At 68.7% G+C, this 57,109-nt stretch carries 53 protein-coding genes, 1 pseudogene and 1 riboswitch (1 of these 55 cut by a window edge); of the genes and pseudogenes, 32 read left to right on the forward strand and 22 right to left on the reverse strand.

Going from position 1 to position 57,109, the window contains the following annotated elements:
• Nucleotides 1–27: 27 nt before the first annotated feature.
• From HQ312_RS20045 to HQ312_RS20060, 4 genes are all read right to left on the reverse strand, one after another.
• A complete protein-coding gene (locus HQ312_RS20045) occupies nt 28–642 on the reverse strand; it encodes a MaoC family dehydratase N-terminal domain-containing protein (protein WP_051612996.1) in 615 nt (204 codons plus the stop codon).
• Nucleotides 643–894: 252 nt separating this feature from the next.
• Nucleotides 895–1,572: a hypothetical protein gene (locus tag HQ312_RS20050; RefSeq protein ID WP_051612995.1), complete on the reverse strand. Its 678-nt coding sequence runs from the start codon at nt 1,570–1,572 to the stop codon at nt 895–897.
• Between the two features lie 43 nt (nt 1,573–1,615).
• Nucleotides 1,616–2,092 carry a VOC family protein gene (locus HQ312_RS20055; protein WP_222641046.1) on the reverse strand — a complete coding sequence of 159 codons (477 nt, stop codon included), beginning with the start codon at nt 2,090–2,092 and terminating at the stop codon, nt 1,616–1,618.
• 75 nt (nt 2,093–2,167) lie between these two features.
• Nucleotides 2,168–2,740, reverse strand: coding sequence for a TetR/AcrR family transcriptional regulator (locus HQ312_RS20060; protein WP_056447480.1), 573 nt, complete (start codon nt 2,738–2,740; stop codon nt 2,168–2,170).
• Between the two features lie 106 nt (nt 2,741–2,846).
• Here HQ312_RS20060 and HQ312_RS20065 point away from each other — a divergent pair, with 106 nt between their 5' ends.
• Together HQ312_RS20065 and HQ312_RS20070 are read left to right on the forward strand one after the other, a co-directional pair.
• Nucleotides 2,847–3,983 carry an acyl-CoA dehydrogenase family protein gene (locus HQ312_RS20065; protein ID WP_222627948.1) on the forward strand — a complete coding sequence of 379 codons (1,137 nt, stop codon included), beginning with the start codon at nt 2,847–2,849 and terminating at the stop codon, nt 3,981–3,983.
• A gap of 64 nt (nt 3,984–4,047) precedes the next feature.
• Nucleotides 4,048–4,680 (forward strand): DUF2461 domain-containing protein, encoded by a 633-nt coding sequence (locus HQ312_RS20070; protein ID WP_222627946.1) that lies wholly within the window; start codon nt 4,048–4,050, stop codon nt 4,678–4,680.
• Here the strand turns inward: HQ312_RS20070 and HQ312_RS20075 are convergent.
• Complete coding sequence (locus HQ312_RS20075; RefSeq protein ID WP_222641048.1) at nt 4,665–6,347, reverse strand: CdaR family transcriptional regulator; 1,683 nt, start codon at nt 6,345–6,347, stop codon at nt 4,665–4,667. The two genes, HQ312_RS20070 and HQ312_RS20075, sit on opposite strands and share 16 nt — an antisense overlap.
• A 140-nt stretch (nt 6,348–6,487) precedes the next feature.
• On the opposite strand from HQ312_RS20075, the gene pruA reads away from it, so the two are divergent.
• Nucleotides 6,488–8,125 (forward strand): L-glutamate gamma-semialdehyde dehydrogenase, encoded by a 1,638-nt coding sequence (gene pruA / locus HQ312_RS20080; protein WP_222641050.1) that lies wholly within the window; start codon nt 6,488–6,490, stop codon nt 8,123–8,125.
• A gap of 3 nt (nt 8,126–8,128) precedes the next feature.
• Nucleotides 8,129–9,142, forward strand: a complete 1,014-nt coding sequence (locus HQ312_RS20085) for a proline dehydrogenase family protein (protein ID WP_222641052.1) — start codon at nt 8,129–8,131, stop codon at nt 9,140–9,142.
• 378 nt (nt 9,143–9,520) lie between these two features.
• Here HQ312_RS20085 and HQ312_RS20090 read toward each other — a convergent pair whose 3' ends face one another.
• Nucleotides 9,521–10,255, reverse strand: coding sequence for an anti-sigma factor (locus HQ312_RS20090; RefSeq protein WP_051612994.1), 735 nt, complete (start codon nt 10,253–10,255; stop codon nt 9,521–9,523).
• Between the two features lie 138 nt (nt 10,256–10,393).
• Entirely contained in the window at nt 10,394–10,924 is a 531-nt protein-coding gene (locus HQ312_RS20095; protein ID WP_027504334.1) for an Lrp/AsnC family transcriptional regulator, read from the reverse strand.
• A 104-nt stretch (nt 10,925–11,028) separates the two neighbouring features.
• Between HQ312_RS20095 and ald the strand changes: the two genes are divergently transcribed.
• Nucleotides 11,029–12,114, forward strand: coding sequence for an alanine dehydrogenase (gene ald / locus HQ312_RS20100; protein WP_222641054.1), 1,086 nt, complete (start codon nt 11,029–11,031; stop codon nt 12,112–12,114).
• 11 nt (nt 12,115–12,125) lie between these two features.
• Nucleotides 12,126–12,830, forward strand: coding sequence for a dienelactone hydrolase family protein (locus tag HQ312_RS20105; RefSeq protein WP_222641056.1), 705 nt, complete (start codon nt 12,126–12,128; stop codon nt 12,828–12,830).
• A gap of 12 nt (nt 12,831–12,842) precedes the next feature.
• Here HQ312_RS20105 and HQ312_RS20110 read toward each other — a convergent pair whose 3' ends face one another.
• Both HQ312_RS20110 and HQ312_RS20115 read right to left on the reverse strand, forming a co-directional pair.
• Entirely contained in the window at nt 12,843–13,715 is an 873-nt protein-coding gene (locus tag HQ312_RS20110; RefSeq protein WP_051612993.1) for a hypothetical protein, read from the reverse strand.
• Nucleotides 13,716–13,821: 106 nt separating this feature from the next.
• Nucleotides 13,822–14,136, reverse strand: coding sequence for a multidrug efflux SMR transporter (locus HQ312_RS20115; protein ID WP_027504331.1), 315 nt, complete (start codon nt 14,134–14,136; stop codon nt 13,822–13,824).
• A 15-nt stretch (nt 14,137–14,151) separates the two neighbouring features.
• Nucleotides 14,152–14,213, reverse strand: a riboswitch (guanidine-III (ykkC-III) riboswitch).
• A 120-nt stretch (nt 14,214–14,333) separates the two neighbouring features.
• Between HQ312_RS20115 and HQ312_RS20120 the strand changes: the two genes are divergently transcribed.
• Nucleotides 14,334–15,050 carry a response regulator transcription factor gene (locus tag HQ312_RS20120; RefSeq protein ID WP_261782509.1) on the forward strand — a complete coding sequence of 239 codons (717 nt, stop codon included), beginning with the start codon at nt 14,334–14,336 and terminating at the stop codon, nt 15,048–15,050.
• A complete protein-coding gene (locus HQ312_RS20125; protein WP_308123947.1) occupies nt 15,047–16,687 on the forward strand; it encodes a HAMP domain-containing sensor histidine kinase in 1,641 nt (546 codons plus the stop codon). Before HQ312_RS20120 ends, HQ312_RS20125 begins: the two co-directional genes overlap by 4 nt.
• On the opposite strand, the pseudogene HQ312_RS20130 reads toward HQ312_RS20125, so the two are convergent.
• A pseudogene (locus tag HQ312_RS20130) lies at nt 16,577–17,110 on the reverse strand (LysE/ArgO family amino acid transporter); the annotation flags it as partial. The gene HQ312_RS20125 and the pseudogene HQ312_RS20130 overlap by 111 nt on opposite strands.
• Before the next feature lie 76 nt (nt 17,111–17,186).
• Here HQ312_RS20130 and HQ312_RS20135 point away from each other — a divergent pair.
• On the forward strand, nt 17,187–18,086 hold the full coding sequence (locus HQ312_RS20135; RefSeq protein WP_222641062.1) for a LysR family transcriptional regulator ArgP: 900 nt from the start codon (nt 17,187–17,189) through the stop codon (nt 18,084–18,086).
• Here the strand turns inward: HQ312_RS20135 and HQ312_RS20140 are convergent.
• The gene (locus tag HQ312_RS20140) at nt 18,046–18,474 is read right to left on the reverse strand and encodes an HIT family protein (RefSeq protein WP_027504327.1); all 429 of its coding nucleotides are present in this window, start codon (nt 18,472–18,474) and stop codon (nt 18,046–18,048) included. The two genes, HQ312_RS20135 and HQ312_RS20140, sit on opposite strands and share 41 nt — an antisense overlap.
• A gap of 94 nt (nt 18,475–18,568) precedes the next feature.
• Between HQ312_RS20140 and HQ312_RS20145 the strand changes: the two genes are divergently transcribed.
• Both HQ312_RS20145 and HQ312_RS20150 read left to right on the forward strand, forming a co-directional pair.
• Complete coding sequence (locus tag HQ312_RS20145) at nt 18,569–19,942, forward strand: bifunctional glycosyltransferase family 2/GtrA family protein (protein ID WP_222641064.1); 1,374 nt, start codon at nt 18,569–18,571, stop codon at nt 19,940–19,942.
• Nucleotides 19,939–21,924: a glycosyltransferase family 39 protein gene (locus tag HQ312_RS20150; RefSeq protein WP_374198319.1), complete on the forward strand. Its 1,986-nt coding sequence runs from the start codon at nt 19,939–19,941 to the stop codon at nt 21,922–21,924. Before HQ312_RS20145 ends, HQ312_RS20150 begins: the two co-directional genes overlap by 4 nt.
• 56 nt (nt 21,925–21,980) lie before the next feature.
• Here HQ312_RS20150 and HQ312_RS20155 read toward each other — a convergent pair whose 3' ends face one another.
• Together HQ312_RS20155 and HQ312_RS22075 are read right to left on the reverse strand one after the other, a co-directional pair.
• Complete coding sequence (locus HQ312_RS20155) at nt 21,981–22,436, reverse strand: helix-turn-helix transcriptional regulator (RefSeq protein ID WP_056446646.1); 456 nt, start codon at nt 22,434–22,436, stop codon at nt 21,981–21,983.
• Complete coding sequence (locus HQ312_RS22075) at nt 22,433–23,530, reverse strand: serine hydrolase (RefSeq protein WP_261782510.1); 1,098 nt, start codon at nt 23,528–23,530, stop codon at nt 22,433–22,435. Before HQ312_RS22075 ends, HQ312_RS20155 begins: the two co-directional genes overlap by 4 nt.
• 103 nt (nt 23,531–23,633) lie before the next feature.
• Between HQ312_RS22075 and purD the strand changes: the two genes are divergently transcribed.
• The 7 genes from purD (at nt 23,634) to HQ312_RS20190 (ending at nt 32,567) form a co-directional block, all read left to right on the forward strand.
• The gene (gene purD, locus HQ312_RS20160; protein WP_222641066.1) at nt 23,634–24,893 is read left to right on the forward strand and encodes a phosphoribosylamine--glycine ligase; all 1,260 of its coding nucleotides are present in this window, start codon (nt 23,634–23,636) and stop codon (nt 24,891–24,893) included.
• A gap of 2 nt (nt 24,894–24,895) precedes the next feature.
• Nucleotides 24,896–26,050 carry a pyridoxal phosphate-dependent aminotransferase gene (locus tag HQ312_RS20165; RefSeq protein WP_222641068.1) on the forward strand — a complete coding sequence of 385 codons (1,155 nt, stop codon included), beginning with the start codon at nt 24,896–24,898 and terminating at the stop codon, nt 26,048–26,050.
• Nucleotides 26,051–26,137: 87 nt separating this feature from the next.
• Entirely contained in the window at nt 26,138–26,782 is a 645-nt protein-coding gene (locus HQ312_RS20170; RefSeq protein ID WP_027504321.1) for a TetR/AcrR family transcriptional regulator, read from the forward strand.
• A 53-nt stretch (nt 26,783–26,835) separates the two neighbouring features.
• Complete coding sequence (purB, locus tag HQ312_RS20175; protein ID WP_222641076.1) at nt 26,836–28,257, forward strand: adenylosuccinate lyase; 1,422 nt, start codon at nt 26,836–26,838, stop codon at nt 28,255–28,257.
• A 67-nt stretch (nt 28,258–28,324) separates the two neighbouring features.
• A complete protein-coding gene (locus HQ312_RS20180) occupies nt 28,325–29,647 on the forward strand; it encodes a UDP-glucose/GDP-mannose dehydrogenase family protein (RefSeq protein ID WP_222641079.1) in 1,323 nt (440 codons plus the stop codon).
• 78 nt (nt 29,648–29,725) lie between these two features.
• Nucleotides 29,726–31,513 carry a DUF4012 domain-containing protein gene (locus HQ312_RS22270; protein WP_222641081.1) on the forward strand — a complete coding sequence of 596 codons (1,788 nt, stop codon included), beginning with the start codon at nt 29,726–29,728 and terminating at the stop codon, nt 31,511–31,513.
• Between the two features lie 136 nt (nt 31,514–31,649).
• Nucleotides 31,650–32,567 (forward strand): siderophore-interacting protein, encoded by a 918-nt coding sequence (locus tag HQ312_RS20190; RefSeq protein ID WP_222641083.1) that lies wholly within the window; start codon nt 31,650–31,652, stop codon nt 32,565–32,567.
• On the opposite strand, the gene HQ312_RS20195 is transcribed toward HQ312_RS20190, so the two are convergent.
• Nucleotides 32,564–33,979, reverse strand: a complete 1,416-nt coding sequence (locus HQ312_RS20195) for an MDR family MFS transporter (protein ID WP_308115567.1) — start codon at nt 33,977–33,979, stop codon at nt 32,564–32,566. The two genes, HQ312_RS20190 and HQ312_RS20195, sit on opposite strands and share 4 nt — an antisense overlap.
• Nucleotides 33,980–34,078: 99 nt before the next feature.
• Between HQ312_RS20195 and HQ312_RS20200 the strand changes: the two genes are divergently transcribed.
• From HQ312_RS20200 to HQ312_RS20210, 3 genes are read left to right on the forward strand one after another with little or no spacing between them, the layout of a single operon-like run.
• On the forward strand, nt 34,079–34,963 hold the full coding sequence (locus HQ312_RS20200; protein WP_222641085.1) for a phosphoribosylaminoimidazolesuccinocarboxamide synthase: 885 nt from the start codon (nt 34,079–34,081) through the stop codon (nt 34,961–34,963).
• A gap of 5 nt (nt 34,964–34,968) precedes the next feature.
• Nucleotides 34,969–37,134, forward strand: coding sequence for a S9 family peptidase (locus tag HQ312_RS20205; protein ID WP_222641087.1), 2,166 nt, complete (start codon nt 34,969–34,971; stop codon nt 37,132–37,134).
• 49 nt (nt 37,135–37,183) lie between these two features.
• Entirely contained in the window at nt 37,184–38,077 is an 894-nt protein-coding gene (locus HQ312_RS20210) for an alpha/beta hydrolase (RefSeq protein WP_222641088.1), read from the forward strand.
• 1 nt (nt 38,078) lies between these two features.
• Here HQ312_RS20210 and HQ312_RS20215 read toward each other — a convergent pair whose 3' ends face one another.
• Both HQ312_RS20215 and HQ312_RS20220 read right to left on the reverse strand, forming a co-directional pair.
• Nucleotides 38,079–38,798: a response regulator gene (locus HQ312_RS20215; protein WP_037184018.1), complete on the reverse strand. Its 720-nt coding sequence runs from the start codon at nt 38,796–38,798 to the stop codon at nt 38,079–38,081.
• Nucleotides 38,791–40,344 carry a sensor histidine kinase gene (locus tag HQ312_RS20220; protein WP_027504311.1) on the reverse strand — a complete coding sequence of 518 codons (1,554 nt, stop codon included), beginning with the start codon at nt 40,342–40,344 and terminating at the stop codon, nt 38,791–38,793. The genes HQ312_RS20215 and HQ312_RS20220 overlap by 8 nt, the downstream gene beginning before the upstream one ends.
• 157 nt (nt 40,345–40,501) lie before the next feature.
• Between HQ312_RS20220 and HQ312_RS20225 the strand changes: the two genes are divergently transcribed.
• The 3 genes from HQ312_RS20225 to HQ312_RS20235 all read left to right on the forward strand — a co-directional run bounded on the left by HQ312_RS20225 (nt 40,502) and on the right by HQ312_RS20235 (nt 43,282).
• Nucleotides 40,502–41,887, forward strand: a complete 1,386-nt coding sequence (locus HQ312_RS20225; RefSeq protein ID WP_222627095.1) for a cation:dicarboxylate symporter family transporter — start codon at nt 40,502–40,504, stop codon at nt 41,885–41,887.
• Nucleotides 41,888–41,982: 95 nt separating this feature from the next.
• Complete coding sequence (locus tag HQ312_RS20230; protein ID WP_027504309.1) at nt 41,983–42,483, forward strand: glutathione peroxidase; 501 nt, start codon at nt 41,983–41,985, stop codon at nt 42,481–42,483.
• 61 nt (nt 42,484–42,544) lie between these two features.
• Nucleotides 42,545–43,282: a DUF2334 domain-containing protein gene (locus tag HQ312_RS20235; protein ID WP_027504308.1), complete on the forward strand. Its 738-nt coding sequence runs from the start codon at nt 42,545–42,547 to the stop codon at nt 43,280–43,282.
• Here the strand turns inward: HQ312_RS20235 and HQ312_RS20240 are convergent.
• Complete coding sequence (locus tag HQ312_RS20240) at nt 43,262–44,527, reverse strand: VOC family protein (protein ID WP_222641090.1); 1,266 nt, start codon at nt 44,525–44,527, stop codon at nt 43,262–43,264. The genes HQ312_RS20235 and HQ312_RS20240 overlap by 21 nt on opposite strands.
• A 9-nt stretch (nt 44,528–44,536) precedes the next feature.
• A complete protein-coding gene (locus HQ312_RS20245) occupies nt 44,537–46,099 on the reverse strand; it encodes a bifunctional NAD(P)/FAD-dependent oxidoreductase/class I SAM-dependent methyltransferase (protein WP_222641092.1) in 1,563 nt (520 codons plus the stop codon).
• 65 nt (nt 46,100–46,164) lie between these two features.
• Here HQ312_RS20245 and HQ312_RS20250 point away from each other — a divergent pair, with 65 nt between their 5' ends.
• Complete coding sequence (locus HQ312_RS20250; RefSeq protein WP_222627893.1) at nt 46,165–46,746, forward strand: helix-turn-helix domain-containing protein; 582 nt, start codon at nt 46,165–46,167, stop codon at nt 46,744–46,746.
• A 12-nt stretch (nt 46,747–46,758) separates the two neighbouring features.
• Here the strand turns inward: HQ312_RS20250 and HQ312_RS20255 are convergent, their stop codons facing one another.
• Nucleotides 46,759–47,364: a TetR/AcrR family transcriptional regulator gene (locus HQ312_RS20255; protein ID WP_222641095.1), complete on the reverse strand. Its 606-nt coding sequence runs from the start codon at nt 47,362–47,364 to the stop codon at nt 46,759–46,761.
• Between HQ312_RS20255 and HQ312_RS20260 the strand changes: the two genes are divergently transcribed.
• Entirely contained in the window at nt 47,357–49,087 is a 1,731-nt protein-coding gene (locus HQ312_RS20260) for an FAD-binding dehydrogenase (protein WP_222641097.1), read from the forward strand. The genes HQ312_RS20255 and HQ312_RS20260 overlap by 8 nt on opposite strands.
• Before the next feature lie 19 nt (nt 49,088–49,106).
• On the opposite strand, the gene HQ312_RS20265 is transcribed toward HQ312_RS20260, so the two are convergent.
• Nucleotides 49,107–49,841, reverse strand: coding sequence for an SIMPL domain-containing protein (locus tag HQ312_RS20265; protein ID WP_222641106.1), 735 nt, complete (start codon nt 49,839–49,841; stop codon nt 49,107–49,109).
• A 31-nt stretch (nt 49,842–49,872) separates the two neighbouring features.
• Nucleotides 49,873–50,517, reverse strand: a complete 645-nt coding sequence (locus HQ312_RS20270) for an MBL fold metallo-hydrolase (protein WP_222641114.1) — start codon at nt 50,515–50,517, stop codon at nt 49,873–49,875.
• An 89-nt stretch (nt 50,518–50,606) separates the two neighbouring features.
• Here HQ312_RS20270 and purS point away from each other — a divergent pair, with 89 nt between their 5' ends.
• Both purS and purQ read left to right on the forward strand, forming a co-directional pair.
• Nucleotides 50,607–50,840 (forward strand): phosphoribosylformylglycinamidine synthase subunit PurS, encoded by a 234-nt coding sequence (gene purS / locus HQ312_RS20275; protein WP_027504302.1) that lies wholly within the window; start codon nt 50,607–50,609, stop codon nt 50,838–50,840.
• Complete coding sequence (gene purQ / locus HQ312_RS20280) at nt 50,837–51,547, forward strand: phosphoribosylformylglycinamidine synthase subunit PurQ (protein WP_307095590.1); 711 nt, start codon at nt 50,837–50,839, stop codon at nt 51,545–51,547. Before purS ends, purQ begins: the two co-directional genes overlap by 4 nt.
• Here the strand turns inward: purQ and HQ312_RS20285 are convergent.
• The gene (locus HQ312_RS20285; RefSeq protein WP_222641121.1) at nt 51,537–52,799 is read right to left on the reverse strand and encodes an alpha-amylase family protein; all 1,263 of its coding nucleotides are present in this window, start codon (nt 52,797–52,799) and stop codon (nt 51,537–51,539) included. The genes purQ and HQ312_RS20285 overlap by 11 nt on opposite strands.
• Nucleotides 52,800–53,528: 729 nt before the next feature.
• Between HQ312_RS20285 and HQ312_RS20290 the strand changes: the two genes are divergently transcribed.
• The 4 genes from HQ312_RS20290 to purL form a co-directional block, all read left to right on the forward strand.
• A complete protein-coding gene (locus HQ312_RS20290; RefSeq protein ID WP_222641124.1) occupies nt 53,529–54,803 on the forward strand; it encodes a M18 family aminopeptidase in 1,275 nt (424 codons plus the stop codon).
• 87 nt (nt 54,804–54,890) lie between these two features.
• Entirely contained in the window at nt 54,891–55,244 is a 354-nt protein-coding gene (locus tag HQ312_RS22085; RefSeq protein WP_261782512.1) for a hypothetical protein, read from the forward strand.
• Between the two features lie 85 nt (nt 55,245–55,329).
• Nucleotides 55,330–55,872, forward strand: coding sequence for a dihydrofolate reductase family protein (locus tag HQ312_RS20300; protein ID WP_197027713.1), 543 nt, complete (start codon nt 55,330–55,332; stop codon nt 55,870–55,872).
• A gap of 186 nt (nt 55,873–56,058) precedes the next feature.
• Nucleotides 56,059–57,109, forward strand: the beginning of a protein-coding gene (purL, locus tag HQ312_RS20305; RefSeq protein ID WP_222641127.1) for a phosphoribosylformylglycinamidine synthase subunit PurL. It continues 1,259 nt past the right edge of the window; the window shows 1,051 of its 2,310 coding nt (coding positions 1–1,051); it begins with the start codon at nt 56,059–56,061; its stop codon lies off the right edge, out of view.

Consider the following 57,109-nt stretch of genomic DNA (forward strand, 5'->3'; position numbering starts at 1 on the left):
GCCGGGGGCCGGTCGGAATGCAGGCGGTCAGGCGGTCGGGCGGGCGGTGGGGCCCATCCGCGGCACGCTGGCGGGGAGCACGGCGTCGACGAGAGCCGCCGCTCGCGGGTCCACGTCGGCATCGGTCCGGGCGATGAACGTCGTGGTGCTGGTGCACACGTCCTCGCCGTGCGACGTCAGATGGTTCTGGACCACCAGGATGTCGTTGCCCGCGAACTGGCGGATCGACAGCACCTGGAGAGTGGACACCAGCTGATCTCCCTGCATGACCGGGCGATGCAGAACGAAGCTCTGATCGGTCTGCATGACTGCCGTGATCTCGTACTCCACGAGGATGTGCGCGAAGAGATAGTCGATGGCGATGGATCCGACGACGCTCACGAAGGTCGCGGGCGCGACGAGTCCCTCGTATCCCAACTCGGCCGCAGCGGCCTCCTTGTGGTGCGCCGGATGTTCGTTCTGGATGGCGCGGGAGAGTTCGCGGATCTTCTCGCGGCCGACCTCGTAGTAGTCGGGGATGACGTAGGCGTGTCCGACCAGGCGGGAGCTGCGTTCGAACCGGTGATCGGGCTCGTGCGGAACGAGCGGGCGAGTCTCGTGAGCACCTGTCACGGAGTCGTCGGTCACCGAATTGCTGGTCACGTGGAGCCTTCCCCTGGGACGCGCCCACCCCCATCGGCACACGCGTATGTGAACAAATCCTACTTCGCGTGTGAATATCCACAAATGCGGCAGTCGAACCCCGTCGGTCGGGTGCGCGGGTGCGTGGTCGCCGCCGGCGTGCACGGGTTTCGTGAGGGGCACACCCTGTGCCGCGTGTCGACAGGGGTGTGGCGCGCTGAGTGGGGTGTGGGCGCGAGATCGGTCAGGGAACCTGAGTCGGTCGCATTCCGGTCAGGTGTCGGACCGGCCGCGTCGACTGTCGAGGTAGGCCCTCGCCCTGAGGGACCGCAGCCATTCCGGACCGGGCCGGACACTGTCGGGAGTGCGCCGGATCGGGTCGAACGACAGGTCGCCACCGGACTGGTCGACCGAGCCGAGCGTCAGTTCGGCCAGCGGGACGTACGCCCCGGTGCCCTCGGCCTGCTCGAACTCGAAGACCAGCGGCCTCGCACGTACAGCGTCGACGATGGAGTCCAGGGTGGGCAGCGGCGGCGCGGCGACGGCCCGCGCGCGGACCCACCACTGACCACCCTCGAACTGCAGCGGCATCAGCGTCGAGAAGGAGGCCGTCTCGAACGCGAGCACCGGGAGCGGAACGCACCGCGTCACGACCTCCCGCCCGGCGCTGGCAAGGAGGATGTCCCAGGCACCGTCGGCCCGGTCGGTCGGCGGGAGACGCAACGCGAGACCCGCGACGTCGGGAACCCGTCGGGGCAGCCCGAGCGCGGTGGACAGGCGCACCGTCACCTCGCACGTGCCCACAGGCAGTCCGGCGTCGCCCTCGGCGGTACGGCGCAGTGTGCCCGTCAGAACCTTCCCGTGGGGATGGAACAGCTTGGCGTGGCGCAGCGCCGACCCCAGCCCGAACGGCAGGGCGAGCGCGCGCACGGGCATCGACGTCTCGTTCACGCTCGGGGATTGCCCGGTGTGTGACGTGAGGAAACGTCGCCGCTCAGGCTCCGTCGTGGGCCTTCTGCAGGTCGGCGACCACGATCTTCGACATCGACAGCATGGCCTGCACGACGCGCTGGGACGCCGCCGGATCCGGGGTGCTCATCAGCTGCATCAGCTGGACCGGGACGATCTGCCAGGAGACCCCGAACTTGTCCTTGCACCAGGCGCACCGGCCCTCGGATCCACCGTCGGACGTGAGCGCGTTCCAGTAGCGGTCGACCTCTTCCTGCCCGTCGCAGCTGACAGCCATGGAGATCGCTTCGGTGAACGGGAACTGTGGCCCCCCGTTCAGGGCGTTGAATCGCTGACCGAAGAGTTCGAACTCGACCATCATCGCGCGGCCCGGGGCGCCGGGTCCACCGTCCCCGTAGCGGCTGACGTTCAGTATCGCTCCCGTGCCGAACGTCGAGAGGTAGAACTCCGCGGCCTCCTCGGCCCGGTCGTCGAACCACAGTGTGGGGGTGATCTTCTGCATCGTGAGGTCCTTCGTCTTCGGATGGCGGAGCGAACTCGACCCGTCAGCCGTGTCGACTCCGGCCGACGGCGAAAGTCATCGCGCGATGCCGGCAGTCAGCAGTGTGGCCAGCTCCCGGTAGGCGGCGGCGTCGTCCAGACCCGTGCGACGGGCGAGGGCACGGCTCTGGATCGAGACCATCACCGACGCGGCGACGTCGGCGACGAACGCGGCGTGGACGTCCCGCACGTCGCCGGCGCGGACCCCGTCGTCGATGATGCCGCGGACTCGCTCGGCCGCGATGGCGGTGTTGCGTTCGTAGACGAGCCTCGACGGCTCGAAGTCGGCGAGGTCGGTCATGAACCGTTCCGACGCCGGCGCGAGTGCTTCACCGACCGCGCCCAGATACGCCGCGAGGCGCTCGCGGGTGCCCGTCGCGGCGTCGGAGGCCGCGTCCACGCGGACCGCTGCCGAGGTGAAGAAGTGCACCGCGGCGGAGCGGACGAGGTCGTCCTTGCTCGCGGCGAGGGTGTACAGCGTGCTCTTCGAGCACCGAAGGCGGGCGGCGATGTCGTCGAGAGTGAGGTGCGCGAAGCCTTCGGCCAGGAACAGGGCCACCACGGAATCGAAGAGCTGCGCGCGCCGCGCCGTCGCGTGAGCTGCTGTCATGGTGAGCGACAGTACTGCAGAACGCCATGCAGTACTGTCGTAGTACTGAGGGGCCCGCTGCAGTACTGGTGCCGCCTCATCCGATCCGCGACCGAGACGAGGACCCATGGCTGTCGAACGACTGCTGCCGAACGACGACGCACGTGACCTTCTCCAGTTGACCCGCGACATCGCGGACAAGGTCCTCGACCCCATCGTCGACGAACACGAGAAGGCCGAGACCTATCCCGACGGCGTCTTCGCCACGCTCGGCGAGGCGGGGCTGCTCAGCCTGCCGTATCCGGAGGAGTGGGGCGGCGGCGGTCAGTCCTACGAGGTCTATCTGCAGGTGCTCGAGGAACTGGCGTCGCGCTGGGCCGCGGTGGCCGTCGCCGTGAGCGTGCACGGGCTCTCCTGCCACCCGCTGATGTCCTTCGGGTCGGAGGACCAGAAGTCGCGCTGGCTGCCGGACATGCTCGGTGGGCGCACGATCGGCGCCTACAGCCTCTCGGAGCCACAGGCCGGCAGCGACGCGGCCGCCCTCTCCTGCAAGGCCGTGGCCGGTCCGGACGGGTACACCGTCACCGGGTCGAAGGCCTGGATCACGCACGGCGGCAAGGCGGACTTCTACACGCTCTTCGCGCGCACCGGCGAGGGCTCGCGGGGCATCTCCTGCTTCCTCGTGCCCGCCGACCTCGAGGGGCTCTCCTTCGGAGCTCCGGAGGAGAAGATGGGGCTGCACGCGATACCCACGACGGCCGCCCACTACGACGGCGCGGTGCTGTCGGCAGATCGCCGCATCGGCGAGGAGGGGCAGGGGCTCGGCATCGCGTTCAGTGCCCTCGACGCCGGGAGGCTGGGCATCGCCGCCGTCGCCGTCGGCATCGCCCAGGCCGCGCTCGACGATGCCGTGGCCTATGCGCAGGAGCGAACGACGTTCGGCCGCAAGATCATCGATCATCAAGGGCTCGGGTTCGTGCTGGCCGACATGGCAGCGGCCGTGGACTCGGCCCGAGCGACGTACATCGACGCGGCACGCCGAAAGGATGCCGGACTGCCGTTCTCACGTCAGGCCTCCGTGGCCAAGCTCGTGGCGACGGACGCGGCGATGAAGGTGACGACCGACGGCGTGCAGGTGTTCGGAGGCTACGGGTACACCCGAGATTTCCGGGTCGAGCGGTACATGCGCGACGCCAAGATCACGCAGATCTTCGAGGGCACCAACCAGATCCAGCGTCTGGTGATCAGCCGGTCGCTGGCCTGACCCCCGTGCGCACTATGCGCATCCAGCGGTACGCACAGGGCGCACGGGGCGATAGCCTCCCGCTATGAGCTCGTTCACCGGAATCCCGGAGGCCGCCCTCGATTTCTACGAGGATCTCGAGGTCGACAACAGCAAGACCTGGTGGGCCGAACACAAGCACGTCTACGACGAATCGGTCCGCGCGCCCATGACCGCGCTCACGGAGGTACTGGCCGAGGAGTTCGGAACGGCCAAGCTCTTCCGGCCGCACCGCGACGTCCGCTTCTCCAAGGACAAGGTGCCGTACAAGACGCACCAGGGTGCCTACGTGCAGGTGGCCCCGTCCACGGGGTGGTACGTGCAGGTCGACGCCTCCGGCCTCATGGTCGCCGGCGGGTTCTACGCGTCCACGTCCGACTCCATCGCCCAGTTCCGCGCCGTCGTCGACGACGAGGTCCGCGGGTCGGAGCTCGCGCGAATCGTGGCCGATCTCGAGAGCCGCGGCTACGACCGCGGCGGTGACCGGCTGAAGACCTCGCCGCGCGGCTACGACGCGGATCATCCCCGCATCGATCTGCTGCGCCACAAGTCCCTGACGGCAGGACGGTCCTTCGGCTGCCCGCCGTGGCTCGACACAGCAGAGTGCGCCGATCACATCCGTGGCGCCTGGCGTGATCTCACACCACTTCTCGAATGGTGCCGTCAGGTACTGGCCTGACGTGCCAGCACGGCCAACTGGAGTTCCATCAGCAGTCGCGCGGCGGGATCCGACAGGTCCGTCCCGGTGATCTCCTCGGCCCGTCGGACCCGATAGCGCAACGTGTTCGGGTGCACGTGCAGGTCGGCCGCGGCCCGGCGCACGTCGGACGGGTGCCGCAGATACGTCGCGATGCTCTCGCGTAGCGACGAGGACGTGCGTGCGTCGTACTCGACGAGCGCCGCCATGCGCGGATCGTGCAGCGAGGGGTGCGCGAGGAGCAGATCGACGATCTCACCGAGCAACACGGACGTCCGCGAATCGGCGAGTGTGGTCACCCTGTCGTCTGCTCCAGCGGTCCCGTCCAGGACGCGATCGACCTCGCGGCGAGCGGCGGCGACCTCGGACAGGGCGGCCACCGGCGATGCCACCGCGGCCCGCAAACGGATCCCCGTGCGTCCCTCGATGCCCTCGAGCAACCGGCGAGTCCACGACGGCACCGAGGTCTCCGCGCGGGTCCGTGGGACGAGGACGTAGATGCGGTCGCCGAGAGTGGTGACCAGGGACAGTCGGTGAAAGGAACTGGCGTGCAGTCGGATCGCGCCGGACAGATCGGCCATCGTGGCCGACGAGGGGGCATCGGGCGCGGCGCCGTCCACCGCGGCGAGACCGATCACCGCCGCCGGCCCGTCCGTCGGGATGGACAGCGCCGCGGCGAGTGAGGGCACGTCGACCCCACCGCCACGAGCGCCGAGCAGTCGCTGGATCTGCACCGCCTCGTTCGTGGGTGCCTCGAGGATGCGCGTGATCAACCGTGCCGCCACCGCGGCCGCGCCCTGCAGCACGCTCGGAGCATCGTCGGTGAGCGGTCGACGACCTTCCTGGATCCACAGCGTGCCTACCAGTCGCGGTGTGCCCGAACCATCCTGCGTGGCAGTCGTTCTGATGCCGGCGACCAGTCGCCGTCGGATACCCAGATCGGAGTGCGCCGGCACCTCGACGACCTCGTCGGAACGGCGGACCGCGTCGTAGACACCCCACTGCTCGAGTCGCCTGAGATACTCCGCGGGGCCTTCTCGTCCGAGAATGGACAGGGTCCGCAGCTCGTCCGCCTGATCGTCCGACGCCGAGTACGCCAACACGTGCGACCGCTGGTCCTCGATGCTCACCATCCCGCGCGTGAGCACCGCGACGGTGTGCGCCAGCCCGAAGAGATCGGTGTCCGCGCCCACCAGTCCCGCCAGTTCGGACGGTTCCGCGGACGACGGTGGAGGTGTGGTGATCGACGGCGAGGAATGGTCGAGCACGCCGCGCACCATCGACAGGAGGCGGTCCCAGCGGGTCTGCGTGTGCACCGCGACGAGAGCGACGCCGGCCGTGCGAGCCGCGTGCTGCATCAGCGTCGACGAGGCGGCGATCTTCGACATCACCGCGGTGGGTCGAAGGTCGCTGCTCCGCGTCGCCAGGTCGTCGAACCACGCCACGGCGTCCGCTTCCCGCACACCCGCCAGCAGATAGAGGTCCGCCGCGGCGGCGGTCGTGTAGAGCTCGGCGGCCAGATCGTCGGCGTCGACGAGCGTCACCGACCCGATCGGCACGTCCGACCCTGCCGGTGCCACGAGCACCTCGACGAAGGCGGAGTGCAGCGCACGCACGATCGAGTCGAGGGTCGAGGAGGTGCGGGTCATGCCGTGCACTCTAGGTGTCCTTCATCCGATCGGACAGGGGTCGGTGTGTTTCTTTGGACGCTGGGCCGAATATCGAGGATGCCGCGTCCGCTTGGCTGAACCCACCGACCCGGCACGAAGACCCGACACCGAGGACCGACATGGACGCCGTCACCGCAGTACCCACCCCCCTGAACGAGCCGGTGCACACGTACGCACCCGGCAGCGCCGAGCGAGCGCGGCTCACGCACCATCTGGATCGACTCGCCGCCACGCCCACCGAGATCACCCAGGTCATCGGCGGAGACCACCGCGACGCGACGGGCCCACGCGAGAACGTCGTGCAACCGCACCGGCACGCGTCCGTCATCGGATCGTTCGCGAATGCCACCCACCAGGATGTGCGCGACGCCATCGACGCGGCGACCGCCGCCGCACCTGCGTGGCGATCGCTGCCCTTCGACGAGCGCGCCGCAGTCTTCCTCCGCGCCGCCGATCTCCTCGCCGGGCCGTGGCGCGAGACCATCGCGGCTGCCACCATGCTGGGGCAGTCGAAGAGCGCGTACCAGGCCGAGATCGACGCACCCTGCGAGCTGATCGACTTCTGGCGCTTCAACGTCTCGTTCGCCCGACAGATCATGGCCGAACAACCGATCTCCGCGCCCGGCGTCTGGAACCGCGTCGAATACCGCCCCCTCGAGGGCTTCGTCTACGCCATCACCCCGTTCAACTTCACCGCCATCGCGGGAAACCTCCCCACGGCGCCGGCGCTCATGGGCAACACCGTGCTGTGGAAGCCGTCGCCCACCCAGGCCGTCGCCGCGTACCTGACGATGCAGCTTCTCGAGGCCGCCGGACTGCCCCCCGGCGTCATCAACCTCGTGCTCGGTGACGGACCCCTCGTCTCCGAGGTCGCACTCGCCGATCGTCGTCTCGCCGGCATCCACTTCACCGGCTCCACACCGACGTTCCAGCGGCTGTGGCGCGAGGTGGGCGAGAACATCGCCGGCTACGACACCTACCCGCGACTGGTCGGTGAGACCGGTGGCAAGGACTTCGTCGTCGCCCACAGTTCCGCCGACCCGGACGTGCTCACCACGGCGCTGATCCGCGGTGCCTTCGACTTCCAGGGTCAGAAGTGCTCCGCGGCGTCGAGGGCCTTCGTGCCGTCGTCGGTGTGGAAGAGGATGGGGGACAAGCTCGTCGACACCGCGTCGTCGCTGCGTTACGGCGACGTCACCGATCTGTCGAACTTCGGTGGGGCGGTCATCGACCGGAAGGCCTTCGACCGCAACGCGGCTGCACTCGAGCGCGCGAAGTCCACCCCGGGCATCACCATCGCCGCCGGCGGCACCTGCGACGATTCCGTCGGCTACTTCGTGGACCCGACGATCCTGCTCGGTGACGACGCGGGCGACGAGGCGTTCCACACCGAGTACTTCGGCCCGATCCTCGCCGTGCACGTCTACGACGACTCGAAGCCCGGTGCGTTCGAGAACACGCTCGCCATGGTCGACAGCGGGTCGAAGTACGCCCTGACCGGATCGATCATCGCCGACGATCGCGCCGCCGTCACGCAGGCCACCAAGGCCCTGCGCTTCGCCGCCGGCAACTTCTACGTCAACGACAAGCCGACCGGAGCCGTCGTCGGACAGCAGCCGTTCGGCGGTGCTCGCGCGTCGGGCACCAACGACAAGGCCGGATCACCGCAGAACCTGCTCCGGTGGGCCTCCGCGCGCACCATCAAGGAGACTTTCGTGCCGGCCGTGGACCACACCTACCCTCACCAGGGAAACTGACCGATGGCCACCAACCCGCTCCGCCCCGTCCTGCTCGCCGCCGGGCGATCGCGCCGCCTCGAACGCGTCGTCGCGCGGTCCGTCCTGACCAGGTCGCTCGTCGAACGCTTCATCGCCGGGAGCACCGAACCGGAGGTGGTCGGTGCCGTCGCCGACCTGCTCGGGTCCGGCCGCTTCGTCAGCGTCGATCACCTGGGTGAGGACACCACCGACGCGGCGCAGGCCACCGCGACCGTCGACGCGTATCTGTCCCTACTGCAGGCATACTCACGCCTCCACACCCCACAGCCTCCGGCTTCCCCGTCCACTTCCGGCCGGCCTCCGGCCTTCCCGCCCACCTCCGGCCGGCCTCCGGCCTTCCCGCTGGAGATCTCGCTGAAGCTCTCGGCGCTCGGACAGTCGCTCCCCGACGACGGCCACGCCGTGGCCCTCGCCAACGCCCACAAGGTGTGCGCCGCCGCGGACGCCGCGGGAGTGTGGGTCACCGTCGACGCCGAGGACCACACCACCACCGACTCGACTCTCGCGATCGTGCGGGAGCTCCGCAAGGACTTCCCGACCCTCGGCACCGTCCTGCAGGCGTACCTGCACCGCACCGAACAGGACTGCCGCGAGCTCTCCGGTCCCGGATCGCGAATCCGGTTGTGCAAGGGCGCATATCGCGAACCGGCCAGTGTGGCCTTCCAGAAGAAGGCGGACGTGGACGCCTCGTACGAGCGGTGCCTGCGGGTGCTCATGGAGGGGGAGGGCTACCCCATGGTGGCGTCCCACGATCCCCGCATGATCGAGGCGGCGCGACGAGACGCGGCCGAACTGGGACGTGGACCGGACGACATGGAGTACCAGATGCTCTACGGCATCCGCGACGGTGAGCAGACACGCCTGGTGTCGGAGGGGTACCGCGTCCGCGTGTACGTGCCCTTCGGTACGCAATGGTACGGATACTTCATGCGGCGGTTGGCGGAGCGTCCGGCGAACCTGACGTTCTTCCTCCGGTCACTGCTGACCCGCTCCTGACCCCTCGCCGCGCGCGCGATTCGCGCGTCCGTCGAAACTCCCGTCCCGGCACCCCTCGCCGAGGGCGGGAGTGAAGACGGTGTCACCGCAGGTGCGGCAGTGGTGCGTGCGATGGTGACCGATGCCGCACGAGCACGACCTGGCTCCCACGAGAACCGAACGCGCTTGCAGCACATGACCGTTACCGCAGGTGGCCGGTGCCTCCTCGTGCCAGACCCCGTTCATCAGGTGCAGTCGGCGCCGACGGTTCATCACGGACGTCTCCTCGGGAATCACACGTCACGAGGGAAGGTCTGACGTCGGGTGGTGCAGTGACACCCACCCTACACGGGTGTCGAACACATGTTCGACTTCGAGTGGATCCGATCCGGGACGGAATCAGACGAGCGCGACGCGGGCCACGGCGCCCGAGGTGGGGAACGGTGATCCGCCCGCGGGTTCCACGGTCACCGAGAGTGCGGTGGCGCCGTCGACGGGCACGGATGCAGGCTGGGAGAGGTCGTCGGCATCCATCGTCCCGACGGACACGGGCGAGCCCTCGATGAGCCAGACCTGGTAGACCGATCCGGCGGGAGGCGCTGCGACATCCGTCATGCGGAGCACGGCGCGCTCGTCACCGGGGGTGTACTGCACGCTCATGGTGCCGCCTCCGGCCACCGGGGATTCGAGCGGTGCCGCGACGGTCGCGGTGGGAGCCGACGGAGTCGCGTTCTGCTGCACGGCCACCGCCCCGCCCACACCGACGACCACCGCAGCGGCGGCCGCCATCGCGGCGATGCGCCATCCGCGTCGGCGGCTGGGACGAAGGGGGAGGACTGTCGCGCCGTCGGGGTCGACCTGCGCCGTGTCCTCCACGGCCCCCAGGATGCGGACCCGGAGATCGGCGGGGGCGGGAGTGCGTGTCGCGTCCGACGTCACGGCCATCGTCTCGCGGACGTCACGCACGATCGCGTCGAACCTCCGCCTGGTGTGGGCGTCCGTGTCGTCGAGGCGAGTCATGGTCTCGTACTGCTCCGAGGCTGCCATGGCGTCGAGGGCACACAGGTACGCGAGCTCGAGAAGGTCCCGATCCGGCAGCTGCACGGGTCGTTCGGGCGAACCGTGATCGCTCATCTCGGGCTGCCTCCATGCGTGTGGTCGGTGGGTCAGTAAGAGTGGGCGAAAAGTACCCCCGTCACATCCACGGCCGTGCTCTCCTGGCTGATACACCGGGTATTCGGTGCGCTCGCCGCACCGGATGGGCGGAGGGCGTCAGCTCGGTCCGCCCTCGTCGACCAGTCGCGGCCGCAGGTGCTCGAAGATCAGTGTGGTCTCGGTCGCGGCCACCGACGGATGAGCACTGAGGTTCTGGACGACGAAGTCCCTCAGGTGCGCAGAGTCCGTCATCGCGACGTGGATCAGGTAGTCGTCGGCACCGGCGATGAAGTAGACGTCGAGCACCTCGGGGAACGTCGTGAAGGACTCCGCGAACTCGCCCAGGTGGCGCCGGGCACCCGCCAGCAGCCGCACCGCGATCATGGCCTGCAGGCCCTGCCCCAGTGCCGCCGGATCGATGTCGGCGTGGAAACCGCGGACGACCCCGCGCTCGACCAGTGAACGGACGCGTCCCAGACACGTCGACGGGGCGATCCCGGCGCGGGCGGCCAGGGTGTTGTTGGGGATGCGGGCGTCGTTCGCCAGTTCACGCAGGATGACGCGATCGATGCGGTCCAGAGATGCCGCCCGAAGATTGTTCGGTCGCACCGGGGCGGACAGACCTGTGTTCGACGATTCGATGTCCATGAAGCCAGTCTACGAAATTATCGTCACTTCGATTGCGGCTCGGTCGAACGAAGTTCACGATTATCGGACATGACGAGTCATCCGGTAGAGGCGAAGGGCGCACCATGAGAATCGGCATACCTCGGGAACTGAAGAATCACGAGTACCGGGTGGCGGCGAGCCCGGCGGGAGTGCACGACATGGTCGTGCACGGTCATCGCGTCGTCGTCGAGACCGAGGCGGGCGCGGGATCGTCGTTCTCGGACAACGACTTCAAGGCTGCCGGCGCGGAGATCTCGAACTCGGCCGACGAGGTGTGGGCGCGGGCCGAGTTGCTGCTCAAGGTGAAGGAGCCGATCGAGGCCGAATACCACCGGCTGCGGTCGGGCCAGGTCCTGTTCACCTATCTCCATCTCGCCGCGTCGGCCGCATGCACCGATGCCCTCGTCGCGTCCGGCACCACGGCGATCGCCTACGAGACGGTGACCGGCGCGGGCGGCAGTCTGCCGTTGCTCGCACCGATGAGCGAGGTCGCCGGCCGGCTCGCGACCCAGGCCGGGGCGTATCACCTGATGGCGCAGACGGGCGGCCGCGGCGTGCTGATGGGCGGCGTTCCGGGAGTGAGTCCGGCCAAGGTGGTGGTGATCGGCGGTGGGGTGTCGGGATCCAACGCCGTGGCGATGGCACACGGGCTCGGTGCGGACGTGACGGTGTTCGACCTCGACATCGCCAAGCTGCGAACCATCGACGCGCAGTACCGCGGCCAGGTCAAGACCGTGGTGTCGAACAGGTGGGAGCTCGAGCAGGCCGTCGTGGCCGCCGACCTCGTCATCGGGGCGGTCCTCGTCCCGGGTGCCAAGGCCCCGACGGTGGTGTCCAACGCACTGGTCGCACGGATGAAGGCGGGGTCCGTGCTCGTCGACATCGCCATCGATCAGGGCGGGTGTTTCGAGGACTCGCGTCCCACCACGCACGACGATCCCACCTTCCCGGTGCACGATTCGATCTTCTACTGCGTGGCCAACATGCCGGGCTCGGTTCCCCGCACGTCGACGCAGGCGCTGACCAACGCGACGCTCCCGTTCGTTCTCGCTCTCGCCGACGAGGGCTGGGAGCAGGCGTGCGCCACCGTTCCCGGGCTCGCAGACGGTCTCAGCGTGCACGCCGGCAACCTGCTGTCGGACACCGTGAGAACGGCGCTGGGTCGCTAGAGTCGGCCGGTATGACTGTCATCGAGGTCGACACCGGAACAGATCGCATCGAGGCGACACTCGAGATCCCCTCAGGGGAGGGGCCCTGGCCCGCCGTCGTGATCGTGCACGACGTGTTCGGCATGACCGACGACATCAGGTCCATCGCCCGGCGCTTCGCCGACCAGGGCTACGTCGCGTTGGTGCCGGATCTCTACGCCCGCGGTGGTCGCGCCAAGTGTGTGACAGGAGTGTTCCGGTCGCTTCTCGCGCGCTCGGGCCGGGCGGTGGACGACCTGCTGGCGTGCCGCGACACCCTCACCGCGCGCGCCGACACCACCGGCGCGGTGGGCATCGTCGGGTTCTGCATGGGTGGAGGTTTCGCTCTGGCGCTGGCGCCCCGGGGGTTCGAGGCGAGCGCGCCGTTCTACGGCATCCTGCCCCGTCACATCGAGTCGGCCCTCGAGGGCACGTGCCCGATGGTCGCGAGTTTCGGCAAGCGCGATCCGATGCTGCCGGGCGCGGGCCCGAAGCTCGAGAAGGTCTTGCAGGACAAGGGCGTTGCCCACGACGTCGTGGCCTATCCCGGTGCCGGCCACAGTTTCGCGAACGACTTCGGATCGGGTCCGGGTGCACTGGTCATGCGCGTCACCGGATTCGGCTATCAGCACGAGCAGGCCGAGGACGCCTTCGCTCGGGTCTTCACCTTCTTCGGCGAGCACGTCCGGTCGCGCTGACGCCGACGAGGCTCAGCGGCCGACGGCCGGACCCTGCAGCGCCCCGCGCACCTCGCCCGTCTTGGGCTCGACCGCGCCGCGACTCTTGACCCAGCGGCTCGGCAGCTTGCCCACCAGCTCGCCGAGCGGGTTCACCGCAGCGGCGAGGACGTCCACGGTGTCCTGCAGAATCTCCACGCTGACGCTCATGCGCTCGAGGTTGGGCGCCAGCGAACTCAGCGACTCGGCGACGGTCACGAGCTGATCCAGCGGACCGTTGCGTGCCGTCAGCCGCTGGATCGCGCCTTCCTCACCGAGCAGCGTCTCGACGAGCCCGCCCTTGGCGAGGGCGTTGTCGATGACCCCGTTCTCACGGGTCAGCGCCTCGATCACGCCGCCCTCCTTGGTCAGGAGTTCGACAGGGCCGTCCTTCGCGGTGAGGCGCTCGATGGGTCCGTCGACGGCCGTGAGTCGATCGAGCAGACCGCCCTCGGCGAGGAGGCGATCCAGCGCACCGTCCTCCGCGAGGACTCGGGTGAGGGGGCCGTCGTCCGCCAGGATGCGTTCGAGAGGACCGCCGGGCTCGAGCAGTCGATCGAGGGTGCCGCCCTTGCTCGTCAACCTGTCGACGGCGCCACCGGGCTCGAGCAGTCGGTCCAGCGGGCCACCGGGCCGCAGCGCGTGACCCAGTGCGCGGTCGTCGGAGGTGAGCTCGGCCAACTGTCCGAGAAGCTGCAGCGGGCCGCTCCGAGGATTGGCCAGGGTGATGGCGTCGAGTGACCCGGAAGCGCCTGCGGCCAGCGCCATCCGGGTGGTCGCGACGGCCGACTCGGCCACCCCGACCGCCGACTCGGCGACAGCCAATCCGACACGCACCGGCAGTGTGACCGCGGACACCCAGTTCATGGGGTCACTCTAACCCGCGGCGGGAAGGCCGGAGGCCGGTCGGGACGGGACGGCGGGACGGCCGGAGGCCGGTCGGGACGGGACGGCGGGACGGCCGGGGGCGCGGTCAGTGGGCGAGCTTGAGTCCGATGACGCACCCGACGAGCCCTGCGATGAGGGCGATGCGGATCGGCGTCGCGGACTCGGTGCCGGACACCATCGCGTAGACGACGGTGAGCGAGGCGCCGATGCCCACCCACACCGCGTAGGCGGTGCCGGTCGGGATGGTCCGCATGGCGAAGGCGAGACCGCCCATGCTGACGACGAGCGCCGTACCGAAGACGATGGTGGCGACGGGCTTCGTGAAGCCCTCGGACTTGCCGAGTGCGGTGGCCCAGACGGCCTCGAACACGCCCGACAACACCAGAATGATCCATGCCATGAGTAGTCGACTCTCCTGGCACCGTCTTGTCGCTGGCCGGGTACGGTGCGCTCGTCCGGGTCTGTGTCGCAGTCTGTCCTCCACGGTAGCAAAGCGGACACGACGCCGGATCGGGGCTCACAGGAACCTCACAGCGACACCCCGGGCAGGAACCAGCAACGCCGGACACCATGGCACTCGTGAGCGAGAATTCCGTCATGACGACTCCCCGACCGCAGGCCACCGCCGAGGCGAAGGTACTGGTGGTCGACGACGAGCCGACCATCGTCGAACTGCTGTCGGTCAGTCTGAAGTTCCAGGGTTTCGAGGTCCGCACGGCGCTGGGTGGGCCCGCGGCTCTGGACGTCGCCCGGACCTTCCGGCCGGACGCGTTGATCCTGGACGTGATGATGCCCGACATGGACGGCTTCGGGCTGCTCCGCCGACTGCGCGCCGACGGCATCGACGCGCCCGCACTGTTCCTCACGGCACGGGACTCGGTGGAGGACAAGGTGACCGGTCTGACCATGGGTGCGGACGACTACGTCACCAAGCCGTTCAGCCTCGAGGAGGTGGTGGCGCGCCTGCGCGTGATCCTGCGCCGGTCGGTGCGCGGTCCGGAGGCGCAGCCGTCACGCCTGACGTTCGCCGACATCGAGCTCGACGACGACACCCACGAGGTGTGGAAGGCGGGCGAACCCGTCTCGTTGTCCCCGACGGAGTTCACGCTCCTGCGCTACCTCATGGTCAATTCCGGGACAGTGCTGTCCAAGCCCCGGATCCTGGACCACGTGTGGCACTACGACTTCGGGGGTGAGGTCGGTGTCGTGGAGTCCTACGTGTCGTACCTGCGCAGGAAGGTCGACACGACGGAACCCCGGCTGATCCACACACTGCGAGGCGTCGGCTACGTCCTGCGGGAACCGCGACGGTGAAGCGGCACCTACGCGCCGTCCCGCTCCGCGTCACCCTGGTGTCGGTGCTGCTACTTCTCGTCGCCCTCGGTCTCGTCGGTTCGGGTGTGGCCGTGACCTCGGCACTGCAGAACACGCTGACCCAACGTGTCGACGAACAGCTCATGGAGGCGGCGTCCGGCTGGGCCAGGCCTCGTGGGGAGCGGTTCCTCGGACCTCCCCCGGAGGAGGCGAACCCACAGCGTCCGCCCACGGCGTTCTACGTCCGCTCGGTGGCGGCGGACGGCACCGTGCGTACTCCCGTGAACGATGTCGGGGACGATCAGCCGGATCTGACCGGCGTCCTGACCGCCACGCCGACCACTGTCGGATCGGTCGGCGATCCCGACGAGTCGTGGCGCACGGTGACCGTCTCGAACGGGGACGGCCAGACGACGGTCGCGATTCCACTGGCGGGCAACGAGGCCATCGTCTCCAGGCTCGTGACTCTGCAACTGTCCATCGGTCTCGGAGTGCTGGCGGTGCTGGGTGTCGCCGCGTACTTCCTGGTACGCCGGAGCCTGCGGCCGCTGCAGGAGGTGGAGGTGACGGCCGCGGCCATCGCGTCCGGGGATCTGCATCGACGCGTTCCCGAGCGGAACGAACGCACCGAGGTGGGGCGACTGTCCGCGGCACTCAACGGAATGCTCGCCCAGATCCAGCACGCCTTCGCTGCGACGGAGGCGTCCGAGAACGCCGCGCGCGAGTCCGAGAACGCGGCACGTGCGTCGGAGGACCGGATGCGCCGTTTCGTGGCCGACGCCTCCCACGAGCTCCGGACCCCGCTGACGACGATCCGCGGCTTCGCCGAGCTCTACCGGCAGGGGGCCATGACCGACACCGAGTTGCTGATGACCCGTATCGGGGGAGAGTCGGCGCGGATGGGTCTGCTCGTCGAAGATCTGCTGATGTTGGCGCGGCTGGACGCCCAGCGTCCGCTCGATCGGAGCCCCGTGGACCTCCTCGTGATCGCAGCGGACGCGGTGCACGATGCGGCCGCCACGGCTCCGGAACGAGCCGTGAGTCTGCAGGTGCTCGAGGGCAGCGGCGTGCCGGAGGTGCTGGGGGACGATGCGCGTCTGCGCCAGGTGCTCGGCAACCTGGTGGGCAACGCGCTCCGGCACACCCCGCCGACGGCGTCGATCACCGTGGCGGTCGGAACCGTCGGTGAGACAGCTGTTCTGGAGGTTCGTGACACCGGGCCGGGACTCACCGAGGACGATGCCGAGCGCGTCTTCGAACGGTTCTATCGGGCAGATCGTTCGCGCACGAGAGAGAGCGGCGGGAGTGGTCTGGGTCTGTCGATCGTGTCCGCGCTGGTCGCGGCCCACAGCGGTCGGGTCTCGGTGGCGAGCGCGCCCGGCCGGGGTGCGACGTTCCGCGTGGAGCTGCCCCTGGCGGGCCGGCGTCCGGGTGGACGGGTGGAGTCAGCCGGAGACGAGCCCCTCGACCAGGACGACGGCGATGAGGAGCATGACCACACCGATCAGGACGTCGAGCACACGCCACGCGACGGGTCTGGCGAAGATCGGCGTCATGAATCGCGCGCCGAATCCGAGGGCCGTGAACCAGACGATGCTGCCCAGCGTCGCGCCGAGGGCGAACCACCAGCGCGCTGACCCGGTCTCGCGATTGGCGACGGAGCCGAGGAAGACGACGGTGTCGAGATAGACGTGCGGGTTGAGCCACGTCAGTGCCAGGCAGGTGAGGACCGCGGACCGCAGCGACACACTCGCTCCGTTCCCGCCGACGGTCAGACTCGTCGGGCGCAGTGCCCGTCGGAAGGCCATGAGTCCGTACACGGTGAGGAAGACGGCGCCGGCGACCGTGACGACGGTGACAGCCGTGGGGTAGGTCTCGACGACCACGCCGATGCCCGAGACTCCCGCGAGGATGAGGACCGCGTCGGACAGAGCGCACACCAGGACGACGGCGAGCACGTGCTGTCGTGCTATGCCCTCACGGAGAACGAAGGCGTTCTGTGCGCCGATCGCGACGATGAGGGAGAGGCCGACACCGAAGCCGACGAACAGGGAGGACATGACCGGAACGCTAGGTCGAACCAGACGATGTAGTCCAGCTCATGTTTTTCAGGACTGATGAGCGTAGCTTCACATCATGCAGTCGGACCAGCTCGAGGCTCTGCGTGCCGTCGTCGACGACGGCACGTTCGAAGCGGCTGCGCGGTCGCTGCACATCACACCGTCGGCGGTGAGTCAGCGCATCAAAGCGCTGGAACTGCGGGTCGGTGCCGTTCTCGTCTCGCGCACGAAGCCCGTGATGCCGACCGAGTCCGGCGTCGTGCTGCTCCGGCTCGCCCGGCAGATCCAGACTCTGACCGACGGCGCCGTGCGGGAGTTGCGCACCGCGGACGACGTCGCTCGGGTGTCGCTGGCCGTCAACTCGGATTCCCTGGCCACGTGGGTGTTGCCGGCGCTCGCGCCACTGGCGGGCTCCGTGATCCTCGACATCCATCGAGAGGATCAGGACCACACCGCCGAACTCCTCCGCGGTGGAACGGTGACGGCGGCGATCACGTCCGTGGACACACCTGTCCGCGGCTGTACCTCGACCAGGCTCGGCTCGATGCGGTACCGCCCCTGCGCGTCTCCGTCGTTCGTGACTCGATTCCTGGACGACGGCGTCACTCCGGACGCCCTGGCCCGAGCCCACGTCGTGGTGTTCGACGAGAAGGACGCGCTGCAGGATCGCTACCTCTCGCGACACGGCGTGTCCGCGTCGGTGCCGCCGCGACACCTGGTGCCGTCGTCCACCGAGTACGCGCGTGCCGTGCATCTGGGCTTCGGCTGGGGCATGCTGCCGGACCAGCAGCGCGGCGGACTCGACGTCGTCGAACTCGACGACACCGTGATCGACGTGGCGCTCCACTGGCAGCAGTGGACGCTGTCGTCGCCGGCGCTCGACACCGTGGCCGCGGCGATCGTCGGAGCCGCGCGGGCGGTTCTCGGACGACCGATCAGCGACGGGGGACGTGCTGCCCGTGGCCGAGCGCCGTGAGCGCTGCGGTAATCTTCTCCTGCGCCTCGTCCAGCGACTCGGGCGACGGGGAAGTGTCGGCGCCGGAGATGTCGAAGTCCGCCATGTCGAAGGCCGGGAACACGTGCAGATGCAGGTGCGGCACCTCGAGACCGGCGATCAACAGACCCGCCCGAGGGGCGTCGAACGCCGACCGGACGGCCTTGCCGACGGTCTGAGCGACCGACGTGAGCGATCCGAAGGTCGTCGGATCGACGTCCTGCCACTGATCGATCTCGGCTCGCGGGACGATCAGGGTGTGACCCTGCGTGACCGGGGCGATGGTGAGGAACCCGACGACGTCGTCGTCCTCCCACACGAAGCGGCCCGGGATGTCGCCGGCGATGATTGCGCTGAACACGGATGCCATGGGCCGACTCTATTCGTCGGCTCCGCATCGGCTCCCGGGTACTTCCCGGGTTCGCCCCGGGTCGGTCCCGGGGCGGCGCACGAGTGTTCGGTGCATGACAACCAACTCAGTGGTGGAGCGGGAAGGCCGGAGGCCGGCCGGTGACGGGCGGGAAGGCCGGAGGCCGGCCGGTGACGGGCGGGAAGGCCGTGGGCCCGGGCGCGGGCGGGAGCCGGGGCCGGGTGGGGGTGCGGCGCGGACGGTGACCGTCGAGCTCGTGGTGCCCGTGTACAACGAGGAGGCCGCGCTCGAAGCCTGTGTCCGCAGGCTGCACGCCTTCCTGCGGGCCGACGTTCCCTGGTCGACGGTGATCACCGTCGCCGACAACGCGAGCACGGACGCGACACGGTCGATCGCCGAGCGCCTCGCCCGGGAGCTCGACGGTGTCTCGGTGCGACATCTGGACGACAAGGGTCGCGGCCGCGCGCTCAAGGCGGTGTGGACGGAGTCGGAGGCCGACATCGTCGCGTACATGGACGTCGACCTGTCGACGGATCTCGGTGCACTCGTGCCCCTCCTGGCTCCGCTGGCATCGGGCCATTCCGATCTCGCGATCGGGTCCCGGCTCGCCTCGTCCTCGCGGGTGGTGCGAGGGGCGAAGCGAGAGTTCATCTCCCGCACCTACAACGTCCTCCTCCGCACGGGTCTGCGGACCAGATTCTCCGACGCTCAGTGCGGGTTCAAGGCCGCGCGCACCGAGGTCGTCCGGGAACTGCTTCCGCTGATCGAGGACACCGGGTGGTTCTTCGACACCGAACTGCTCGTCCTCGCGGAGCGGGTCGGTCTCCGCATTCACGAGGTGCCCGTCGACTGGGTCGACGATCCCGACTCGAGCGTGGACATCGTCGACACCGCACTGGCCGATCTGAAGGGCTGCTGGCGCGTCGGGCGTGCGCTCGCGACCGGCGCCCTCCCGATCGCGGACCTGCGTCTCAGCCTGGGTCGTGGACCCCTGTCGTCCACCGCCTCCACCACCGAGGTCTCCGAACTGAGGGGAGTGCCCGTCGGCATGATCGGTCAACTGGCGCGGTTCGCGCTCGTCGGCGTCGCCAGCACTGTCGCCTACGCGGTGCTGTACCTGATCCTGCACACGATCCTCGGCGCGCAGGGCGCCAACTTCGTCGCGCTCCTCGTCACCGCAGTGCTGAATACCGCCGCCAACAGAGCCTTCACATTCGGGGTCCGAGGCTCCGACGGGGCTGCGGCGCATCATCTTCAGGGTCTCGCGGTGTTCGCCTTCGGGTGGCTCGTCACCGCCGGTTCTCTCGTCGCCCTGCACGAGTGGGCTCCGGGTGCGTCCAAGCACGTCGAGCTCCTCGTTCTCGTTCTCGCCAACCTGGTCGCCACCGTGACGCGCTTCGTCGCGCTGCGCTGGGTCTTCCGGGCCGCATCCTCCGCCCGCACTCGTCAGATGGAGTCCACCTCGTGACCACCCTCCTCACCGCCCCGGAAGATCACGTGCACGACGGGGCTCCGCGCCCGGTCCGTACTCGTTGGGAACCATGGGCCGCTGCGGCCCTGATCCTGGGAACTGCTGTCGCCTACCTCGTGAACCTGAGCAGCAACGGATGGGCCAACTCCTTCTACTCCGCTGCGGTGCAGGCGGGTTCGCAATCCTGGGAGGCGTTCTTCTTCGGCTCCTCCGATGCCGCGAACTCCATCACCGTCGACAAGCCGCCGATGTCGCTGTGGCTCATGGAACTGTCCGTCCGGGTGTTCGGGCTGAACTCGTGGGCGATCCTCGTGCCTCAGGTGCTGCTGGGTGTCGCCTCCGTGACGCTGCTGTGGCGCACCGTACGGCGACAGTGGGGACCGGCCGCCGGACTGCTCGCAGGACTGGTTCTCGCGCTGACTCCCGTGGCGGCACTGATGTTCCGTTTCAACAACCCCGATGCGCTGCTGGTGCTGCTCATGATCGCGGCGGTGTGGGCGATGATGCGGGCTGTCGAGACCGGTCGCACCCGGTGGCTCGTGGTCGTCGGCACGATGGTCGGACTCGGCTTCCTGACCAAGCAGCTGCAGGTCATGCTGGTGGTTCCCCCTCTGGCGCTGACGTACCTCCTAGCCGGGCCTGTGTCGCTGCGACGGCGCATCCTGCAGTTGTGTGCCGCGCTGGGCGCGATGATCGTGTCGGCCGGATGGTGGATCGCCGTCGTGGAACTCTGGCCGGCGTCGTCGCGGCCGTGGATCGGTGGGTCGCAGCACAACTCGATCCTCGAACTGACGCTGGGATACAACGGTCTCGGTCGGCTCAACGGTGAGGAGACCGGTTCGGTCACGCCCGGCGGCGGCGGTGGTGGCGGCGGAATGTGGGGGGAGACGGGCATCCTGCGGATGTTCGACGCCTCGCAGGGCGGTCAGATCGCCTGGCTCGTTCCCGCTGCGCTGATTCTGGGAATCGCGGCGATCGTGCTGCGCGGCAGGGCTCCTCGTACCGACCAGCGGCGCGCTGCGCTGATCGTCTGGGGACTGTGGCTCCTGGTCACCGGGCTGACGTTCAGCTTCATGGCCGGCATCTTCCACTCGTACTACACCGTGGCGCTGGCGCCGGCGGTCGCGGCGCTGGTGGGCATGGGCAGCGTGGCGCTCTGGCGGGCCCGCGAGCGCCTCGTCGCACGCATCGTTCTCGCCGCGACGGTGGTCGCGACCGTGGTGACGTCCTGGATCCTGTTGTCCCGCAGCGCATCCTTCGTTCCGTGGCTGAAGGTCGTCGTCGTGCTGGTCGGTGTGCTCGCGGTCGTGGGGCTGCTCGTTCCGCGGCTGACTCGCGGCAGGCTCGCCGCGGTCACGGTTCTGGCGGCGGTGATCGCGGGACTCGCAGGACCGACCGCCTACGCCGCGAACACCATCGCGACACCGCATCAGGGCTCCATCGTCACGGCCGGGCCGAACACCGGTGGCGGCTTCGGGCGTGGCGGCATGGACGGCGGGCGCGGCATGCGCGACGGCGGTGCCGGCCGGATGCCCGCCGGGGGACAGGCGCCGACGGGTGCGCCCGGTCAGCTCCCGGGTGGCGCCGCGCAGATGCCGGGTGGCGCGGACGGTGGCGGCGGCATGGGCGGGTTGCTCGATGGCAGTACTCCGAGCGCCGAGATGGTCGCCCTGCTCGAGGAGAACTCGGACTCGTACACCTGGGTCGCCGCGACGATCGGGTCCAATGCCGCGTCGGGCTACCAGTTGGCGACCGAGGACCCGGTGATGCCGATCGGTGGCTTCAACGGGAGCGATCCCTCCCCGACGCTGGCCGAGTTCCAGCAGTACGTCGCTGACGGTGAGATCCACTGGTTCATCGCGGGCGGCGGTATGGGAGGCGGTGCGTCCGGTACCTCGGCGGAGATCAGCGAGTGGGTCACCGCGACCTTCACCGCCCAGACCGTGGACGGCGTGACACTGTACGACCTCACCGCCTGACCCGGATCCGGTGCAGTGAACCGTGCTGACCACGGTCCACTGCACCGGATCTCATATCAGCGAAGTTCTCCGGCGATGTCGGCCGAGGCGAGCATCAGCACCAGCGCGGGCACGACGGTGCGTGCGGCGAGCCGGTAGTCGCCCCGGCCGTGCTGCTCGACGATCCGCGCCGACGTGAGGGTCTTCAGATGGTGATAGAGCTGACCGACGGACGACAGTCCCACCGCCGCCTGGAGATCGGCGGCGACTGCTGGACCGCGCAACAGTGCGCGGACCACGGCGAGCCTCACGGGGTGGCCGAGCGCCGCCAGCACCTCGACCGCCCGGTCGGGAGGAAGATCGAGCACGGCGTCGGGCACGTACTCGATGGACCAGGTGACGTCGCCGGCCAGATGGACGTCACCCGAGTAGGACACGAGGCCCCCGGTGGACGCCGCCGTCTGTCGGGGGTCCCCCTCGAGCGCCGCGACCCGAGCCTCCAGGGCTGCGACGCGTGCCTCCAGCTCGCTCACGAGATGCAGGCTAGCCGCCCCACTGTCGCCGGATCCGCCGCGGCCTCGAGGAGCAGCGTCTGATGCTGGGTCAGGTTCGTCGTCGCGGACTCGTACTCGGCTGCGGTCAGACCATGGTTCAGCCACACCACCACGGCGGGGGCGCCGTCCGCGCGGCGGAACTCGAAGCCGTGCGTGAGAACTCCGGGCAGATTCCCGCCCTTGAACCCCATGGCCACGAACCCGGCGTCCGCAGGCGGGTCCTGCCATTCGAGGTGGCGCCTGACGGTGTCGACCCCCGAGCCGTAGGAACCGTCGGCGACGGCGGTGTGGAATCGCGCGAGCTCGGCGGCCGTCCCGGTCGGGCCGAACCGATCGAAGTAGGTGAGGAGTTCCGTCTCGCCGCGCGGTCGCGCAGTCGTTCCGTAGGTCGCGCGGAAGTCGGCGTCGAACGCGAACCGCTGTGCGAGCGACCACAGATCGTCCGTGTCGACGGTCGCGTCGAGGGCGCCGAGCGTGACGCCGACGAGGGTGGGTGGTGTGAAGTCGCTCCACCCGCCCGCTGCGGCGGCGTCCCGCAACGCGTCGTCGCCCAGGCGGTACCGGAGGTAGTCGGGCACTCCGTTGTCGCTCTCAAGCACCATCGCGGTGACCATGTCGTCGAGCCGCACCGTCGCGGCCGGATCCGTCGGCGATGTTCCGTCATTCGCGATGCCGAGGCGATTCAGAGCCGCGATGTGGGCACCGCCGTCCGTGCCGGGTGCGTACCACCGCTGCCAGTCGGCGACAGGGATGCGTTCGTCCGGGTCCAGTGTGCCGTCGGCCACGGCGCGGGCGTAGGCACCGAGGTGTACGACCTTCACGGCGGAGGCGAGGGGGTGCGGCGTGTCCGCGTCGTGCTCGGCGGTGTGTCCGAGCCCGTCGTCCACCGCGAAGGACACCGATTCGGGGTGCTCGGCAGCGAAGCCGATCCAGCCGTCGGGTGTGGTCATGTCCGCAACGGGGGCCGGTGCGCACGTCGTGGTGGACGTCGGCTCGGCCGTGCTCGGCGGTGCGGACGAGCACCCGGCCAGCAGAATCGACGCCGCGGTCACGGCGGTGAGAGTGCGCATCATCGGTTCTCCTCGAGTCGCATCGTTCGGCTATTCCGTAATTCCGGAATTACCATAGCGCGAACGGGTGCGCTGGTCCAGAGGTCGTGGCCAGTACGCTGCTCTCGTGCGAGTACTCGTCATCGGTTCCGGAGCCCGTGAACATGCCCTGCTGATCGCCCTGGCGGCGGACCCCGAGGTGAGCGCGGTGATGTGCGCACCCGGCAACGCCGGCATCGAGACCGTCGCCCAGACGTACCCCGTCGACGTCGCCTCCGGGGAGGCCGTCGTGTCGCTCGCTCGCGAGCGCGGCGCCGATCTGGTCGTCATCGGCCCCGAGGTACCGCTGGTGCTCGGCGTCGCCGACGCGGTGCGCGCGGCCGGGATCGCCTGCTTCGGTCCGTCCGCCGCCGCCGCCCGGATCGAGGGTTCCAAGGCGTTCGCGAAGGACGTCATGGCGTCGGCCGGGGTCCGCACCGCGACCAGCGAGGTGGTGGACACGCCGGCACTGCTCGATGCCGCCCTCAACCGCTTCGGGCCGACGTGGGTGGTGAAGGACGACGGACTGGCCGCGGGCAAGGGAGTCGTCGTCACGCAGGACCGCCTCACCGCGCGCGCTCACGCCGCCGAGCTCCTCGAACTCGGCCATCCCGTGTTGCTCGAATCGTTCCTGTCCGGCCCGGAGGTGTCGCTGTTCTGTCTCGTCGACGGCGAGACCGTGGTGCCGCTGCTGCCCGCTCAGGACCACAAGCGCGTCGGAGACGGCGACACCGGGCCCAACACCGGCGGGATGGGCGCCTACACACCGTTGCCGTGGTTGCCCGACTCGATGGTCCAGCGCATCGTCGACGAGGTGGTCGCGCCCGTGGCAGCGGAGATGGTGGCACGGGGTTGCCCGTTCACCGGCCTGCTCTACGCGGGCCTCGCGGTGGACGGTGAGGGCCCCGCGGTCATCGAATTCAACTGTCGCTTCGGTGATCCCGAGACCCAGGCCGTGCTCGCACTTCTCGACTCACCGCTCGGTGCGGCGCTGTACGCGGCATCCACCGGAACATTGGCGGACCTGCCGCCGCTGCAGTGGAAGCAGGGTTCGGCGGTCACCGTCGTGCTCGCCGCCGAGAACTATCCCGGCCGACCGCGCACCGGAGACGCCATCACCGGCGCCGAGAACCCCGGCGTGCTGCACGCGGGGACGGCGCACGGCAGGAACGGTGGCCTCGTGTCGGCCGGGGGCCGCGTGCTCAGCGTCGTCGGCACCGGGGCGGATCTCGCCGCCGCCCGCACCGAGGCGTACGACATCATGGCGCGAGTGTCGTTGACCGGCGGCCACTTCCGCACCGACATCGGACTCTCGGCCGTCGAGGGCCGGATCTCGACCCCCTCCTGACGATGGTCGAGGAATCCGCGCGCTCGCGTATCGAGCCGTTCCGCGTCATGGACGTGTTCGCCGCTGCGGCGCGCCGCCAGGAGACTCACGGCGACGTCGTGTCCCTCGCGGCCGGACAGCCGTCCACGCGCGCGCCCGGGCCGGTCCTCGCTGCCATGCGCACGGCGCTCGACGACGACGTGATCGGCTACTCCGAGACGTTGGGTACCGCGCGGCTGAGGGCGACGATCGCCGCCTACCTGTCGAGGCGATCGAAGGTCGTCATCGAGGCCGAGGACGTCGTGGTGACCACCGGGTCGTCGGGTGCGTTCACGTTGCTGTTCCTCGCGGCGTTCGACGCCGGCGACACCGTGGTGATGGCGCGACCCGGTTATCCCGCGTATCGCAACACGTTGTCCGCGTTGGGGTGTCGCGTGATCGAGCTGGACTGCGGCGAGGACGCTCGCTTCCAGCCGACGGTCGCGATGCTCGATGCGCTCCCCGAACCTCCGAAGGGACTGATCATCGCCAGTCCGGCCAATCCGACCGGCACGATCATCGATCCCGACGAGTTGGCCGCGCTCGCGCGATGGTGCGACGAGCACGGCACGCTGCTGATCTCCGACGAGATCTACCACGGCATCTCCTACGGCGACGTCGAGTGCCGGAGCGCTCGGGAGTTCTCGGACGGCGCCGTCTCTATCGGGTCGGTCTCGAAGTACTTCTCCATGACCGGCTGGCGTCTCGGCTGGATGGTGCTCCCGCGTTCGCTCACCCGAGCGGTCCAGCGACTGGCCTCGAACATGACGGTGTGTCCGCCGACCGTCTCGCAGCTCGCCGCGGTCGCCGCCTTCACGGACGAGTCCCTCGCCGAGTTGGACGGTCACGTGCGGCGGTACGCCCGCAACCGCGAGGAACTGCTCGGCGGTCTCCGTGATGCCGGTATCACCCGGCTCGCTCCCGCGGACGGCGCCTTCTACGCGTACGCCGACATCGGGCACCTGACGGACGATTCGTTCCGATGGTGCGCCGACACCCTGAACGAGACCGGAGTGGCCGTCGTCCCGGGTGCGGACTTCGACACGGTGCACGGTCACCACACGGTGCGCTTCTCCTTCGCCGGTGCGACCGAGGACATCACCGAGGCGCTGCGTCGGCTCACCCCGCGACTGCGGTAGTGGGCTGCGCCCCCGTGCGCCCTTTGCGCATCCAGGGATACGCAAAAGGCGCACGGGGGAGAAGCGCCGGTGGCAGCATGTGTACGCATGTCGACCGGCTCCGCTCCCCGCTCGACGCCCAAGGGTCGGCGTCGGCGCGAGGCCCTCATCTCGGCCGCAGCGGATCTTCTGCTGGCCGGAGGGTACGACGCCGTGCGGCACCGGAGCGTCGCGGCGAGGGCCAGGCTTCCGCTGGCGTCCACGACCTACTACTTCGACTCCCTGGACGACCTCGTCACGCACGCCGCGGAACTGAACGGGGTCCGTGAGATCGCGATGATCCGCGACCGGATGACCGCATTCGCGCCGGCTGCGTTGGACACCGCGGACACGGTGGACCTGGTGGTGGACCTGCTCGTGGGTCCGGACGACGGCGACGAGGTCCGGCGGGACCTGATGGTGGCGCGCTACGAGCGGGTGCTGGCTGCGGCGCGGCATCCGCAGCTGCAGGAACTGCACTGCCGGCTGCGTGGTGAGCTGGAGGACATGCTGTCCGACGTTCTGTCCGCCGCGGGTCGGCCCACCGACCGTGACCACGTCCGCCCGCTCCTGGCCCTCGTCGACGGTGTCGTGATGGGCGCGTTGGGTGAGAATGGGGCGGACCTGCGGTCACGCGTGCGGGACGTCCTGCTGGATGCGGTGGACCGTCACGCGCCGTTGTCACGGGAAGTCCGGAGGACGGTCGCGCAGTAGAGGCGCAGTCCGGAGGACGGTCGCGCAGTGGAGGGACCGTAAACTGGCCGCTCGTGAGCCGTATCCCGAATGTCCTCGCCCACCGTTACGCCAGTCCCGACATGGCCCGTCTGTGGTCACCCGAGCACAAGATCGTGCTCGAGCGTCAGCTGTGGATCGCTGTGCTGCGAGCGCAGGCCGATCTCGGTGTCGACGTCCCGGCGGAGGCCATCGCGGACTACGAGCGAGTGGCCGACCGGGTCGATCTCGAGTCGATCGCGGATCGAGAGCGGGTCACTCGTCACGACGTGAAGGCGCGGATCGAGGAGTTCAACGCCCTTGCCGGCCACGAGCACGTGCACAAGGGTCTGACCAGCCGCGATCTGACGGAGAACGTCGAGCAGCTGCAGATCCTGCGGTCGATGGAACACGTGTACGGGCACGGCGTGGCTGTCGCGGCGCGTCTGGCCGAGCGCGCGGCCGAGTACACCGAGGTGGTCATGGCCGGCCGCAGCCACAACGTCGCGGCGCAGGCCACGACGCTGGGCAAGCGGTTCGCGTCGGCTGCCGACGAGCTGATGGTGGCGTTGACCCGGCTCCGGGAGCTGATCGACCGGTACCCGCTGCGCGGCATCAAGGGTCCGATGGGGACGGCCCAGGACATGCTCGATCTGCTCGGCGGCGATGCCAACAAGCTCGAGACCCTCGAACGCGCGGTGGCGCAGCATCTCGGTTTCGCCCACGTCTTCACGAGTGTCGGCCAGGTCTACCCTCGTTCTCTCGACCACGACGTGGTGTCGGCGCTGGTGCAGGTGGGTGCGGCGCAGTCCTCCTTCGCCCACACGGTGCGTCTGATGGCCGGACACGAGCTGGTGACCGAGGGTTTCCAGCCGGGTCAGGTGGGCTCGTCGGCCATGCCGCACAAGATGAACACCCGGTCCTGCGAACGCGTCAACGGCCTGCAGGTGATCCTGCGCGGCTACGGGTCCATGGCCGCGGAGCTGGCCGGCGCACAGTGGAACGAGGGCGACGTCTTCTGTTCCGTCGTGCGTCGTGTCGCGCTGCCGGACGCATTCTTCGCCATCGACGGGATGATGGAGACCTTCCTGACCGTGCTCGCAGAGTTCGGTGCCTATCCCGCGGTGATCGCCCGCGAGCTCGATCGCTATCTGCCCTTCCTGGCGACGACCAAGGTGCTCATGGCCGCCGTCCGCGCAGGCGTCGGTCGGGAGACCGCCCACGAGGCCATCAAGGAGCATGCCGTGGCCGTCGCTCTCGCGATGCGGGAGCAGGGGAGGGAACCGGACCTCCTCGACCGACTCGCGGCCGACGAGCGGTTGCCGCTCGACCGCGCGGCACTCGACACGGCGCTGGCGGATCGGTCGGCGTTCATCGGCGCCGCGCACGCGCAGGTCGCTGCGGTCGTCGCCGCGGTGCAGACACTGGTCGACGCGAACCCGGAGGCGGCTCGGTACACACCGGCTCCCATTCTGTGATGTGAACCGTGACGACGGGGCGGTCTCCCGGTGGAAGTGACGGCCGTCAGACCCTACGGTTCGTCATGTGAGCAAAGTTGTCGTCATCGGAACGGGTTACCTGGGCGCCACGCACGCTGCGTGCATGGCCGAGATCGGACACGACGTCCTCGGGGTCGATGTCGACCCGAGCAAGCTGGCCAAGCTCGAGGCGGGGGAGGTGCCCTTCTGGGAGCCCGGGCTCGAGGACGTGTTGCAGCGCAACATCGCAGCGGGCCGCCTGCGCTTCACCGCGTCGTACGCGGACGCTGCAGCGTTCGGTGACATCTTCTTCCTCGCGGTGGGCACGCCGCAGAAGAAGGGCGAGTACGCCGCCGACGTGACGTACGTGAACTCGGTGGTGGAGAACCTCGCACCGCTGATCACCGGACCCGCTGTCCTCTTCGGCAAGTCCACGGTCCCCGTGGGCACGGCGGAGCGACTCGGCACGATGGCCCATGCGCTCTCGCCGGCAGGCGAGGACCTCGAGGTGGCCTGGAACCCGGAGTTCCTGCGCGAGGGTCACGCCGTGGAGGACACGCTGCACCCGGACCGGCTGGTGCTCGGGGTCGACAGGAACCGTCCTCGGCGCGCGGAGGAGGTCGCGCGCGAGGTCTACGCGCCCCTGCTCGCCGAGGGGATCCCCTTCATCGTGACCGATCTGGCCACCGCCGAATTGGTCAAGACGTCGGCCAACGCATTTCTCGCGACGAAGATCTCGTTCATCAACGCTATTTCCGAGGTCTGTGACGCGGCAGGCGCCGATATCACCGTTCTGGCCGATGCAATCGGTCACGACGATCGAATCGGACGCAAATTTCTCAACGCCGGGATCGGTTTCGGTGGCGGTTGCCTGCCCAAGGACATTCGCGCATTCATGGCCCGTGCCGGTGAGTTGGGAGCCGACCAGGCGCTGACCTTCCTGCGCGAGGTCGACAACATCAACATGCGTCGCCGCACCGGCATGGTCGAGGTCGTGCGCGACACCGTGGGAACTCTGCTGGGAGCTCAGGTCGCGGTGCTGGGTGCAGCCTTCAAGCCCGACTCCGACGACGTCCGCGATTCACCGGCACTCAATGTCGCTGGCCAACTGCAACTTCAGGGTGCCGGTGTGACCGTGTACGACCCGAAGGCCAACGACAACTCACGCGCGCTGTTCCCCACGCTGGGGTACGCGAGCTCTGCGCTGGAGGCGTGCGCGAAGGCCGACGTGGTACTCGTGCTCACCGAATGGCGTGAATTCCGCGAGCTGGTTCCCGCCGATCTGGAGGGCGTGGTGCGAGAACGCAGAATCATCGACGGACGCAATTGCCTCGACGTGAATATGTGGCGTTCTGCCGGGTGGCACTATCGCGGTCTCGGACGACCCTGAGTCCGACGAAACGACAGTCGACAACGCCATTGATACACTCCTGCCGAATATCGGTCCGAGAACGAGCAGAGGATTGTCGTGTCGAATGAGCTCGGTGGAACCACGACGGCACGGCGACGGCGGGTCCCGATCTGGGTGTGGATCGTGGCCGTCGTCCTCCTGGCTCTGGTCGCGTGGTTCGGGTGGACCGTCTACACGGCGTACAAGGGGCTGAGCTCCGCCCGTGACGATGCACTCGCGGCACGGTCGGCGATCCTGGCCGGCAACGCGGACGAGGGTCGTGAGCGCGTCGCGGACGCGACCGCCGCGTCGACAGATGCGCTGGATGCGACCGAGTCGCCCATCTGGAAGGCCGTCGCCGCCATTCCGGGTGTGGGCTCCCCTCTCGATGTCGTGGGTCCGCTCACCGGACTCGTCCACGACCTCACGACCGAGGTCCTGCAGCCCGCGGTCGACGTCGGTGCGGTGCTGAACCCGAGTGAACTGCGCGCCGACGACGGCACGATCGATCTGGGTGCGCTGCGCGAGGCGTCGCCGACCCTCGAGCAGGTGTCCGCCTCGGCGACCGCACTGAACCAGCGCGCGGAGTCCATCGACACCGACAGTTATCTACCGCAGGTCACCGAGGCCGGTGATTCGCTGAAGGCGCAGTTGAACGATCTGTCCGGGCTGCTCACCAACACCAGCCTGGCGTCGAAGATCCTCCCGGACATGCTCGGCGAGAACTCACCCAAGAGCTACTTCCTGGCGTTCCAGACCAATGCCGAGTCGCGCGGTACCGGCGGGCTCATGGGTGGATTCGCCATCATCGACGCGGACCGGGGCAAGATCTCGCTCGACGCACTGGCGAAGAACAGCGAGCTCGGTGCCCTCTACGACCCGATCGATCTGGGGCCCGACTTCGCCAAGGCGTACGGCAACCAGTACAACGCGACGGCCAACTGGCAGAACGCGAACGTGAGTCCTCACTTCCCGTACACGGGGGAGATCCTCCGGTCGATCTGGCAGCAGGAGTCCGGTCAGTCCGTCGACGGTGTGTTGGCGACCGACCCGGTCGCGCTGAGTTACATCCTCGGCGTGGTCGGCCCGGTGACTCTCGCCGACGGCGAGCAGGTCACGTCGGACAACGTGGTGAACCTGACGCAGTCGGAGGCGTACTTCCGCTTCGCCGACGACAACCTCGCGCGCAAGGACTACCTGCAGCAGATCGCGGCCCGCGTCTTCTCCAAGGTGGAGGGCAGAATCAACGATCCTGCGGGACTTCTCGACGCCATCGGACGTGGCGTCAGCGAGGGCCACACCGCCGTCTGGAGCGCGGACCCCGCGATCCAGAGTGTGCTCTCCGGAACCAAGATCGCGCACGAGGTGCCGGACGATCCCGCGCCGTACGCCGCGCTGGTGGTCAACAACGGTGCCGGTGGCAAGCTCGACTACTACCTCGAGCGAGACATCACCTACACCGCGACGTCCTGCGAGGGGGACACCCGGACGACCCAGATCACCGCCTCCGTGACCAACACGGCTCCGCCGCAGGAGTATCCGACGTACATCGCCGGACGTCAGAACGAGACGACCGCGTACGAGGGTCCCCCCGGAACCAATCGATCGGTGGTGTCGGTCTTCACGACGACGGGATCGACGCTGACGAAGGCGTCGATCGATGGGCAGCAGGTGTTCGTGCTCACCGGGCAGGAACGGGGCCATCCGTTCTTCTACACGCCGTTCGTCGTCGAGCCGGGGCAGACCAAGACCCTCGTCCTCGACCTCGTGGAGCCGACGGCGCCGGGTGCTGCGCGGGTGCCGCTCCAGCCTGCGACGCTCCCCGGCACCGCCACCGTCGACGTGCCGGACTGCTCGGGATCCTGACGCGGCTCTCGTGAGATCGTGACGCGCTGGTCACAGCTGTCTGTGACCGGCCCCATTGCACTCCACCGCCAGGCATGGTTAGGCTCGCCTTACAGTCGCTCGATTTCCCCGAGCGTGCCGCAGGCGAGGAGGTCCGATGTCGACAGCGTTCGAACTCGACGCCGCGACGCTCGATGCGGAACCCGGCTTCTATCCGGCGTCGGTGCTGTCCACGACGGCGATCTCACCCAGCATGGTGCGCATCGTTCTCGGCGGCCCGTGGGTGGAACGGTACGTCGGCGTCGAGGCACCGGACGAGTGCGTGACCGTGTACTTCCCGCCCGCCGTCGACGACGTCCTGCCGCCGATGACCTGCTGTAAGGGCGTGTGGGGCTACCACGACGCGGCGACGCGGCCGGAGTGCCGCAACTACACCGTCCGCATGCGCGACGACGACACGCTGACCATCGACTTCGTCCTGCACGAGAGCGGCGTCGCGTCTGACTGGGCGCGGCTGGCGCGCCCGGGCCACAGCGTCGTCCTCTCGCGCCCCCGCTCCTGGTACCGGTGTCCCGAGGACGCCGCGTGGCAACTGCTCGTGGCGGACCAGACGGGTCTGCCGGCCATCGCCCGAGCACTCGAGCAGGCACCTGCCGGGCTGCGGACCCACGTCGTGCTCGAGGTCCTCGACCCCGCCGACATCCAGTCGTTCGACACGGCGGCGGACGTCACCGTCGACTGGCGCGTGGGTACCGGCAACGGTGTGATGCCGAGTGTTCTCCCCGATGCGGTCGCGTCGTACGAGCGTCCCGCGGGCTCCGGATACGTGTGGTTCGCCGGTGAGGCGGGCGCGTCCCGCGCGGTGCGCTCCCACGTGCGCAAGCAGTGGGGCATGAGCACCCGTGAGTGCTCGGTCATCGGATACTGGCGCGAGCGCGCCGAGGAGTGGCTGGCCTCCTACAAGCGGTACGAGGCGATGGCACTCGCGGGCTACAAGCGCGCTCTGCGCGAGGGCAAGTCGGAAGCGCAGGCGCAGGAGGAGTTCGAGGCACTCCTCGACCGCGTCGGCCTCTAGCTCTTCTCGGGATCGGCGATACGGCCACCGGGCATCGCGAGCGCGGCGATCAGCAGCAGGACCGCTCCGCCGATCACCGTGTAGAACACGATGTGCAGACCGTCGCCGAGTTCGGCCGGCGATGCGTCGTCCCCGACGGTGGCATTGACGATGGCCCCGCACACCGCGATGCCGACGGCGCTGCCGAGGTTGCGGGCGAACGTGTTGGTGGAGGTGACCACTCCGCGCTCGGACCAGTCGACACTCGACTGCGCCGCGATGAGCGCAGGGCCCGCGATCAGCCCCATCCCGGCTCCGATCACGAGGCACCCGACGCAGATCTCCCACACCGACGACGTCGTGGTCCATCCCAGTGTGAGCAGCGAACCGGCCGTGACGATCGACCCACCGATGACCGCGGTGCGCCGGAACCCGATGCGCAGATACACCCGACCCGACTGTGACGACATCAGCGGCCACGACAGCAGGAGCGGTGCGAGGGTGAAGCCGCCCGCCAGTGCGCTCAGCCCCAGTACGCCCTGGACGAACGTCGGGACGTACGTGGTGAGCGTGAGCACGACGGCGCCGATGACAGCGCCCACGGCGCTCGTGGCGACCAGGACGCGTCGCGTCAGCACCCACAGTGGCAGCACGGGGGACGCGACGCGTCTCTCGACGAGCACGAAGGCGGCGAGCCCGGCCACTCCGACGGCGAAGACCGCGACACTCGCTCCCGACGTCCACGCCCACGACTGACCACCCTCGAGCAGCCCGAGGATGAGGGCGCCCGCGCCGACGGTGAGCAGCGCGGCGCCCACGTAGTCGATGCTCTGCCGCGTCGACGGCCTCGCCGTCTCGTCGAACTTGCGGATCAGCATCACCGCCGCGACCAGGCACAGCGGGATGTTGACGAAGAAGATCCAGCGCCACGAGAGGAACTCGGAGAAGATGCCGCCGAGACTGGGACCCACGATGGACGACATCGCCCACACGCTGGCCAGATAGCCCTGCGCCTTCGCGCGCTCGCGCACGGTGTAGATGTCGCCGGCGATCGTCTGCACCATCGGTTGGATCGCGCCCGCGCCGATGCCCTGGATCGCCCGGGCGACGATGAGGGCGGGCATGCTCCAGGCGATCCCGCACAGCACCGAGCCGATCGCGAAGACGGCGATGCCGAACAGGACGAGACGCTTGCGGCCGAAGAGATCCGCCAGCTTGCCGTAGACCGGCACGGTGACGGCCTGTGCGAGCAGGTAGATCGAGAAGAGCCACGGGAACTGAGAGAAGCCGCCCAGGTCGTCGACGATGGTGAGGACGGACGTGGCGATGATCGTCGAGTCGAGGGCGACGAGCGAGTTGCAGAGCATCAGCGCCGCCAGGATCGGGCCTCGTTCGGACCGGAATCCGACCTGCACCCTGTCCGTCGTCGTCACCCGCAACACTCCTTCGTTCGCCTCGGTACCGAGGGTCCCTCCGAACACTGCCAGACACCGCCACCACCGCGATGCGTGGCACGACTACGCTCGAACGTCGTGCGCCCCTCTCTCTCGCAGTATCCCCATCTGGCGGCCGGCAAGGTCCGCGACCTGTATCGCATCGACGACGACCATCTGCTCCTGGTGGCGAGCGACCGCATCTCCGCGTACGACCACGTGCTGTCGACACCCATTCCTGACAAGGGTCGCGTGCTCACCGCGATGAGCGTGTTCTTCTTCGACACTCTCGGCGTGCGAGATCACCTCGCCGGAGACGCGGAGGATCCGCGGATCCCGCAGGAGGTGCTCGGCCGCGCGCTGGTGGTGCGCGCGCTGCGCATGGCACCGGTCGAGTGTGTCGCCCGTGGCTACCTCACCGGGTCCGGGCTGCTCGACTATCGGGAGACGGGTGCGGTGTGCGGCGTTCCGCTCCCGGACGGTCTCACCGAGGCGAGCAAGCTCCCGGAGCCGATCTTCACCCCCGCCAGCAAGGCGGCGATCGGCGATCACGACGAGAACATCGACTTCGATTCCGTGGTCGCCCTGGTCGGAGCCGACACGGCGGACAAGCTGCGCTCGGCGACGCTCGACATCTACGCGCGCGCCGCGGAGTTCGCCGCCGGACGCGGAATCATCCTCGCCGACACCAAGTTCGAGTTCGGTGTCGACGAAGACGGCGAGGTGGTCCTCGCCGACGAGGTGCTGACTCCCGACTCGTCCCGGTACTGGCCGCTCGACGGCTACACCGAGGGGCAGGCGCAGCCGAGTTTCGACAAGCAGTTCGTCCGGGACTGGCTGACCGGTGAGTCCGGATGGGACCGCCACGGCGACGCACCGCCCCCGCCGCTGCCCGACGACATCGCCGACCGCACCCGGTCGCGTTACGTCGAGGCGTACGAACGACTCTCGGGTCTCTCCTTCGACGATTGGGTACGACCGTGACCGACATGCAGACGCACGACGCACAGCAGACGACACCACCGATCGCCAAGACCGTTCCGCACACGCGCACCCACCACGGTGACGTCGTCGTGGACCCGTACGAGTGGTTGCGGGAGAAGTCGGATCCCGAGGTCGTCGCGTACCTCGAGGCGGAGAACGCCTACACCGAGTCGCAGACGGCCCACCTGGAGCCGCTGCGCACGGCGATCTTCGACGAGATCAAGTCGCGCACACAGGAGACCGATCTGTCGGTGCCCACGCGCCGCGGACTCTGGTGGTACTACGGGCGCACGCTGGAGGGCAAGAGTTACGGCATGCAGTGCCGCTGCCCGGTCGCCTCGGTGGACGACTGGACGCCGCCCGCGCTCGAACCGGGTGTCGAGGTCCCCGGCGAGGAGATCGTCCTCGACGCCAACGTGCTGGCAGAAGGACACGATTTCTTCTCGCTCGGCGCATTCTCCCTGAGCGACGACGGACACCTGCTCGCGTACTCCGTCGACACCGCCGGCGACGAGCGGTACACGTTGCGCATCAAGGATCTTCGTACCGGAGAGCTGTTCCCGGACGAGATCGAGCAGACCGCTCCCGGAGCGACCTGGTCCGCCGATCAGCAGTACCTCTTCTATCAGACCGTGGACGACTCGTGGCGTCCGGACAAGGTGTGGCGACACCGGATCGGGTCGCCCACGTCCGAGGACGTGGTGGTCTTCCACGAGCCGGACGAGTCCTACTGGGTCAGTTTCGGATCCACGCGCAGCGAGAAGTACCTCGTGATCTGGGTGGGGTCGAAGGTCACCACCGAGGGCTGGTACCTCGACGCGCAGGATCCGACGGGCGAGTTCCACGTGATCCTGCCGCGCAGGGACGGCGTCGAGTACAGCGCGGAGCACGCCGTGGTCGCGGGCCGCGACCGGTTCCTGATCCTGCACAACGACGTCGTCGACGGAGTGAAGGCGGAGAACTTCGTCCTGGCCGACGCGCCGGTGGAGGACCCGTCGGACATGACGATTCTCCTGGAGCACGCCGACGACGTGCGGCTCGAGGACGTCGACGCGTTCGCGCACCACCTGGTGCTGTCGTACCGCCGGGAAGCCGTGCCGCGCATGGCCTTGTGGCCACTGCTCGAGAGCGGCTACGGCGAGCGTCACGAGCTCGAGTTCGACGAGGAACTGTTCTCGGTGGGTCTCGGCTCGAATCCGGAGTGGGACGCACCGCTGCTGCGTTTCGGCTACACCTCGTTCATCACGCCCTCGCGTGTCTACGACTACGACCTGGCGTCCGGCGAGCGCATCCTGCGCAAGTCGCAGCCGGTGCTCGGCGATTTCGACCCGACGCGGTACACCCAGACCAGGGAGTGGGCGACGGCGGAGGACGGCACGCGAGTGCCGCTCTCGGTGATCAAGCGCGTCGACGTCGAGGTGTCCGAGGGTGGCGCGCCGACGCTGCTGTACGGGTACGGCTCGTACGAGGCGAGCATGGACCCGGGCTTCTCGGTGTCGAGACTGTCCCTGCTCGATCGGGGCATCGTGTTCGTCATCGCGCACGTGCGCGGCGGCGGGGAGATGGGCCGCCTCTGGTACGAGGACGGCAAGATGCTGCACAAGAAGAACACGTTCACCGACTTCGTCTCGTGCGCACGGCATCTGATCGACACCGGGGTGACGTCTCCCGATCGTCTGGTGGCCGACGGTGGCAGCGCGGGCGGGCTCCTCATGGGAGCGGTGGCCAACCTCGCACCCGAACTGTTCGCGGGCATCCTCGCCAACGTGCCGTTCGTGGATCCGCTCACGTCCATTCTCGACCCGTCGTTGCCGCTCACGGTGATCGAGTGGGACGAGTGGGGAAACCCGCTGGAGGACAAGGACGTCTACGACTACATGAAGTCGTACAGCCCGTACGAGAACGTGGCGGAGAAGGACTACCCGGCCGTCCTGGCCATCACCTCGATCAACGACACGCGCGTGCTCTACGTCGAACCCGCGAAGTGGATCGCCGCTCTGCGGGTGAAGAACACCGGCAGCGAGCCGATTCTGCTGAAGACCGAGATGAGTGCCGGGCACGGCGGGGTCAGCGGGCGATACGAGAAGTGGAAGGAGATCGCCTTCGAGTACGCGTGGGTGATCGAACGCACGGGTGCGATTGCCACGGGTGGCCGCGATACGGCAAGCTGACGGCGTTCGCCGGGGGGTGGACTGCAGCGAATGACGGTCGGGGGCCGCAGTGAGTGAACGTCGTGATGTCGAGTTCGTGTCCGGGGACGCCACCTGTGCGGCGTGGCTGTACCGTCCGGACACACCGAGCGAGCGGCAGCCGATCGTCGTCCTGGCCCACGGTCTGGGCGGTGTCCGCGAGATGCGGCTCGACGCGTACGCCGAACGGTTCACCGCTGCCGGCTACGCGTGCCTGGTGTTCGACTACCGCCACTTCGGCGCCAGTGGCGGCGAGCCACGGCAGCTCCTCGACATCGGGCTCCAACTCGAGGACTGGGCGTCGGCCATCGCGTACGCCCGCACGATCGACGGGATCGATCCGACCCGAGTGGTGCTGTGGGGGTCCTCGTTCGGCGGTGGCCACGTCCTCGAGGCCGCCGCTCGGGACGGCCGGGTCGCCGCGGTGATCTCCCAGTGCCCGTTCACCGACGGGCTCGCGTCGGCCCTGGCCACGCCGCTGAGCACGACGCTCAGGATCACCCCGCTCGCCGTCCGGGACATCGTCGGATCGCTCCGGGGCAAGCCTCCCGTGATGGTGCCGCTCGCCGCGGAACACCGTGGTGTCGCACTGATGGCCAGCACCGATGCACTCGACGGGTACCTCGGTCTGCAGCCCCCCGGTTCCGCCTTCTCCAACGAGGTGGCGGCTCGGTTCGCACTCGCCATCACCCGGTACTTCCCCGGCCGGGCGGCGAAGAAGATCACCGCGCCGGTGCTGTTCTGCGTGTGCGATCCGGACACCGTCGCACCGACGAAGGCGACCCTGCGCCATGCGGCGAAGGCGCCTCGCGGACAGATCGAGGTGTACCCGTACGGCCACTTCGAGATCTATGTCGGCGACCCGTTCGAGCACGTGGTGGCCGATCAGATCGCGTTCCTGGAGCGCACGGTCCCGCTGGGCTGACTCACCGCCAGCGGTACCGCACCTGGGGCCGTCCGGCCCTGCCGTACTCGGTGTGCCGCTCGACGAGCCCGTCGTCGGCGAGCCGTTCGAGATAGCGCCACGCCGTCACCCGGGAGACGCCGACGGCCTTGGCTGCCTCGGAGGCCCCGAGTCCCTCGGGCTGTGCCCGCACGCTGTTCGAGATCTCGGTGAGTGTCGCCGGAGCGATGCCCTTGGGGGAGGCGGCGCGCTCGTCCGCGGTGCGCAGAGAGGCCATGGCGCGGTCGATGTCGCGTTGACTCACCGCCGACTCGCCGTCGCGCAGGGCGCTGCGAAACTCGCCGTACCGTTCCAGCTTGTCCCGGAACGCCGCGAAGGTGAAGGGCTTGAGCAGGTACAGCACCACCCCGTGCGCGACGGCGTTGCGCACGACGGCGAGGTCGCGCTCGGAGGTGATGGCGATGACGTCGGGTCCGGGGCGCAGTCCACCGAGTGCGGCGGCGACGTCGATGCCGTTGGCGTCCGGCAGCCCGATGTCGAGCAGGACCAGATCGAACGGCGACCCGTCGGCGATGGCCTTGGACGCCGCGCGCATGGCGCCCGACGCGGTGTGCACCATCGCACCCACGGTGAAGCCGGGGACACGACCGACGTAGCTCGAATGGGCTTCCGCGATCAGGGGTTCGTCCTCGACGATCAGCACGCGGATGGTGGTGTCGTCGGGACCGGGTGCCTCACTCATGCGGGATGCTCGCGGTGACGACCGATCCGTAGGTCGTCTCCGACGTCAGGGTCCCGTGATGGCGTTCGACCACCTGGGTGACCAGCGCGAGACCGAGGCCCCGCGAGCCGGACTTGGTGGAGTAACCGCGGGTCCGTGCTCTCGCCAGGGCGTCCGCGTCCATTCCCGGTCCACTGTCCGCCACCTGGATCACGAGGTCCGTCTCGCTCTCGCGCACGGTCACCTCCACCCACGGCTCGTCCGACTGCTTCGCTGCATCGATCGCATTGTCTATCAAATTTCCGGCGAGAGTGACCAATTCGCGTCGGTCGAAGGACTCGGTGTCGGTGAGGGCGGTGTCCTCGGTGACCGTGAGCTCGACGCCCTGCTCGGCGGCCTGGCTCACCTTGCCCAGCAACAGTGCTGCGACCGCGGGTTCCTGCACCGTGCTCATGAGCCGGTCGATGAGGTTCTGCGACAGCTCGAGTTCCTGGGTGGCGAACTCGACCGCCTGCTCGGTGCGGCCGAGTTCGACCATCGTGATGACGGTGTGGAGACGGTTCGCCGACTCGTGCGCTTGCGAGCGCAGCGACTCGGCGAAGGACGTCATCGAGTCGAGTTCGCCCATGACACGCTGCAATTCGGTGTGATCGCGCAGCACGGTCACCGTGCCGAGCCGGCGGGACCCGTGCAGGACGGGGTCCTGGGTCACCACGAGGACACGCGTCGTCGTCAGGTGCATCTCGTCGCGAACGGCGGTGTCGCCCAGTCCGCGCAGCGATTCCGGAAGGCGCTCGCGCGTCACGGGACCCTCGGGCAGGTCCAGCAGCCGCCGCGCCTCGTCGTTGACCAGCTCCGCCTCCGAGTCGTCGCCCCACACCACCAGCCCCTCGCCGATGGAGTGCAGGACGGCGTCGTGGTGCTCGTACATGCTGCGCAGCTCGTCGGGCGCGAGCCCGAGGGTCTGACGACTGAGCCGCCGATTGAGTAGATACGACGCCGCGAGGGCCACGCCGAGTGCCGCCGCGATGATGCCGAGGACTGCCGGGAGCCCGGCGACGAACTGACTGGAGATCTTCTGGCGGGTGACCCCGGCGGAGACGAGCCCCACGACGCGGCCGTCGTCGAGCACGGGCGTGACGGCGCGGATCGACGGTCCCAGAGATCCGCGGTACGTCTCGGTGAACGTCTCGCCGGCGAGCGCCCGGTCGATCGTGCCCGTGAACTGCCCGCCGATCAGCTCGGTGGTGGTGTGGGTGAAACGCGTGCGGTCGGGCGACATGACGACGATGAAGTCCATCCCCGTCGCGATGCGCACGCGCTCGGTCACCGGTTGCAGCGCGGCTGTGGGATCCGCACTCGCGAGTGCGGTCACCGTGGACGGGGCAGTCGCGATCGAGACGGCGATGTCGACGACCTCCCGGCGGATGCTCTCGTCGCTGTCCCGGCGGGCGTCGACGAGGGCGAGAGCGCCGCCGAGCGTCACGAGGAGCACCACGACCGCGAGCTGGCCGACGAGGAGCTGCCGCGCCACACTGCGGCGACGCCGGGTGTTCGTGCTGCTCACGGGGTTCCTCCGGGTTCGACTGTTCTGCTCACGACGTGCGCGTGACCGCTGTACACATGAACGAAATGAACTCATTGGTGACTCGGGTCACGCTCATGGACCACCATTCCATTCAGACAAGCGTGATCCACCTCACGCCACGATCGTAAGGACAACCATGACCGCCAGCATCGACGCCGAACCGTACGACGCGACCCCGCCGCCCAAGAAGAAGCGGGACAAGACCCACTGGCTCTACATCGCCGTGATCATCGCCGTTATCGGCGGTGTCATCGTCGGTCTCGTCGCACCCGAGGTCGGGTCGAGCCTCGGCGTGCTGGGCACCATGTTCGTCGATCTGATCAAGATGATGATCAGCCCGGTCATCTTCTGCACCATCGTGCTCGGCATCGGGTCGGTCAAGGCCGCGGCCAGCGTCGGCAAGGTCGGCGGCCTCGCCCTCGGTTACTTCATCACGATGTCCACCTTCGCCCTCGCCATCGGCATGGTGGTCGGCAACCTGATCCAGCCGGGAACCGGCCTGAACATCGAGCCGAACTCCGGCGCTGTCGGCAAGCTCGTCGAGACCGCGGAAGGTGCCGGCGGCACGCTCGACTTCATCCAGGGAATCATCCCGACGTCGCTGCTGTCGTCGCTCACCGAGGGCAGCGTGCTGCAGACCCTCTTCGTCGCGCTGCTCGTCGGCTTCGGCCTGCAGGCCATGGGCAAGCAGGGTGAGGGCATCCTCCGCGGCATCGGCTCGATCCAGAAGCTCGTCTTCCGCATCCTGGCCGGCATCCTGTGGCTCGCCCCGATCGGTGCCTTCGGCGCCATCGCCAAGGTCGTCGGTGACACCGGCTTCGAGGCCGTGGTCCAGCTGGCCACCCTCATGCTGGCCTTCTACCTGACCTGCACCATCTTCGTCTTCGGCATCCTCGGCACGATCCTGCGCTTCGTCTCCGGCGTCTCGATCTTCAAGCTGGTCAAGTACCTGGCCCGTGAGTACCTGCTCATCGTCGCCACCTCGTCCTCCGAGTCGGCCCTGCCGCGCCTCATCGCCAAGATGGAGCACGTCGGAGTGCAGCGCACCACGGTCGGCGTCGTCGTCCCCACCGGCTACTCCTTCAACCTCGACGGCACCGCGATCTACCTGACGATGGCCTCGATCTTCATCGCCGACGCCATGGGCAACCCGCTCGGACTCGGCGAGCAGATCTCGCTGCTCGTCTTCATGATCATCGCCAGCAAGGGCGCGGCCGGCGTCTCCGGCGCCGGACTCGCCACGCTCGCCGGTGGTCTGCAGAGCCACCGCCCCGAGCTGCTCGACGGCATCGGCCTCATCGTCGGCATCGACCGGTTCATGTCCGAGGCTCGCGCCGTCACCAACTTCTCGGGCAACGCCGTCGCCACGATGCTGGTCGGCACCTGGACGAAGACCATCGACAACGAGCGCGTCAAGGACGTCCTCGGTGGCAAGCTCCCGTTCGACGAGACCACGATGGTGGACGACGGACACGGAGAGGCCCGCGATCCGGAAGCCAAGCCCGACCTCGTGAAGAACTAGCACCGCGCGCACCGACCGAGAGCGGGCGCATCCTCCACACAGGGAGGGTGCGCCCGCTCTCGTGCTCACGGGTTACCGGCCGGTACTGTGAGCCCATGACAGAACTGCAGAACGTCGGCATCAGCACTCTCGGCGGCGCTCCCACCTCGCTCGAGGAGTACAGCGGCCGCGCGGTGCTCGTGGTCAACGTCGCCTCGAAGTGTGGCCTGACCCCGCAGTACACGACGCTCGAGAAGCTGGCCCGCGAGTACGCGGACCGCGGACTCTCGGTCGTGGGCGTTCCCTGCAACCAGTTCGGTGGCCAGGAGCCCGGCTCGGCCGAGGAGATCGAGACGTTCTGCTCCACGACGTACGACGTCACCTTCCCGCTGATGGAGAAGGTCGACGTCAACGGCGAGAACAGGCACCCGCTCTACGAGATCCTGACGCAGACCGCGGACTCCGAGGGGAACGCGGGAGACGTGCAGTGGAACTTCGAGAAGTTCCTCGTCTCGCCGGACGGCGAGGTCGTGGGCCGATTCCGCCCCCGCACCGAACCGGACGCCCCCGAGGTTCTCGCGGCGATCGACAAGGTGCTGCCCGTTCCGACTCTCTGACGTCGCCCTGCGTTCACGCGGGACGAGACCGTCGTACACCTCGGTGTGCGACGGTTTCTTCATGAGTGCACGTCTGATCGTGTCCGTGTCCGGTATCCGCGACGAGACCCGCGACGCCGCCGCCGAGTTCGCCGCGGAGATGGATCGCCGCGACATCGAGTTGTCGCTTCTCGTGGCCCCGCGGTTGAAGGACAAGTACCGCCTCACGCGCGACACCGAGACGCAGGACTGGCTGCGCATGCGCCGCGATCACGGAGACGCACTGGTCCTGCACGGATACGACCAGGCGGCCACCAAGCGGCGTCGTGCCGAGTTCGCGACCCTCCCGGCTCACGAGGCGCAGCTGCGGTTGCGCGCCGCGGACCGGGTCATGGAGGAGATCGGCATGCGCACCCGCGTGTTCGCACCGCCCCGCTGGGTAGCCTCACCGGGTGCGGTGTCCGCCCTTCCCACGGTCGGGTTCCGTGTCTTCGCCGGGCTCGCCGGCATCCAGGACCTCGAGCGGGGCACCACGGTGCGCGGTCGGGTCCACGGTATCGGTGAGGGCTTCGGCACCGGATCCGGTGGCTACGTCTGGGAGCCCGGGTCCACGGAACCGTGGTGGTGCCGCGCGCTCGTCATGGGTGCCGGCCGTACGGCTCGCCGCGGCGGCGTGGTGCGACTGTCGGTGAGCGCCAAGCAGCTCGGCCGTCCGGGCCCCCGTGCCGCCATGCTCGACGCGGTGGACCTGGCGCGCTTCCACGGTGCGACGTCGGCCCGCTACGAGTGGGTTCCGCGCTCACGCACCGCTGTCGCCTGACCCGGCCGCGACCTGCGCGTCGTACAGGTCGTAGGGATCCGCGATCGGCATCCCGAGGGCCTCGGACAGGGACTCCGCCGACCAGCTCGTTCCCTCGTCATCGGTGTCCACGGCGCCGTCCGAGGTGAGGTTCGACCGGAAGATCCCCGCGGCGGACGCGGGTAGGAAGTCCTCGTAGACAACGGGTTCGAGCCCGTCCGGCGTGCGAAGGTAGTAGGCCAGTCCGCGCTCCGCCATCTCCTGATCGGTGCCGGGGAAGTGCTGCGCCCACTCCCGGGCAGCGGCCTCGTCGGAGAGGCCGTCCACCCGCGCCATCGCGGTGTCGTACACCTCCCGGCCGCGGCGGGTGAGGGCGACGCCCCGTGCCTCCACCTCACCGAAGCGGACGCGGAGCCGATCGGAGAACGTGGCACCGGACGCGTCGCGAAAGAGTCGAGGTTCGGCGAGAGCTCGGAACGATGTCTGGCGCAACAGTACCGGCGCGGTCCACCGAGGGGGTCCCTGGATCCGGTCGATCATCTCGATACCGCGCTCGGCCATGCGGCGGTACAGGTCGTCGATGTCGAGCACCCGCGGCGTCAGGTGGTTGATGTGCGTCGACGACACCCCGCCGATGTCCGCGGCCACCGAGGACACGGCTTCGAGCTCGTCGTACCAGGCGCGATCGACGGGCTCCGTGCCGAGTTCGAAGACGGCGACGGCGCCGTCGACGAGCGTGGTGGCCTCCGGTTCCGGTAACCCGCCGTCCTCGGCGGCACGGACCGCGAGGCGCACCAGGTCGGGCGGGACGAGCGTGCGCGCCTCGAGTGCGGTCGAGAGTCGCTGCTCCAGATCGGCGGTGAAGAATCTGCGGTCGTCGACGACGAGCATGGAGCAGAACACCCGGAACGGGTTGCGGGCCAGCTCGATCGAGTCCACGGGCCGGAACGCCGTGGACACCACCGGTATCGGGGTGGCGGCGTCACGCAGATCGTAGAAGCCGACGGGGTGCATGCCGAACCCCCCGAACAGTCGTGCCACGTCGCGCAACTCGGCGACGGTCCCCACCCGGACGGCTCCGTGCCGTTCCGCCGTGACGCGGTGGAGGGTGCCGAGGCGCTCGGCCTCGGCACCCTCGCGAGCCACCACGTCCGCGTTCACCGCGGTCGCCACCTCCACCAGCGTCGTGTACGCCGGGACCTCACGGCCGTACATCGCCGAGAGGGCGACTGCGAAACGAGCGCGGAGATCGGACGCCGGGATCATGCGACGACGCTATCGCTGTCCGACCCGTTCCGGCACCCGGACGGCCACCAGGATGTCGTCGGAGACGTGGGGGGTTCCGGGTGCTGCCTCCACCAGTCGTGGACGCGTCTCGTCGACCGTGACGGTCCACTCGGCGGGGTCGAGGGACTCGGCGACGGAGTGGGGGCTGTGGAAGTCCGACGGATCGAACCCTGCCCAGCGGTGTCCGGGCGACGGGGTGTGGCCGACCATGAGCAGCGTCCCGCCGGGAGCGACGGTGTCGACGAGGCGCGCGAGCCCGTCCGCCGGCCCGGACCGCAGGATGCCGAAGTAGTGCAGCGTCAGCAGATCCGTGGAGTGCGGCGGCAGCGGGTCGGTCAGCAGGTCCCTGGCCAGCCACGTCACACCGTCGTGCAGTCCGCGTGCCCGCTCGACGGCCACCTCGGAGATGTCGACGCCGGTGACGGTCCAGCCGCGTTCCGCCAGCCACACGGCGTCGGCGCCCTCACCCGATCCGACGTCGACGGCGCGCCCGGGGGAGAGGTGCTCCGCGTACTGGACCAGTGTCGGGTTGGGATTGCCGCTCCACCGCTTGTCCGACTCCCGGTACAACTCGTCCCAGAAGTGCCCGTCCAGTGTCGGCCGGGGGCGCCCTGCCTGGACCGCCTGGTCGAACTCCTCGGCGACGAGGTTCGCGTTGACGTGAGCGCCGGCGAGGGCTCCCTGCGCGGTGGAGGCGATGACCGTGGCCGACGGGTCGGTGACGTTGCCCGCCGCCCACACTCCCGCCACGGTGGTGGCTCCGAAGGAATCGACCTCGACGACGTCGCCGAGTCTGGTCGCGTGCGGCACTGTGGTGAGGCCGAGCGACCCGAGAAGTTCACTGCGAGCGGTGAAGCGCAGTCCCACGGCGAGAGCGTCGACCGCGACCTCGGTCCCGTCGGCCAACCCGACCGCACGGAGGCGATCCTCCCCGGTGAGCACCGAGGTGATCTTTTTCTCGACGATCTCGATGCCGCGCGCGGTGAATTTCTCGCGATCCTCGTCCGCCAGAGGTCCGCCGTCGGTGAAGAAGGTCAGGTTCTCTGTCCACTGCCGCCACATCGAGGCGTGATGGATGCTGAACGGCCCGGTGCTCAGGACGCCGATGCGGTGATCCTGGATCTCCCACCCGTCGCAGTAGGGGCACTGCACGACGTCCCGACCCCAGCGTTCCGCCAGACCGTCGACGGGCGGGAGCAGATCGGTGAGTCCGGTCGTCACCACGATGCGCCGCGCCGAGAAGGCGCGTCCGTCGTCCGTGGTCGCGGAGAAGTGCCCGACGTGACCGCCGAGTGCGGTGACCGTGGCGTCGACGATCGTGACGTCGTATCGCTCGAGGTCGGCTCGGCCGTTCTTCAGGTAGTCGAGCGGCGAGGTGTGGTCCCGACCCAGCACGCCGTGCATGTGCGAGGCAGGTGCGTTGCGAGGAGTTCCGTTGTCCAGAACCAGGACTCGCCTACGGGCACGGCCGAGCATGAGTGCGGCGGACAGTCCGGCGGACCCGCCGCCGAGGACGATGACGTCGGCGTCGACGTGGTGGTGTGAGGTCATGCGGACACTGTGCGCCAAAGTCTGCGGATTTGACAAACTTATTTGCCGAAACTGCAATATGAGGTATGGACGACTTCGACGGTGTGATCAGTGCGATCGGTCCGCGCCTGCGCGCTCTCCGCGTCGCGGCGGACGTGACCCTGGCCGCGGTGTCCGAACGCACGGGCATCCCGGTGAGCACGCTCTCCCGGCTCGAATCGGGGCAACGCAAGCCCAGCCTCGAGCTGTTGCTGCCGTTGGCCAAGGTGTACGACGTTCCCTTGGACGACATCGTCGACGCCCCCGAGACCGGAGATCCGCGGGTGCAGTTCACGCCGGTCACGACGAACGGCGTCACCGTCGTCCCGCTGACGCGCCGGGCGGGCGGGTTGCAGGCGTTCAAGCAGATCGTCCCCGGAGATCGCTACGAGGAGAACCCGCGGTTGGGGTCTCACGAGGGTTATCACTGGATATACGTGCTGAACGGGAAGCTACGACTCATCCTGGGCGACAAGGACCTGGTGCTGGGTCCGGGTGAGGTGGCCGAATTCGACACTCACCTTCCGCACTGGTTCGGCAGCGCCGACCGCCGGCCCGTCGAGTACCTGGGAATCTTCGGACCGCAGGGCGAACGGATGCACGTGAAGGCGACGTATTCGGGGCGCTGAGGACCTTCGTGGTCAGGGGATGTGCAGGAGGCGCCCGACGACCTCGCCCATCAGTTGCGGGGGCACGATGCCCGGCTGGGCGAGTTCCTCGACGGCCAGACCGTTGCTGAGCGCCAGGATGACGAACGTGACCCACTCCGCGGGAACGTGCAACGTCGCTCCGGAGCTCTCGGTGACGCTGACGACGGCGTCGGTGACCGCCGCCCGGAGCTGCGCCCTGTGCTCGGCGAAGCGGGCACCCACCTCGGGATCGCGAAGGGCCCTCGACCAGTAGTCCATGAACAGCAGATGCCAGTCGCGATTGTTCGAGATCGCCTCCGTGAGACGGGTACTCAGCACCCGCTGGGCTTCCCGCAGGTCGGAGGGGAGCTCGGCGAGCAGGTCGACCGACATCCGGGCCCGACCGAGCACCTGCCGGTCCATCAGCTCGTAGAACAGCCCCTCCTTGGAGCCGAAGTTCGAGTAGACCGCGCCCTTGGTGAACCCGGCCTGCTCGGCGATGGCGTCGAGCGTGGCGTCGGCGTACCCGCGTCGACCGAACTCCGTCATCGCGGACGCGATGATCCGCTCGCGAACCTCGCTGCGAGGCGGGCGCGTGGTCGGCTCGGTGATGTTCACTCGGGAAGAGTACCGCTCGATACCGACGGTATCGAAAACTCGGATCGCCGTATACGGTGAGGTCATGGGGATACGAGAGTGCGATGTCGTCGTGGTCGGTGCGGGTCTCGCAGGACTGGTCGCGACAGCGGAACTGGTCGAGGCGGGCAAGCGCGTGATCCTGCTCGATCAGGAGAACGAGGCGAACCTCGGCGGCCAGGCGTTCTGGTCGTTCGGCGGGCTGTTCCTCGTGGACAGCCCGGAGCAGCGTCGTCTCGGCGTCAAGGACTCCTACGAACTCGCCCTGCAGGACTGGATGGGATCAGCCGGCTTCGACCGTCCCGAGGACGAGTGGCCTCGCCAGTGGGCCGAGGCCTACGTCGCGTTCGCGGCGGGGGAGAAGCGCTCCTGGTTGCGCGAGCGCGGCTGGAAGATCTTCCCGGTCGTCGGGTGGGCCGAACGCGGCGGCTACGGCCCCACCGGCCACGGCAACTCCGTGCCGCGATTCCATCTCACCTGGGGTACCGGGCCGGGACTGGTGGAGATCTTCGAACGCATCGTGCGGGACGGTATCGACCGCGGCAGCGTGATCCCTGCCTTCCGGCACCGGGTCGACGAGGTGGTGGTCACCGACGGTGTCGCGACCGGTGTACGCGGCGCCGTCCTGGAGCCGACCGACGTCGCCCGCGGCGTGACGTCCTCCCGCACCGTGGTGGGGGACTTCGAGATCCGGGCCGGCGCGGTGCTGGTGACCTCCGGCGGTATCGGCGGCAACTGGGACCTGGTGCAAAAGAACTGGCCGAAGCGCATGGGCCGCACCCCTTCTCACATGCTCTCGGGTGTACCGGCGCACGTCGACGGTCGGATGCTGGAGATCTCGCGTGCCGCGGGCGGGAACATCATCAACGAGGACCGCATGTGGCACTACACGGAGGGCATCACCAACTGGGACTCCGTGTGGCCGAACCACGGCATCCGCATCCTGCCGGGTCCGTCGTCGCTGTGGCTCGACGCGTCGGGTCAGCAGCTACCGGCGCCGCTGTTCCCCGGCTTCGACACGCTCGGCACTCTCGAACACATCGTGTCGACGGGACACGACTACACGTGGTTCCTCCTCGATCAGAAGATCATCGAGAAGGAGTTCGGACTCTCCGGTCAGGAGCAGAATCCGGATCTCACCGGCCGCGATCTGCGCAAGCTTCTCGAGCGAGTCCGTCCCGGCGCACCCGGCCCCGTCGAGGCCTTCAAGCAGAAGGGCGTCGACTTCGTCGTCGCCGACACGGTGGCCGAACTGGTCGCCGGTATGAACAAGATCGGTGACGTCACGCTCGACGCCGCCGACGTGGAGAAGTTGGTCGTCGCGCGAGATCGTGAGATGGACAACGACTTCAGCAAGGACCTCTCGGTCTCGGCGATCCACGCGGCGCGCAACTACCGAGGCGATCGCCTGGCGCGCATCGCCACACCGCACAAGCTGCTCGACGAGACCGGGCGTGCCGCAGCGGGTCCGCTGATCGCCGTCAAGCTGCACCTTCTGACGCGAAAGTCGCTGGGCGGGTTGCAGACCGACCTGAACTCCCGGGTGCTCCGAGCTGACGGCACGCCGTTCCCGGGGCTCTACGCGGCCGGCGAGGTCGCCGGCTTCGGTGGCGGCGGTGTGCACGGGTACCGCTCGCTCGAAGGCACATTCCTCGGGGGGTGCATCTTCTCCGGACGTGCCGCGGGACGCGCCCTGCGGCGCTAGGTGTACTGCAGCCGGGGAGTTATCCCAGCGCCCACTGCACGTTCACCGAGACGCTGACGGTCTGCTGCCCCGGCTCGATCGGCACCGCGGACGAGGCCGAGCTTCTGTCGAAGCTGGGCGCCGACTCCTGGCCGGTGATGTTCTCGGTGATCGACAGGACCTTGCCGAGATCGCTTCCCGCCAGGGACGCGTACTGCTCGGCTCGGTCGCGAGCGTCCGCGAATGCCCGTGACCGAGCGTCGGCGATGAGGTCGGAATCGTCGTCGATGCGGAAGGACACGCCGGACACTCGTGTGGCGTTCCCACCTGCGCGGGTGGCGTCGCCCAGCACCGCCGACGCTCGCGACAGGTCGCGCACGGTCACACCGAGGATGTTCGACGCCCGGTAGCCGGAGATCGTGGAGGTTCCGCCCCCGAACCCGTCGGCATACTGCGGGTCGATGGACACCTGGCGGGTCTGGATGTCCGCGCGGTCGACTCCGGCAGCGGCGATCGCTTCGGTCACCGCAGTCACCGCGGTGTTCGCCTCGTCGATCGCCGTCGTCACGTCGTCCGCCGTCGTCTGGACACCGATCTGAGCGGTGAGAGTGTCCGGGGTGCCCTGGATCTCGCCGACCCCGGACACGGAGATCCCCGGCGGTGTGTCGGTGGCCGACGCACCGGACTCCCCGGTCCCGCATGCCGCGGTCGCCGCCACGACGGCCAGCAGGGCGGCAGATCCGATGACCTTCGAAGTACTCCTGGTCCACGTCATCGGGTCAGTGTCCACGACGGTCCGGGAATGTCTAGAGCGACGTGCCCGTCTCCTCCTCCAGGGCGCGTAACTCCGTCCCTTCGCCCGCGAGGCCTGACAGCATGCCGTAGTAGATGCCGCGCGCGTCCGGCGCGACGATGGCCTGGTGGATGGGAACGGCCAGTCGCGGAGAGACGGCGCGGAGGAAGTCGATGCCCTCGCCGATCTTCATCCACGGGGCCGCTGCCGGAAGTGCCAGCACGTCGATCTCCACGTCGGGAACGAACAGTGAGTCGCCGGGATGCATCAGCTGCCCGGGCTGTTCCGGCGTGCCGAGGAGATACGCGATGTTGTCGATCAGCGGGATGTCCGGGTGGATCGTCGCGTGCGTGCCGCCCGCGCCCGTCACCTGCACGCCCCCGATGGAGAAGACGTCTCCCGCGTTCACGGCGGTCCACCGATCCCCGAGCTGGTCGGCCGTCTGCGGGTCCGCGTACAGCGCCGCGTCGGGGTTGGCCTCGAGGAGCGCCGGCAACCGATCGGTGTCGACGTGGTCAGCATGCTGGTGCGTGATCAGGATGGCGTCGAGGCCGGTGATGCCCTCGAACCCGTGAGAGAAGGCGCCGGGGTCGAACAGCACCGTCGATCCCGCCATCGACACCTGAATGCACGAATGTCCGAAGTGAGTCAGCTCCATGGTTCCCCAGTATGCGCCGGATTCGTGGAGCGGTTCGGGACTGGGTAAAGTGCCTGCTGGATCTGCCCTCTTAGCTCAGGAGCTCTCACGTGGCCCGTGTGGTTGTCGACGTCATGCCCAAAGCGGAAATTCTCGACCCTCAGGGGCAGGCCATCGTCGGGGCGCTGCCGCGACTCGGTTTCGCCGGTGTCTCCGACGTCCGTCAGGGCAAGCGGTTCGAGCTCGAGGTCGGCGACGACGTCGACGATGCGACTCTCGACCAGATCGCCGAGACCTTTCTGGCCAACACCGTCATCGAGGAATGGAAAGTGACCCGGCTGTGACTCGCCTCGAAGATCGACCGGCCTCCGGCCTTCCCGCCCGGATCGGTGTGATCACCTTCCCCGGCACGCTGGACGACATCGACGCCTCGCGCGCGGTCACGCTCGCAGGTGGTGAGGCCGTCAGCCTCTGGCACGGCGACGCAGATCTGAAGAATGTCGACGCCGTCGTCGTCCCCGGCGGTTTCTCCTACGGCGACTACCTGCGCGCCGGCGCCATCGCGCGCTTCGCCCCCGTCATGGATGCGGTCATCGACGCAGCGAAGGGCGGCATGCCCGTCCTCGGTATCTGCAACGGCTTCCAGGTGCTGTGCGAGGCCGGACTCCTGCCCGGCGCCCTCACCCGGAACGCCAACCTGCACTTCACGTGTCGCGATCAGTGGCTCACGGTGGAGAGCACGTCCTCGGCATGGTCCTCGCGGTACGAGGCGGGCGCCGAGATCCTCGTTCCGCTCAAGTCCGGTGAGGGTCGCTTCCAGGCGTCCGAGGCGGTCCTGGACGAGCTCGAGGGCGAGGGACGCGTCGTGTTCCGCTACTCGGGTGACAACCCGAACGGTTCGCAGCGGTCCATCGCGGGCATCTCGTCCGCCGACGGACGCATCGTGGGACTCATGCCGCACCCCGAGCACGCCACCGAGGCCCTCACGGGCCCCAGCGACGACGGCCTCGGCATCTTCTACTCTGCGCTGGACGCGATCGTCACGGCCTGACGGTCACCGCCCAGGAGTGCGGCCGCAGGTCGTTCTCCACTCCGTCGGCTGCTGCCACGATGTCTCCGGCCGGTCGAGGCACGGGTGCGTCGCCGATGTTCGCCGACAGCACCAGCGTCGTCGTGCCGTCCGTCGCGGTGAGGGTGACCGCGGTGTTCTCCAGTCCGGACACCTCGGCGTGCGCATGGTGCAGCCACGGGAATCGTCGCCGCATCGCGATCAGGGCCTGGTGGCGCCGGTAGTGCGGCCATCCGTACGGCGCCAGATCGTCGGGTGTCGCCGGGAACTCGGGTCGGATGGCGTCGTCGCCACCCACCCGCTCCTCCTTGATCCCGCGGAATCCCTGCTCGTCGCCGTAGTACACCGTCGGCGTTCCCGCCACGAAGAACAGCAGTGCGGCGGCGATGTCGGCATCGTCGTCGTCGAGGGTGGACGCGATCCGGGTGACGTCGTGGTTGCCGACGAACGTCGCCGGAACGAACGTGGGCAGCAACTCGTCGTGGCGCCCCAGCGCGTGGGCGAGCTCGAAGAAGTTCGCGTCCTTCAGGGCGCTCCACGTCGCCTTCCACAGCTCGTACTGCGTGATCGAGTCGAGTCCGGACTCCCGCACGTACGACGCGTAGTCCCCGTGGATCATCTCGCCGACGATCCACGCGTCGGGATGTGCCTCTCGCACACGGGGGAGCACCGCCGCCCAGAAGGCCGGTGAGACCGCGTACGCCGCGTCGAGCCGCCATCCGTCGACACCGCGGTCGAGCCAGTGCGTCATGACCTGTGCGACGTGCTCCTGCACCGCCGGCTCGTCGTGGTTCAACTCGACCAGAAGATCGTGGCCCTCGAACGTGCGCGGCCGACCGTCCTTCCAGCGGAACCACCGTCCCGCGTCCGAGTCGGGCCCGTCCTGCTCCGCACGAACGAACTGCGGGTGGCTCCTGCCGACGTGGTTGAAGACGCCGTCGAGCAGAACTCGGATGCCCTTGGCGCGTGCCGCACCAATAAGTGCGTCCATGTCGCTGTCGGTTCCCAGACGGGAATCGATGCGGAGATGGTCGACGGTGTCGTAGCCGTGGGTCTCCGACGCGAACACCGGGCCGAGTGCGAGGCCGTTGCACCCGAGCTCGAGGAGGTAGTCGAACCAGCCCTCGATCCGGTCGAGTCGGTGTTCGGTGCGGTCCACTGCCTCGGCCTCGGCGCCGACGAACCCGAGGGGGTACACCTGCCACCAGATGACGTGATCGACCCAGTCCTGCATCGCATTTCCCCCTTTTTCCCGGTCTCGGCGAGGGTTCGCCGAGCGACGGTCTGCTTGTCGGATCGCACAATTCGATTCCGGTTGTGTAGTGACTGTCACTATGAGTAACTGACGTCGGCGGACGACCGTTCGTCACCACCGTGCCAAGGGAGTCATCATGTCCTCCGACCTCACCGATCTGCTCGAACTCTTCCAGAACCTGTCCGGCATCGTCGACGCGCTCGGATCGATCTTCGACGGACTGTCCTTCTTCAGCTGACCCGATCATCCCTGTGGGGCGAACTCGGCCGAGTCCGCCCCACAGGTGTGCTCGGCGTGGAATGGCAGGAGTCGGCGTCGGATCGGGTCGGAGTCCACGCGAGGCGACAGTGCTGGTGACAATGGCTCGCCCGTGGCCCGGCGTTGCAGGTGGTGCACAGATCGACCCGTGAGTCGATTCTCGTCATCGAATCGCGACAATTTTCGGGTTGCGAGCCATTCTTTTGTGTGGATTACTTAGCAAGCGGGCAACAAGCCCACCAACCTCACAAAGGGAGCTCCTCATGACCGACCTCGCCAGCTTCGTCGACCTTCTCGGTGCACTGTCCGACATCTTCGGTGGCGCCGGAAGCTTCCTCGACGGCCTGAGCTTCTTCAGCTGAACCCATCTCGACTCGTGATGCCGGGTCCACCCTCGTGGTGGGCCCGGTATCGCTGTCTCCGCACCCCGTCTCTCTACGATCGGTGACCATGGCGTCCCTCACCTCCGCGACCGCGGCCGGCCTCTGTTCCTTCGTCGACGCGTCACCGTCGCCGTTCCACGTCGTCGAGACGGTGGCATCGGAACTGGCGGCGCACGGGTTCACCGCCGTGGCCGAGACGGACGCGTGGCCCTCCGAGCCCGGCCGGTACCTCGTCGTCCGCGGTGGTTCGATCATCGCTTGGTCCACCGAACGCGCGCCCGACGCGGCGTTCCGCATCGTGGGCGGGCACACCGACAGTCCGAACCTCCGCGTCAAGCAGAACCCCGATCTCGACGTCGCCGGGTGGCAGATGGTCGCCCTGGAGCCGTACGGCGGCGCGTGGCTCAACTCCTGGCTCGACCGCGATCTCGGCATCTCCGGCCGTCTCGGTGTGCGTGACGGCGGCTCGGTGCGCGACGTCCTCGTGCGCGTCGACCGTCCCATCCTGCGGGTGCCCCAACTGGCGATCCACCTGTCGGAGGATCGCAAGGGAGTGCACCTCGATCCGCAGAACAACGTGAACGCGATCTGGGGCGTCGGGCGATCACCCCACTCGTTCATCGGGTTCCTCGCCGACGAGGTCGGGGTGGATCCCGGTGACGTGCTCGGGTGGGAACTGATGACCCACGACCTCAATCCTGCTGCAGTGGTGGGACTCTCGGACGACCTCGTCAGTTCGCCGCGACTGGACAACCAGGGCACCTGCTACGCCGGAACCGAGGCGCTGGTCGTCGCGGCCGCGCAAGCCGACGACTGCATCCCCGTCCTCGCACTCTTCGATCACGAGGAGGTGGGCAGCATGTCGGACCGTGGCGCGTTCTCGGATCTGATGAACACCGTCCTCGAGCGCATCGTGCTCTCGCGTGGCGGCGGCCGCGAGGAATTCCTGCGCGCGATGGCCGGGTCGATCCACGCCTCGGGCGACATGGCGCACGCGACCCATCCCAACTACGTCTCGCGGCACGAGCCCGCGCACCGCATCGAGGTCAACGGTGGCCCGGTGCTCAAGGTCAACCAGAATCTGCGCTACGCCACCGACGCCGCCGGTGCCGCGGCCTTCGCCTTGGCGTGCGAGCGAGCCGACGTCCCGCTGCAGCGCTACGTCCACCGAGCCGATCTGCCGTGCGGCTCCACCATCGGCCCCATCACCGCCTCCCGCACCGGTCTGTCCACCGTCGACGTGGGTGCCGCGCAGCTCGCCATGCACTCCGCGCGCGAGGTGATGGGCGCACACGACGTCGACATGTACGCCGACGCCTTGGCTGCGTTCCTGGGGGCGTAGCGCTGGGTCGGGCTGCGCTGAGTGCCGGTTGCATCCTGGCCGTTGGGCCGCCTGTCGATCCGATGCCGCCGCCGGGCGGTGCGCGCGATGGTCAGCGCACGCTACGGGATGCGCGCTGCACCGGGCGGTGCGCGCGGGCCGCGTGGTGGTACGGGAACCCCGTCGACGCGGCCGACGAATCCTGCTGCCGTACAGGGCCCGGCGGGGGAGACTGGCGGGATGGAGATCGCGCAGTGGTGGCCGGCCGTGACGGCGGACACTCGGGACTGGCTGGTCGAGCACAACGGTGAGCCGCTCCCGTCCGCCGTGAGGGACGACGTGCTGCGCGTGAACGGCGATCTCACCGACCCGTCGTGGTGGGCCGGTGAGTCCGTCGACGGGTCGTCCGAGCTGACGGACGCGGCGACGGACTGGATCGAGTCCGCGGCGAACGACGGGTGATGAGTTCCGGCGTCTGGCATGGTCTGTCCCGCAGTGATCGGCGATCGGCGCCGGTTCTTCACGAGGGCGGTACACGATGCGTGCGGTGACGGCAGGGCTCTTCCACTCGGTGGACGGTGTGGTCGAGGCTCCCGACCAGTGGCAGTTCGACAGTTTCGACGACGAACTCGGCCAGTCCATGGGCGGGTTCATGAGCAGGACCACCACCGCCGTCATGGGTCGGGTCGCCTACGAGTCGTGGTCGGATCACTTCGGCAACGCGGGGGCGGACGACCCCTTCGCCGGCTTCATCAATCCGGTGGAGAAGTTCGTCGCCTCACGCACGCTCACCGGAGATCTCGCGTGGCAGAACTCGACGCTCATCGACGGCGATCCGGTGGAGTTCGTGCGTCGACTCAAGCAGACCGACGGTGGCGACATCGCGCTGGTGGGCGGCGTCTCTCTGGTCCGCCAGCTCTTCCTGGCCGGTGTGCTCGACACCCTGACCCTGATGACGCACCCCGTCGTCGTGGGCAAGGGCCAGCACCTGTTCGAGCCGGGTGATCCGCTCACTCGTCTCGTCCTGACCAACTCCCTCGTCACGAGCAAGGGCAACGTGGTCGTCGACTACGCCGTCAAGGGGGACTAGCGGGCAGGCCGGAGGCCGGTCGGGGCTGACGAGCGGGCAGGCCGGAGGCCGGCCGGGGCTGACGAGCGGGCAGGCCGGAGGCCGGTCGGGGCCGACGAACGGGCAGGCCGGAGGCCGGTCGGACGGTGTCGGGTCCTGCACATAGAATGACCTCGACATTCTGCCGAGGGAAGGACCCCATCCACCGTGTCTGTCGAGTCCACTCCTCAGGTCGACGCCCTCCCCACCCCTCCGGTCGACACCGTCTCCGCTGCGGCCGGGTCGCCCGACGTCGCTCAGCCGTGGGCGGAGTTGGGTCTGAAGGAGGACGAGTACGCCCGCATCCGGGAGATCCTCGGCCGCCGTCCGACGGACGCCGAGTTGGCGATGTACTCGGTGATGTGGAGCGAGCACTGCTCGTACAAGTCGTCGAAGGTGCACCTCAAGTACTTCGGCGAGACGACGACGGACGAGATGCGGTCGGGAATGCTCGCCGGAATCGGTGAGAACGCGGGCGTGGTCGACGTCGGCGACGGGTGGGCTGTCACCTTCAAGGTGGAGAGCCACAACCATCCGTCGTACATCGAGCCGTACCAGGGTGCGGCCACCGGCGTCGGCGGCATCGTGCGCGACATCATGGCCATGGGTGCTCGTCCGATCGCGGTGATGGACCAGTTGCGTTTCGGTGCGGCTGATGCTCCGGACACGCGCCGGGTGCTCGAGGGCATCGTGCGTGGCGTCGGCGGTTACGGAAACTCACTCGGGCTCCCGAACGTGGGCGGCGAGACGGTGTTCGACGCGTCCTACGCCGGCAACCCGTTGCTCAACGCGCTGTGCGCCGGAGTGATGCGTACCGAGGATCTGCACCTGGCGTTCGCGTCGGGCTCGGGCAACAAGATCATCCTGTTCGGTGCCCGTACGGGCCTCGACGGGATCGGCGGCGTGTCGGTGCTGGCGTCCGAGACGTTCGACGAGAAGCAGGGCCGACGCAAGCTCCCCGCGGTGCAGGTGGGCGACCCGTTCACCGAGAAGGTGCTCATCGAGTGCTGCCTCGAGCTCTACCAGCAGAAGCTCGTGGTCGGTATCCAGGACCTCGGCGGTGCCGGATTGTCCTGTGCCACCTCCGAGCTCGCTTCGGCGGGTGACGGCGGTATGCACATCGCCCTGGATCGGGTTCCGCTGCGTGCGACCGGGATGACGCCGGCGGAGGTACTGTCCAGCGAGTCGCAGGAACGCATGTGCGCCGTGGTGGCACCGG

The organism is Rhodococcus sp. BP-316, from assembly GCF_019836105.1.
GTDB lineage: Bacteria > Actinomycetota > Actinomycetes > Mycobacteriales > Mycobacteriaceae > Rhodococcoides.

Coding starts and splice junctions, on each gene's coding strand:
- HQ312_RS20265 (WP_222641106.1), bottom strand. CDS start 49,841: ATGACGTGGACCAGGAGTACTTCGAAGGTCATCGGATCTGCCGCCCTG.
- HQ312_RS20190 (WP_222641083.1), top strand. CDS start 31,650: ATGTCGACAGCGTTCGAACTCGACGCCGCGACGCTCGATGCGGAACCC.
- HQ312_RS20250 (WP_222627893.1), top strand. CDS start 46,165: ATGGACGACTTCGACGGTGTGATCAGTGCGATCGGTCCGCGCCTGCGC.
- HQ312_RS20055 (WP_222641046.1), bottom strand. CDS start 2,092: ATGCAGAAGATCACCCCCACACTGTGGTTCGACGACCGGGCCGAGGAG.
- HQ312_RS20140 (WP_027504327.1), bottom strand. CDS start 18,474: ATGGCATCCGTGTTCAGCGCAATCATCGCCGGCGACATCCCGGGCCGC.
- HQ312_RS20070 (WP_222627946.1), top strand. CDS start 4,048: ATGAGCTCGTTCACCGGAATCCCGGAGGCCGCCCTCGATTTCTACGAG.
- HQ312_RS20085 (WP_222641052.1), top strand. CDS start 8,129: ATGGCCACCAACCCGCTCCGCCCCGTCCTGCTCGCCGCCGGGCGATCG.
- HQ312_RS20230 (WP_027504309.1), top strand. CDS start 41,983: ATGACAGAACTGCAGAACGTCGGCATCAGCACTCTCGGCGGCGCTCCC.
- HQ312_RS20105 (WP_222641056.1), top strand. CDS start 12,126: ATGACTGTCATCGAGGTCGACACCGGAACAGATCGCATCGAGGCGACA.
- HQ312_RS20095 (WP_027504334.1), bottom strand. CDS start 10,924: ATGGACATCGAATCGTCGAACACAGGTCTGTCCGCCCCGGTGCGACCG.
- HQ312_RS20145 (WP_222641064.1), top strand. CDS start 18,569: ATGACAACCAACTCAGTGGTGGAGCGGGAAGGCCGGAGGCCGGCCGGT.
- HQ312_RS22075 (WP_261782510.1), bottom strand. CDS start 23,530: ATGATGCGCACTCTCACCGCCGTGACCGCGGCGTCGATTCTGCTGGCC.
- HQ312_RS20090 (WP_051612994.1), bottom strand. CDS start 10,255: ATGAGCGATCACGGTTCGCCCGAACGACCCGTGCAGCTGCCGGATCGG.
- HQ312_RS20235 (WP_027504308.1), top strand. CDS start 42,545: ATGAGTGCACGTCTGATCGTGTCCGTGTCCGGTATCCGCGACGAGACC.
- ald (WP_222641054.1), top strand. CDS start 11,029: ATGAGAATCGGCATACCTCGGGAACTGAAGAATCACGAGTACCGGGTG.
- HQ312_RS20270 (WP_222641114.1), bottom strand. CDS start 50,517: ATGGAGCTGACTCACTTCGGACATTCGTGCATTCAGGTGTCGATGGCG.
- HQ312_RS20135 (WP_222641062.1), top strand. CDS start 17,187: ATGCAGTCGGACCAGCTCGAGGCTCTGCGTGCCGTCGTCGACGACGGC.
- HQ312_RS20110 (WP_051612993.1), bottom strand. CDS start 13,715: ATGAACTGGGTGTCCGCGGTCACACTGCCGGTGCGTGTCGGATTGGCT.
- pruA (WP_222641050.1), top strand. CDS start 6,488: ATGGACGCCGTCACCGCAGTACCCACCCCCCTGAACGAGCCGGTGCAC.
- HQ312_RS20225 (WP_222627095.1), top strand. CDS start 40,502: ATGACCGCCAGCATCGACGCCGAACCGTACGACGCGACCCCGCCGCCC.
- HQ312_RS22085 (WP_261782512.1), top strand. CDS start 54,891: ATGGTCAGCGCACGCTACGGGATGCGCGCTGCACCGGGCGGTGCGCGC.
- HQ312_RS20240 (WP_222641090.1), bottom strand. CDS start 44,527: ATGATCCCGGCGTCCGATCTCCGCGCTCGTTTCGCAGTCGCCCTCTCG.
- HQ312_RS20170 (WP_027504321.1), top strand. CDS start 26,138: ATGTCGACCGGCTCCGCTCCCCGCTCGACGCCCAAGGGTCGGCGTCGG.
- HQ312_RS20205 (WP_222641087.1), top strand. CDS start 34,969: ATGCAGACGCACGACGCACAGCAGACGACACCACCGATCGCCAAGACC.
- HQ312_RS20215 (WP_037184018.1), bottom strand. CDS start 38,798: ATGAGTGAGGCACCCGGTCCCGACGACACCACCATCCGCGTGCTGATC.
- HQ312_RS20285 (WP_222641121.1), bottom strand. CDS start 52,799: ATGCAGGACTGGGTCGATCACGTCATCTGGTGGCAGGTGTACCCCCTC.
- HQ312_RS20065 (WP_222627948.1), top strand. CDS start 2,847: ATGGCTGTCGAACGACTGCTGCCGAACGACGACGCACGTGACCTTCTC.
- HQ312_RS20245 (WP_222641092.1), bottom strand. CDS start 46,099: ATGACCTCACACCACCACGTCGACGCCGACGTCATCGTCCTCGGCGGC.
- HQ312_RS20120 (WP_261782509.1), top strand. CDS start 14,334: ATGACGACTCCCCGACCGCAGGCCACCGCCGAGGCGAAGGTACTGGTG.
- HQ312_RS20260 (WP_222641097.1), top strand. CDS start 47,357: ATGTTCACTCGGGAAGAGTACCGCTCGATACCGACGGTATCGAAAACT.
- HQ312_RS20060 (WP_056447480.1), bottom strand. CDS start 2,740: ATGACAGCAGCTCACGCGACGGCGCGGCGCGCGCAGCTCTTCGATTCC.
- HQ312_RS20165 (WP_222641068.1), top strand. CDS start 24,896: ATGGTCGAGGAATCCGCGCGCTCGCGTATCGAGCCGTTCCGCGTCATG.
- HQ312_RS20075 (WP_222641048.1), bottom strand. CDS start 6,347: ATGACCCGCACCTCCTCGACCCTCGACTCGATCGTGCGTGCGCTGCAC.
- HQ312_RS20290 (WP_222641124.1), top strand. CDS start 53,529: ATGGCGTCCCTCACCTCCGCGACCGCGGCCGGCCTCTGTTCCTTCGTC.
- HQ312_RS20115 (WP_027504331.1), bottom strand. CDS start 14,136: ATGGCATGGATCATTCTGGTGTTGTCGGGCGTGTTCGAGGCCGTCTGG.